Consider the following 57671-nt stretch of genomic DNA (forward strand, 5'->3'; position numbering starts at 1 on the left):
CCTGAGCCAGAATCAAACTCTCCGTAAATGTCTACATGGCACCCCACCGCCGAAACGGCAAGGCAACCGACACACGAAACAGCCCCGAATCACTCCGGGACCAGTTGAATTCGGCTTCATGAGAACCGCACTTCCACGGAGGCGGAAGACGATCCCCAGTCAACCAAGACTCACCACACGAGACCACCCGACCACTACAGCCGAACAACCCCGCCGATGAACCATCTTGGCATCGACTACTTGGCACACTGTTGAGTTCTCAAGGAGCAGACGCTCATCCATCCAGGCCCTTCGACCCATCCGGAGGCAACTTCTCAATCTTACGTGCTTCCCTCGTCTCCGTCAACCCGCTCTGTCGAGCCGGTCGTGGGTGAGAGTTCCGCTCCGAGCGCGCCGGTTGAGACGGATATCCGCCTCGGACAAGCTCGGGGTGTGGCTGCCTCGGTGGGACCGACCACCAGGATCATTCCTGGTGTCCGTTCCTCCCTGCCGGGCGGCCTGACTGCTGAACCATACCGGAGCTTCTCGCTCTCCGTGACCACCCGCTCGGGGTGATCCGGACCGGCCCGCTGGGCCGATCCGAGGAGAGAGACTAGCTCATCCCGAGCGTGTCTCGTCCGGCGCCAGAAGCGCCTCGGTGACTGCTCGGGGGTGGCCACCTCGGTGGGACCAGCCACCAGGATGACTCGCTGGTGTCCGTTCCTCCCTGCCGGGCGACATCGAGAAACTTACGCAGCACCCTCGCGACGGTCAAGTCGCGTCGGGGTGACGGCCGTCACGTGCGCGCGCAGAGCCCGCGCACACCCCCTCGGCCCCGGGCGCATCCGTGGCTGGGCACATCGCCGGCGCCCCGGCCGGCATTCGTCGGCGTTCGTCGGCGCGAGGCCGGACGACGTCCGCCGGACAGTACGACGCCCGGCCCACCGTGGAGGTGGACCGGGCGCGGTGGCCGGTGCGGGAGTGCGGGGTGCGACGCGGCGGGACGCTCCCCCGCGACGATCCCGGGTCGCCTCGGGGTCAGACCCGGATCAGTACAGGGCGTTGGCGAGCGCGCGACGGGCGGCGCCGACCCGCGGGTCCTCGGCGCCGACCACCTCGAACAGCTCGACGAGGTGCAGGCGCACACGTTCGCGCTCCGGTCCCGCGGTGACGCGCACGAGATCGACGAGCCGGGAGAAAGCGTCGTCGATCTTGCCGCCGAGGACGTCGAGGTCGGCGACGAGCAGCTGGGCAGCGACGTCGGCCGGGTCGTCGGCTGCCGCACGCCGTGCGGCGTAGAGGTCCGCGTCCCGCGTCCGCGACAGGAGGCCGACCTGCGCGAGACCGGCACGTGCCATCGCGTCCCGGGGGTTCTCCCGGAGCGCCTGGGCGTACGCCTCCTGCGCGGAGGGGAGGTCGTCGCGCTCGATCGCGTCGTACGCCGCCTGGTGCAGCGGCGGGAGCGGCGGCTCCTCGGGCTCGTCCGTCGGGGCGGCGCTCCCGCCCGGCGCCGTGCCGGTCACACCGTTGGCCGCCGCGGCGGCGATGACCTGGTCGATCACCCCGCGGACCTGCTCGATCGGGTACGCGCCCTGGAACAGCGGCAGCGGCTGTCCGGCGACGACGGCGACCGCCACCGGGAGCGACTGCGGCGACTGGACGCCGAAGGCCTGCGCGATCTGCGGGTTGGCCTCACCGTCGATGCGCGCGAGCAGGAAGCGGCCCGCGTACTCGTCGGCGAGCGTGCCGAGGTCCGCAGCGAGCCCGGTGCTGACCTGGCTCCACGGTGCCCAGAGCAGGACCACGACCGGGTAGGTCGTCGAGTCCTGCACGAGCTGGCCGAACGACGACTCGTCGACGTCCACCACGAAGCCGCCGGCGGCCGGCGGGCCGCCCGGCGCACCGGACGGCGGCGTGCTCGGGCGCGCGAGCGACGACAGGTCGATCGCCCCGCGCACGTCGAGTCGAGGCTGGGGGGCGGACGGCTGGCTCATCGTGAGGCTCTCCTGGTCGAGGGGCCGGCTACTGACCGGCGACGGACGTACGGGCGTGCTCACCCGCGAGCAGCTGGACCTGCGTCGTCTCGGAGCCCGCCGGGGGGACGTAGAAGACGAGCACGTCGGCCCACGTGCTCACGAGGCTGCTCGTGACGCGGGGCTTGCCGGCGAGCGCCGCGGTGGTCGGGTCGAGGTCGATGCCCGGCTCGGCGATCGCGAGCGTGGTCGTGGTGTCGATCGCCCCGACGACGATCGCGCCGCCGTCCGCCGTCGCGAGCGCCACCGGCGCCTCCGCCCGGGGGACGTAGGTCTCGGCGACCGTCCCGACCGGGGCGACCGCGGCCTGCATGTTCGCGCGCGCCGCCTCGATCGTCTGCCGGAAGAAGTCCTGGGGGTACGTCGCCGCGCTCGCGGACGCGTCCCCGTTCGCGAGCACGTCGGCGTACTGCGGCAGCACGGACCCGGGCGACACCAGCAGCGCGGTCGAGTCCGGCGCGACCGTCGCGCTGCCGAGCGTGGGGTCGGCGGTGGCGGGCATCTGGACCCCGGGACCGAGCCGCGCCCACCCCCAGAGCCTGTACGGCTCGCGCGCCGACTCCTGCCTCAGCACCAGGATGCGGGGAGCCTCGAGCGTGTCGGGCTGCTCCGACACGACGAGCTGCGTCCGCGGCCACTCGGTCGTGTTCGGGACGACGGTCGCCTGCGCCTCCATCGGGAGCGCGGTCGGGAGCCGGGTCCCCCCGGTCGCGGTCGCTCGGGCGTACTCGAGGCGCCGCACGTCGAGCGCCGGCCCCACGAGCCGTGCGGGCAGGCCCGACGCGTCGAACGTGGCGTCGCCGGCCGCGAGCACCGCACCGACGTCCTCGAGGACGTTCGTCGACTGCGCGACCGTGAGCGCCGGGGGCGCGACGGCCGGGACCGCCTCGGGCTGCGGCTCGGGCGGAGGCGTCGCGCACGCGCCGAGCGTGAGCACGAGCACGAGCCCGAGGGCGGACGCGGTGGCGAGGCGACGGCGTGCACGTGCGTTCATCGCTGCCCCTCCCTGGTCGTCGGTCCGTCGTCTCGCTCGTCGTCCGCGGGCTCGGGGAAGCCCCAGGCCCTCCGCCACGCGTCGGCCCGCGCGGCCGGCACCTCGCTCGGCGCGGCGTGGCTCCCGTGGTGCGGGGCCCCGGCGCCCGGCGCCGGGAGGTGCTCGCCACGGCCACCCGCGCTCCGTGGCGCCGCGACACCGGCGCGCGGACCCGCGCCCGCCGTCGACGGCTGAGCCGAGGCCTGACCCGGACCACGCACCGGCTGCGCGGGGCCGGACGCGCCGGGCCGGGCGCGCGGTGCGTCCTGCGGGCGCGCGCCCGGGGGCTGCGACGGCGCTGACGGAAGCCACGACGCCCGCGCGCCCGTCGGTGCGGCGTCGGGGTGCGACGGACGTCCCGGGGGGCCAGGCAGCCGCGACGGACCCGCGGGCTGTCCCGACCCGACGGCGGGGGTCGCCTCGGGGCGCAGGGGCGCCGACGGCGTCCAGCCCGTGGGCGGTGCGGCCGGGCGCTCCGGGCGGGAAGCCGGACCCGGTGCCGGGGTGGCTGGCGCCGACGGTCCGGTCGGAGCGGGCCGGCGGGCACCCACGGGGGCACCGGGTGCACTGCCTGCGCCGGGGGCACCGGGTGCGCTGCCTGCGCCGGGGGCACCGCCCTGCCGGCCGGGCGGGGGGACGGGGACGGACGGTGCGGGGCCGGCGGCCCGGCGGCCGAGCTGAGCTGCCCATGCCGGGCCCCGGGGCGCGTCGCCGAGGCGCTCGGGCTGGGCTGCGGCGGGCGCCTCGCCCGGGCGCTCGGACCTGGCGGCGGCGGGTGCGCTCGCCGGCCGACCGGCGGTGGGTGCGCTCGTCGGCCGGCCGGACGGACCCGTCCCGGCGACGGGAGCTGCGGTGGGGCGCACCGCACCGGGCGTCGCGTCGTCCGCCGCCGGGCGTGGCTCCGCACCGGGGACCGCCCGCCCCCACGGCGGGCGTGCGCCCTCCGCGGGCGGGGCGGTCCGGCTCGTCGTGGGGACGGCGGCAGCGGCCGCCGCCCAGCGCGGGACCGGCGCGTCCGTGGGCGGTGCGGTCTCGTCGGGCGACGCACCCCGGGCGACCCGGGCCGGTGCGTCGACGGGCAGCGCCTGCTGCTCACCGGTCGCTGCGCGGCCCGTCCGCTCGCGGCGGCGCGAACGGGTCTCGCCCGTCAGCCCGGCGTCGCGCATCTGACGGCGGGTGAGCACGATCGTCTCGCCCGTCTCGGCGCCGGCGGATGGGGCCGCGGCGGCTGTGGCGGTGCCGGCGCCCGCGACCACGGGGACCGGCCCGGTGCCGACGGGGTGCCAGTCGGCCGCGTCCTCGCCGCGGCGCGAGCGCAGCCACAGCCGCACCGCGAGCGCGAGGCCCGCGAGCAGCAGCACACCACCCAGGGCGACGCACGGCCAGAGCCACGGGGTCGTGACCGTCCGGGGCCAGCTCAGCTCGACGACGGGCGGCGCCTCGCCCAGGCTCACGGCGACGAGGCTCCAGCGGCCCGGCTGAGCGGGCCACGTGAGCGTCGCGCTGCCGACGCCGCTCTCCTCCAGGACCCACAGGTCCGAGCCTGCCGGGTTCGGGATCGCGGGCGGGGCGTCGGCAGCCTCGGCCGCGGCGGGGTCGGCAGCAGCGGGGTCGGCGGCAGGGTCCGCAGCAGCGGGGTCGGCGGCGGGGTCCGCGGGGGCAGCGGCGGGATCCGCGGGGGCGGTGGCCTCGGCCGACGGTGCGGGCTCGGGCTCGACCGTCGCCGTGCGCAGCTCGTGCCAGCCGGACAGGCCCGTGACGCGCACGTGCGGGTCCGCGCCGACCCAGGCGGCGACGTCCGTGTCGCGCCCGACGGCGAGGACGACCGGGGAGTCGTCGGCGGCCGTGACGCGCACGGAGACCTCGTCGCCGGCGAGCTCGAGCACCCCGGCGTCCGTCGTGACGATCCGGGTGTCGCTCGCGGTGCGGGCGTCGGCGACGAGCACGTCGTCGGCGCGCCAGGCGGTCGCCGAGGCGACGCCGAGCCCGGCGACCACGAGGCCGAGCACGCCGAGAACGGCGGCGATGAGTCTCTGGAGCACGCGGGGTCCTCTCGAACGTGACGACCCAGGATAGGCGGAACCCTCGGCCGGGGCAGAACGGGCAGGTGTGCGACATGCTGGTCGGGGCACGGTTCGGCCCCCTCACGAGGACCGATATCCTGCCCGAGGACTACCGGCCGACTTGCCCCGCGCCTCGATCGAGGCGCCCGCGGACCGGCGCCGACGCGCCCAGGAGGATCCCGTGCCCGAGGACCGTTCGCCCTTCCCCGTCGTCAACTTCCGCGGGTACGACCGAGGACCCGTCGACGCGCGGATCAAGGCGCTCGAGCAGGCGCTGAGCGAGGCGCGCGACCAGGTCGAGCAGCTCGACGGCCGCGCGATGCAGATGGCCGGCGAGCTCTCCGAGGCACAGCGGCACCTGCGCGAGGCCGAGCGCCCGACGTACTCCGGGCTGGGCTCGCGCATCGAGCAGCTCCTGCGCTCCGCCGAGGAGCAGTCGTCCGACGTGGTGCAGCAGGCGAACGCGCAGGCGTCCGACGCCCTCGCGCGCGCCAAGCTCGCGGCCGGCCAGCTCCGCTCGCGCGCCGAGAACGAGGTCGGCGAGATGCTCGCGACGGCGCGGCGCGAGGCCGAGGAGCTGCGGACGACCGCGAGCACCGAGGCCGACAGCACCGTGCTGGCCGCGCAGCGCCGCGCCGAGGAGCTCCTGGGCTCCGCGGAGCGCGAGGCGGCCCGCATCCACTCCGCGCTCAACACCGAGGAGAGCGAGCGCCGCACGTCCCTCGAGCGCGAGCTGGGGACGCTCCGGGCGACGGTCGAGCGCGAGGCGACCGAGCTGCGGATCTCGACCGAGCGGGCGGCGAGCGAGCTGCGGTCGTCGACCGAGGTGGAGGCCACCGCGCAGCGCGAGGAGGCCGAGCGCTACGCGCAGGACCTGCGCCAGAGCGCGGACGCCGAGACCACCGCGCTGCGCCAGCGCGTCGAGGGCGAGCTCGCGGCGCTGCGCGCCGAGGCCGAGCGCTACGCCGCGATGCAGCGGTCCGTCGTCGCGACCGAGGTCGCCGAGGCCCGGCAGCAGATCGCGGCGGAGTCGACGTCGCTGCGCGCCGAGGCGCAGGAGTACGCGGACGGCGTGCGGGCCCGCGCCGAGCGGGAGGCCGCGGCGCTCGAGCACCAGGTCGCCGCCGAGGTCGCGGGGCTGCGCGGCGAGGCGGAGCAGTACGCGGGCTCGGTGCGGGCGAGCGCCGAGCGCGAGACGGGCGAGCTGCGGGCGGGCGTGGGCGACGAGATCGCCGCGCTGCGCGCCGAGGCCGAGCAGTCGATCTCGGCGCTGCGGCTCGAGGCCGAGCACTACGCCGCCGAGATCCGCGCGCAGGCCGAGCGAGAGACGACCGAGCTGCGCGAGCGGACGGTGCACGAGACGGTGCACCTGCGGTCCTCCGTCGAGCGCGAGACGGACGAGCTCCGCGACACCACGGGCCGGGAGACGACCGAGCTGCGCGACCGTACCGAGCGTGAGCTCGCCGAGCAGCGCGAGGCGACGCGGGTCGAGGTCGAGCGTGCGCTCACGGACGCGCGCCGGACCGGCGCGGAGGTCGTCGCGGCCGCGAGGGCGCAGGCCGAGGAGCTGTTGCAGCGCGCCGAGCAGGCGCTCGCCGACGCGGAGCTGTCGATCGCCGCACGCCACGAGGCGGCCGAGCACGCCGACGCGGAGCGGCACGAGACGGCGCGCGCCGAGACGGAGCGGCTCGTCCGGGACGCCGAGGCGCACGCCGCCGACGCCGAGGTGCGGGTCGCGCAGGCGCTCGAGCAGGCGGAGCGGGTCCGGGTCGACTCCGAGGCCCACGCCAAGGAGCTGCTGGCCGACGCCCGCCGCACGGCCGACCGCGTCGTCGCGGAGGCGCGCGAGTACGCCGAGAAGTCGCTCTCGGACGCGCTCACCGAGTCCGAGCGCGAGCGGACGACCGCGCAGCGCCAGGTCGAGGAGCTCAACCGGCAGCGCGAGTCGATCACGTCGTACCTCGACGAGCTGCGCAACCTGCTCGGTAACGACCCCGTCCCGAGCCGGACGACGCTCGAGCGCGCGGAGCAGGCCGAGGCCCGGCTCACCTCGGCGGCGCCGGAGCCCGTGCAGAGCAGCGAGCCCGAGCCCGAGCCGGCTCCCCGCACGCCCGCGCGCCCCGCGAACCGCCCCCAGGGCCGCCCGGCCGGCAAGCGCCCCTCCCCCGTGTCGGCGGCCGGACGGGCCCGCGCGGCGGCGATCTCGTCGGTGCCCGCCGCCGGCGACGCCGAGGGCGAGCCGTCGTCGCGAGACGCGGCGGTCGCCGGACGTTCGAGCACGCCTGCCGCCGGGTCGGACGACGCCGACCGACCCACGCGGCCGGACAGCGCCGCGCCCCACGTCGGCTCGACGGGTGCGCCGGACGACGCCGCGGGCGACCGCGCCGTGCAGGACGCCGCGCCCCACGACCGGGCGGACGACGACGCGACGGCCGACGGCGACGCGGTCGAGGCCGGGACGACGGTGTCGGACCGCGCTCCCGGCGAGGAGCGGGTCGAGGAGAAGGGCGGCGACGGGGGCGACGCCGACGCACGCGACGACGCGGGCGCGGCCGCGGTGCGGGCCGACGCGGCCGAGGCGCACGATGCGCACGACGCGCACGAGGAGTCGCCGGACGCCGACGCCGATGCGGCCCCGGCCGCGCAGGAGCCCGTGGCCGACGGTGACCCCGGGACGGAGGAGGAGCCTGCGACCGAGCAGGAGCCGACGGCGGGGCCGGACGCGCGGGACAGCATCCCGGCGCAGGACGAGGGTGCGGAGTCGGCGGCGGACCGGGCCGTGACCGGCAGCGGGGCCCGGTCCTCGACCCCGCGGGCGTCGAAGGCTCGTCGATGAGCCGGGCGCGGACCGCGCCGTGAGCGCGTCCTCGGGCGACGACTGGCGCACTCAGCGCCGCGAGGCCGCCGCCGTGCACGCCGAGGCGCTCGAACGGCGGCGGCTCGCGGAGTCGACGCGGGCACGCGCGCTCCTCGCGGAGTTCGTCGAGACCGCCCGAGCGCGCGGCGTCGCGCCCGTCCCCCTGCGGGCGCACAGCTACGACGGCCGGCACCGGTACCGGACCCCGGTCACGGGGTGGTACCTGCGCCGCGACGAGAAGGTCGCCGTCGGCACCGACGGGGAGTACTACGTCCTCGGGGTCCCGACGAGCCTGCGGGCGCGGCTGCGCGGGACGACGCTGACGCCGCAGGACCCGCCGCTCGTCATCGGCGCGGGCGGCAAGGACGGGGAGTCCCTCGACCTGCCCGACGCCCTCGCTCGCGCGCTGGCTCGCTGACGCCCGCCTGACGTCGGGCGCGGACCCTGGTCCCGTCCGCGCTCGACGCCGCCCGGGCCGTGACGCCCGCGGCCGGTGCTGCTGCGGGGGCGGTGCTGCTCCCCAGGCAGGCGGCCCTCCGCAGGCAGGCCGGCCTCACCAGGCAGGCGACCCCGCCCCAGGCAGGCCGGCCTCACCAGGCAGGCGACCCCGCCCCAGGCAGGCCGGCCTCACCAGGCAGGCGGCCTCCCCAGGCAGGCGGGCTTCACCGCACAGGTGACCCTCCCCCAGGGAGGCGGCCCTTCCGGAGCAGGCACCGCTCCCCCGGCAGGCGGCCCACGAGGTCGCGACCCGCGAGCGCAGAGCCCGCGGAGTCAAAGCGCGCGAAGTCCGGGTCCCGAGGTCGGCGCCCCCGAGGTCGAGGCCCGTGACCCGTGCAGCTCTCGGACCGCAGGTCAGTGCTCGGGGCGGACGTCCACCGCAGCGTCGGCCCGGCGCGCGAGGCGCTCGAGGGCGGCGGCGACCGGCCCGGGCTGCTCGACCGCGCTCAGGTGCCCCGCCCCCGGCACCACGACGAGGTCCGCGAGCGGGGCCGCGGTCCGCGTGCGCTCGGCGTCCGCGAGGGGCGTGATCGTGTCCTCGTCCCCGACGAGCACGAGCACCGGACCGGTGTACGCGGCGAGCGTGGCGGTGCGGTCGGGCCGGGCGGCCATCGCGCGCTGCGACCACGCGACCCCGGCGGGCGGCTGCTCGCCGACCCACCCGGCGACGCGCTCGACGACCTCGGGGCGGCCGGCGAGCGACGCCGCGCCGAGCACCGCGCGCGCCATCGGGCGCACCTCGTCGACGGCCGACGACTCCTCGACGGCCGCCGCCACGCGGAGCCGGTTCGCGCGCGCCTCGTCGGCGTCCGCGGTCGTGCGCGTGTCGAGGAGCCCGAGCCCCGCGACCAGCCCGGGGTGACGCTCGAGGAGCGCGAGCGCGACATAGCCGCCCATCGACAGCCCCGCGACGACCGCGCGCTCGACGCCGACCTCGGACAGCGACGCCGCGACGGCGTCCGCGACCGCCTCGAGCGAGGGCTCCGCGGGCGTCAGACCGGCGGCGGCGCCGTGACCGGGCAGGTCGAGCGCGAGCACGGGGCGGTCGGCGGGGAGCGCCGCGGCGACGTCGTCCCACATGCGCGCGTCGAACGGGAAGGCGTGCAGGAGGACGACGGGCAGCGCGTCGTGGTGGTGCGCACGCCCGGTGCCGTCGGCGTAGGTGCGGACCGGGAGCACCAGGTCGGCGGGGTCGGGTGCGGTGCTCATGCGGGCTCCTGGACGTCGGCGGTGGTGCTCTCCCCGAGCCAGGTGGTGGGCAGCGGGACGGGGGCTCCCGGCAGCACGTGGCCGACGATCTCGTCGAGCACGCGCCGCACGGCCGGCTCACCGACCCACAGGTGCTTCGCGCCGTCGACCCCGATGACCTCGGCGTGCCGGACGCGCGCGAACCGCTCGCGCGCCTCGGGCGGGCGCAGGTAGTCGTCGAGCTCGGGGACGAGCACGACGAGCGGCTTGCCGAACGCGTCCCACGCGTCGAGGTCGGCGTCCGTCGCCCGGTGCAGCGGCGGCGAGAGCAGGATCGCGCCCTCGATCGACGGGTCCCGGCCGTGCATGAGCGCGAGCTCGGTGCCGAAGGACCAGCCCACGAGCCAGCGGTTCGGCAGGTCGTGGAACTCGGCGTACTCGATCGCGGCGTGCACGTCGAGCCGCTCGCCGACGCCGCCGTCGAACGCGCCCTGGCTCGTGCCCCGCGGGCTGCTCGTGCCCCGCGTGTTGAACCGGAGCACGGCGACGCCGGCCATCGCGGGCAGCCGCCACGAGGCCTTGCGCAGCACGTGGGAGTCCATGTACCCGCCGTGCGTCGGCAGCGGGTGCAGCGTCACGAGGGTCGCGCCCGGGGCGGGCAGGCTGCCGTCCTCGGCGACCGGGCGCGCGAGCTCGCCGACGAGCGTGAGGCCGTCGGCGGTGTGCAGCTCGACGTCCTCGCGGTGCGCGGGCAGCACGGTCAGTGCGCGGACGGGGGTCGGTTCGCCGGTCGGGGTGTCGTCGGTGCTCATCGCCCCCGAGACTAGCCGCGCGCGGTGGGCCTCAGCGCGCCGGGCGGGCGTGCTCCGGTGCGTCGCCGAGCAGCCCGAGCGCGCCCTCGAGCTGCTCCGCGACGCCGTCGTCGTCGTTCGTCCCGCACCGGCGGCTCGCAGCGCCCGCGACGTCCGGGTGCGCGTTGCCGACGGCGAACGACACGCCCGCCCATGCGAGCATCGGCAGGTCGTTCGGGGCGTCCCCGAACGCCCACACGTCGTCCGGCCCGAGCCCGCGCTGCTCGGCCCACGTCGCGAGCGTCGACGCCTTCGTCACGCCCGGCCCGGTGACCTCGGCGAGGCCGACCGCCCCGGAGTCGGCGAGCACGGCGTCGGGCCCGAGGACGGCGGCCACGTCGCGCAGGAAGTCCGCCGGGTCCTCGCCGGGGCGGCGCGCGAGGAGCTTGTAGGTCGCGTCGTCGAGCCCGGTCTCGAGGGCGTCGACCACCGGGGCGCCGGCCGGGAGCGGGTGCGGGCCCACGAAGCCCTGCTCCGCGAGGATCCCCGCCCGGCGCTCGACCGCGAAGCGGGTCCCCGGCAACCGGTCGCGCACGCGCGCCACCAGCCCGGACACCACGCTGCGCCGCATCGCGCGCTCGGCGAGGACGACGTCGGCGCGCACGTCGACGACCGCGGCGCCGTTCGCGCAGATCGCGACCCCGTGCTGCCCGACGACGTCGCGCACGTCGTGCAGCCAGCGCGGCGGCCGCGCGGTGACGAAGACGACCTCGATGCCGGCGCGCTCGGCGGCGAGGAGCGCGGCGCGGGTGCGTGGCGAGACGGTACCGTCGCTGCGCAGGAGCGTGCCGTCGAGGTCGGTCGCGACGAGGCGCGGGGCCCGGTGGGGGGACGGCATGGGCCCGAGGCTAACGACCGGGGCGGCGGCGCGCGCGAGCCGACCAGCACGACGTGTGCCAGTGGCGGCGGTCCGCGAGCGCGGCGTCCGCGCCGAAGAGGTGGTCGGCCGGCCACGCGACGACGTGCGCGACCCCCGGGCCGACGAGCTGGTCGCAGCCGGGGCAGCGGTAGCTGCGCTCGGAGGCCCCGACGCGCTGCACGGTCCACTCGCCGTCCGGCCCGGACTCGGTCGAGCGCCCGCCGCGGACCCGGTCGAGGTCGAGCGGCTCGACGGGCGCGCCGTACGGTCGCTTCGTCGAGCGTCGTCCCTTCGGCACGTCCTCATCCTCTCGTGCGCGCCGGGGTGTCGCGTCCGCCAGGGCGCACGCCGCGCCGTGGACGACGAACGCGCACCGGGCCGTGAGGCCGGTGCGCGTTCGTCGGTGCGGGGGGCGGCCGTCAGCCGGCCGCCCTCAACGGTCAGGTCAGGTCGGCCGCCGACTCGATCGTCGGGATCGTGTTCGTGCGGACGAGCTCGGCGTACCAGTAGGACGAGTCCTTGCGGGTGCGCACGAGGCTGTCGTAGTCGACGTGCACGATGCCGAAGCGGCGGTCGTAGCCGTACGCCCACTCGAAGTTGTCCATGAGCGACCACACGAAGTAGCCGCGGACGTCCACGCCCTTGTCGATCGCGTCGCCGACGGCGTCGATGTGGTCGTGCAGGTAGGTGACGCGGTCGACGTCGTGGACCCGACCGTCCTCCGCGACCGTGTCGTAGAACGCGGCGCCGTTCTCGGTGACCGCGAGCGGGACCTCGGGGTAGCGCGTGTGCACGTCGACGAGGAGCTCGGTGAGGCCCTCGGGCTCGATGTTCCAGCCCATCGCGGTGTACGGGCCGGGCTGCGGGAGCCACTCGACGTCGTCGGCGGCGGGCCACGCGCTCACGGGCGAGGACTTGTGGCCGTCGGGGCCGGGCGTGCCGTCGCCGGGGACGTACTCGCCCTCGCGCTTCTTCACGAGGCCCGTCGAGTAGTAGTTGATGCCGAGGACGCTGAGCGGGACCTGGCAGAGCTCCGCGTCGCCGTCGTGCACGAACGACCAGTCGGTGACCGACGCGGTGTCGGCGATGAGCTCCTCGGGGTAGCGGCCCTCGAGCACGGGCTGCAGGAAGATCTCGTTCGCGAGGTTGTCGATGCGGCGCTTGGCGTCGACGTCCTCGGGCGCGGTGCTCGCGGCCCGCGTCACGTGCAGGTTGAGCGTGATCGAGAGCTTCGCGTCGGGCAGGACCTCGCGGATCGCGCGACCGCCGAGGCCGTGCGCCAGATTGAGGTGGTGCGCCGCGGCGAGCGAGTCGGCGTGGCTGTTGCGGCCCGGGGCGTGCACGCCGGACGCGTAGCCGAGGTAGGCCGAGCACCACGGCTCGTTGAACGTGGTCCAGATCTCGACGCGGTCGCCGAGCACCTCGGCGACCTTGCCCGCGTACTCCGCGAACCGGTACGCCGTGTCGCGGTTCGGCCAGCCGCCCGCGTCCTCGAGCGGCTGCGGGAGGTCCCAGTGGTAGAGCGTGACCACGGGCGCGATCTCGGCGCCGCGGAGCTGGTCGACGAGCCGGGAGTAGAAGTCGAGGCCCTTCGGGTTGAACGCGCCCGAGCCGGTCGGCTGCACGCGCGGCCACGCGATCGAGAAGCGGTACGCGTGCAGGCCGAGGTCCTTCATGAGGGCGACGTCCTCGTCGACCCGGTGGTAGTGGTCGGCCGCGACGGCGCCGGTGTCCCCGTTGAGGGTCTTGCCGGGCGTGGCGGAGAACGTGTCCCAGATCGACGGCCCGCGGCCGTCCTCGGTCACGGCGCCCTCGATCTGGTAGGACGCCGTGGCGCTCCCCCAGAGGAAGTCGGCGGGGAACGTGCGTCCGGAGGCGCGCGAGCTCGTCATCGGGAGTCCTTCGGGGTGAGGGGTACCTGCGGGGCAGGTCGTGCGGTGAGGGTGCGGAGGGGACGGCGGCGGCACTGGTGAGGCGCGTGCGCGGCCCGGACACGTATCGAATCGATACGATACACGGACGGCACCCCGCCGAGAACGTCTCGACGGGGTGAGTCTGGGGGCGGCCGCACGGGCGGCTCAGACCGTGAGGTCGACCGACGCCGCCCCCGGGGCCGCCGCGACGGGCTCGCGCGTCCCCAGCTGGACCGACCACGGCGCGCTCGTGCCCGCGGCCTCGACGCGCACGCCGAGCCCGTCCCGCGTCACCGTGAACGTCGCGCCCGGCGCCCCGTCGGGGCCGGGGACGTGCGTGACCGAGCGGTGCCCGTCCGCGAGCTCGAAGAGCCGCAGCGTGACGCCGTCGGCGTAGTCGTAGTCAGGCCGGTCCGTCCGCGCGCCGACCGGGAGCACCGTCCCGGGGCGCACGAGCAGCGGCAGCGAGTCGTACCCGTGGCGCTCGCGGACCCAGCGCGGGCCCGTGACGGTCTCGCCGGTGAGCAGGTGCGTCCACGTGCCCTCGGGCACGTACACCTCGACGTCGCCCTCGGCGTTGAACACCGGCGCGACGAGCAGGCTGTCGCCCAGCATGTACTGCGTGTCGACGGTCGCGGTGCCCCGGTCGTCCGGGAACTCGAGGACCATCGGCCGCATCACCGGCACGCCCTCCTCGTGCGCCTGGGCGCCGATGCGGGCGAGGTACGGCATGAGCGAGAGCTTGAGCCGCGTGAAGTGGCGCGTCACGTCGACGGCCTCGTCGTCGAACGCCCACGGGACCCGGTAGGAGTCGGAGCCGTGCAGGCGGCTGTGCGAGGACAGCAGGCCGAACGCGAGCCACCGCTTGAAGACCGCGGCGTCCGGCGTGCCCTCGAAGCCGCCGATGTCGTGGCTCCAGAACCCGAAGCCCGAGAGCGCGAGCGACAGCCCGCCGCGCAGCGACTCCGCCATCGAGACGAACGTCGACTCGCAGTCCCCGCCCCAGTGCACCGGGAACTGCTGCCCGCCGACCGTGGCGGACCGCGCGAACAGCACCGCCTCGCCCTCGCCCTTCTCCTCCTCGAGGAGCTCGAAGACGGCCTTGTTGTACAGGTGCGTGTAGTAGTTGTGCATGCCCTGCGGGTCGGACCCGTCGTGCCAGACGACGTCCGTGGGGATCCGCTCGCCGAAGTCCGTCTTGAACGCGTCGACGCCCTGGTCGAGCAGGACCCGCAGCTTGCTCTGGTACCACGCGGTGGCCTCGGGGTTCGTGAAGTCGACGAGCGCCATGCCGGCCTGCCACAGGTTCCACTGCCAGACGGACCCGTCCGGGTTCTTGACGAGGTAGCCGCGCTCGCGGCCCTCCGCGAACAGCTCCGAGCGCTGCGCGATGTACGGGTTGATCCAGACGCAGATCTTGAGGCCCTTGGCCTTGAGGCGCGCGAGCATCGCCTCCGGGTCGGGGAACGTCGCCGGGTCCCACACGAAGTCGCACCAGTGGAACTGGCGCATCCAGAAGCAGTCGAAGTGGAACACCGACAGCGGCAGGTCACGCTCGGCCATCCCGTCGATGAAGCTCGTGACCGTCTTCTCGTCGTAGTCGGTCGTGAACGACGTCGACAGCCACAGGCCGTAGGACCACTCGGGGACGCGCGCCGGGCGACCCGTGAGCGCGGTGAGCTTGCGCAGCACGTCCTTGGGCGTCGGGCCGTAGATGACGTAGTACCGCAGCGACTGGCCCTCGACGCTGAACTGTGTGCGCGAGACGACCTCGGTGCCGACCTCGAACGACACGCGCTCGGGCTGGTCGACGAGCACGCCGTAGCCGGCGTCGGTCAGGTAGAACGGCACGTTCTTGTACGCCTGGTCGCTCGCGGTGCCGCCGTCGGCGTTCCAGATGTCGACGGTCTGGCCGTTCTTGACGAGCGCGCCGAAGCGCTCGCCGAGGCCGTAGACGTGCTCGCCGACGCCGAGCGTGAGCTGCTCGCGCACGAAGTGCCGGCCCTCGGCGTCCGTGATGACGCCGATGCTGCGCGGGGTCGACGTGGTCAGCGTGCGGCCCCCGGCGAGGAAGTCGACGCCCCACTCCCCCTCGGTCTGCACGCGTGCGGTGAGCGCGCCCGAGCGGAACGTCGCCACGGGCTCGCCCGCGAGGTCCGGGCCGGCGACCTTGACGTCGGCCACCGAGCGCGCGACCTCGAACTCGGGCCCGCGGTTCAGCCCGCCCTGGAAGTGCTCGATCGTCACGCCGACCACGTCGTCCATCGGCGAGTCGAACGACACCGTGATGAGCGGGCGGTTGAGCGTGTCGCCGCGCTTCTCGAGCGGCCCCGTCGCGGCGTAGACGGTGAGGTTCTCGTCGCCGGCGACGACGTCGTCGACCGCCTGCGGGCGCAGGATCGAGACCCCGGGCAGGACCTGCCAGTAGCCGTCGGTGAACTTCATGAGGTCCTCTCGATCAGGGCGACGGCGTCCTCGGCTTCGAGGCGGACCGTGCCCGTGGTGTCGGTTCCGGAGAGCAGGTCGTGGTGGGTGCCGTCGAGCGCGAGCTCGTGCGCGACGGGCGAGGTGTTGAGCAGGAAGAGGACGTCGCCGCGGCGGACCGCCTCGACGCCCTCGGGGAGCGGCGACGCGCCCGGGACGACGCCCGTGACGCCGGCGGCACGCGCGGCGCGGGCCAGCACGTCGTCGAGCACCGCGCGGGGCGGGAGCGTCGCGACGTACCAGGCCTCGCCCGCGCGGGCGGTGCCCGACGAGCCGGTGGCGCCCGCGCCCGGCGGGGAGCCGGCGGCCCGGTGGCGGACGACCGCGGGGCACCCGTCGAGGTCGGCGCCCGCGAACGTCGCGACGGCCTCGCCGCCGTCGAGCCGCAGGCGCTCGCCCCACACGGTCCCGGTGAAGTCCCCGAGCTCCGTCGACGCCACCCGCAGGCCGTCGTCGGGCAGCGGGCAGAACTCCTCGCCCGAGGCCCCGACGAGGTCGGCGAACGGCACGGGGAACCGCCCGGTCCGCACGTGCCCGTCGCGGTCCGCGACGCCCGAGAACGGCCCGAGCACGAGCACCCCGCCGCGCTCGACGACCCCGCGCAGCCGGTGCGCGTCGTCGTCGTCCACGAGGTAGAGCTGGGGTGCGACGACGAGGTCGTACCCGGCGAGGTCGCCGCCCGGGTGCACGACGTCGACCGCGACCCCCGCACGCCACAGCGCCCGGTAGTACGCGAGCACCTGGGGCAGCACGCGCAGCCGGTCGCTCGGCTGGGCGCGCTCCTCGGCGGCCCACCAGCTCGACCAGTCGAAGACGAGCGCGGTGCGGGCCTCGACGCGGGTGCCGGCGACGCGTGCGAGCGAGCGGAGCTCGGCGCCGTGCGCGCGGACCGCGCGGTGCAGCCGCGTGTCGGGGCCGGCGTGCGGGACGAGCGCCGAGTGGAACCGCTCCGCGCCGAACGTCGACGCGCGCCACTGGAAGTAGCAGGACCCGTCGGCGCCGCGGGCGACCGCGCGCAGCGAGTCGAGCCGCGCCTGCGCCGGGGACTTCGGCAGGTTGTGCGGACGCCAGTTGACCGCGCTCACGGCCTGCTCCATGAGCAGCCACGGCTCCCCGCCGCGCAGCGAGCGCATGAGGTCGTGGCTGAGCGACTGCAGCACGCGCGACTCGGGGTCCGCGGGGTCGCCGTAGGTGTCGTCGGCGACGACGTCGACCTCGGGCGCCCAGCGCCAGTAGTCGGTCGCGTGGTGGAAGCCCATGAAGTTGGTCGTGACCGGGGTGTGCGGCGCGTGGGCCCGCACGAGGTCGCGCTGCTCGGTGTACAGCGCGAGGAGCTGGTCGGACGCGAACCGCCGGTGGTCGAGCACCTGGGTCGGGTTGATCAGGTACGGCGCGGCGCGCGGCGGGACGACCTCGGACCAGTCGTCGTAGCGCTGGCTCCAGAACGTGGTGCCCCAGGCGCGGTTGAGCTCGGCGACGGTGCCGTACCGCTGCTCGAGCCAGGTCCGGAAGCCCGCGGCGCAGAGGTCGCACGAGCAGACCTGCCCGTACTCGTTGCCGATGTGCCACATCCGCACGGCGGGGTGCGCGGCGTACCGCTCGACGAGCACCCGGGCGATGGCGAGCGCGCGCTCCCGGTACACGGGCGAGGACGGGCAGAAGTGGTTGCGCGAGCCGTGGCTGAGCCGGACGCCGTCGGGCGTGACCGCGAGGGTCTCGGGCCAGCGGAGCCCGAGCCACGGGGGCGGTGACGCGGTCGGGGTCGCGAGGTCGACCGCGACGCCGCCGGCATGCAGCAGGTCGAGGACCTCGTCGAGCCAGCCGAGCTCGTGCTCGCCGGGCCGCGGCTCGAGGGTCGCCCAGCTGAACACCCCGACCGTCACGAGGTTGACCCCGGCCGCCTGCATGAGGGCGACGTCCTCGTCCCAGACGTGGCGCGGCCACTGCTCCGGGTTGTAGTCACCGCCGTACAGCAGGCCCAGCTCGCCGGTCAGGGCGGCGAGGCCAGGCCGGGGCGGCGTCGGGCTGCTCACGCGGGGGACCTCCGGTCGTGGTGGCGGGGAGAAAGGGACGACGTCGCGCGCAAGGGGCGACACGAATACGGATCGTCGAAGCGGTTCAACACCGTAGCCGCGCGCTCGTGCGCATGTCCAGGGACATAAGGCCGCCGCGCCGCGCGATTCTCACGCGCGTCAAATCGAAGCGCTTCCGCAAAGTTTCGATAACGCGTCGGAGCCACGTCCGTGCGCCTCGCGGCGCTAGGGTGAGCGACGACCGACCAGCCCCGTGCGGCACGCGAGCAGCGACGTGCGCACGGACACGACAGGGGCACACCGTGGCAACCATCGACGACGTGGCACGCGCCGCAGGCGTCTCGACCTCGACCGTCTCCTACGTCCTGTCCGGCAAGCGGCCGATCTCCGGCCCCACGCGCCAGCGCGTCGAGCGCAGCATCCGCGAGCTCGGCTACCGCCCGCACGCCGGCGCACGCGCGCTCGCGTCGAGCCGCACCAACGTCCTCGCCCTCATGGCACCCCTGCGCGTCGACGTGAACGTCAGCGTCATCATGCAGTTCGTCACCGGCGTCGTCACGAGCGCGCGCACGTTCGACCACGACGTCCTGCTGCTCACGCAGGACGACTCCGCGGGGCTCGAGCGCGTCGCCGACGGCTCGATGGTCGACGCGCTGATCATGATGGACATCGAGGCGGACGACCCGCGCGTCCCCGTGCTCGCCGGCCTGCGCCAGCCCGCCGTGCTCATCGGCCTGCCGACCAACACCGAGGGCCTCTCGTGCGTCGACCTCGACTTCGAGGCCGCCGGCCGCACCGCCGTGCGCCACCTCGCGCAGCTCGGTCACCGCCAGGTCGCGCTCATCGGCTCCCCCACCGCGGTGCTCGAGCGCCACACCTCGTACGCCGACCGCATGTACCGCGGCTTCACGCAGCAGTCCGCCGAGCTCGGGCTCGACCACGCCTATGAGCCGTGCGAGTCGTCGCACTCGGGCGCCGTCGACGCCGTCGACCGTGTGCTCGCCCGCATGCCGCACGTGACCGGGCTCGTCGTGCACAACGAGGTCGCGCTGCCCGCCGTGATCGCGACGCTGCGCGAGCGCGGCCGCGCGGTCCCCGACGACCTGTCGCTCGTCGCGGTCTGCCCCCAGGACATCGCCCTCGGCCAACCCGTCCCCCTGACGTCCGTGGACATCCCCGCACACGCGATCGGCCGCGTCGCGGTCGAGATGGCGATGTCCCGCGTCGCCGGCGACCAGCCCGCCGAGACCCGCCTGCTCGCCCCTGTCCTGACCGAGCGAGCCACGACCGCGCCCGCCCGCTGAGCGCGCGGGCCGCGCCGAGATCGCCGTCGGCCCCGCGGTCCCCCGGCGGCCGGGACCCCCTGTCCCCGCCGCCGGGAGCCGCGTCCCCTGCACCATGTCAGCCCTTGATCGCGCCGAAGATGACGCCCTTCGTGAAGTGGCGCTGGACGAACGGGTACACGATGAGGATCGGGACGAGCGCGAGCACCATCACCGCCATCTTGGCGGCGAGCGACGGCACCGCACCACCCGCACCGAGCTCGATCACCGTGCCGGTCGTGCCCTGCGGCGGCTGACCGCGCAGCACGTACGCGCGCAGCACCATCTGCAGCGGCCACTTCGCGCTGTCGCGCAGGTACAGCATCGCGTTGAAGAACGCGTTCCAGTAGCCCACGCCGTAGAACAGCGCGACGACCGCGACCACGGCCCGGGACATCGGCAGCACGATCGAGCCCAGCACCCGCCAGTCCCCCGCGCCGTCGATCCGGGCGGCGTCCGTGATCGACGCGTCGATGCCCATGAAGAAGTTCCGCAGGATCAGCACGTTGAACGCCGAGATCGCCCCCGGGAGGATCAGCGCCCAGTACGAGTCGATCAGGCCGAGCTGGCTGACCCACAGGTAGGTCGGGATGAGCCCCGCCCCGAAGAACATCGTGATCAGGAAGACGAACAGGATCGGCCGGTGCAGGAACGAGTCGGTGCGCGAGAGGCCGAACGCGGCGAGCACCGAGACCACCGTCGAGATCAGCGTCCCGACCGCCGTCACCCCGATGCTCACCACGACCGAGCGGAACACGACCCCGCCGTCGAGCAGCTGCTGGTACGCCGCGAACGTGATCTCGCCCGGCACGAGGACCATGCCGCCGGCCTCGCTGATCACCGACTGCGGCGACAGGCTCGTGAGCACGATCGTGTAGAGCGGGCCGAGCACCGCGAGCACCACGAGGGCGAGCGCCGCGAACTTCGCGATCGCGCCGCCGACCGTGGGCGGCTCCTCCCACGCAGGGCGGTGCTTGGACTTCCGGGGTCGTCGCCGGCTGCCCGCGGGCGGCTCGAGGACGATCGCTGGGTTCGTCAGGGAGTTCTCCGTCGCTGTCATGACCGCTTGTACACTCCTGCCTCGCCGAACACGTGCGCGAGCTTGTTGGCGCCGAGCACGAGGATCAGGCTGACGACCCCCTTCATGAGGCCCGCTGCGGCCGCGAAGCCCCAGTCGCCGAACTGCACACCCTGGAAGTACACGTAGGTGTCGATCACCTCGGAGACCTGCGCGCCGACCATGTCGCGCTGCAGGAGGAGCTGCTCGAACCCGACGGTCAGCGCGTCGCCGAGCCGCAGGATGAGCAGCAGGATGATGACGGGCCGCAGCGCGGGCAGCGTGATGTGCCACATGCGCCGCCACCGGTTCGCCCCGTCCATGACCGCCGCCTCGTACTGCGCCGGGTCCACCGTGCTGAGCGCCGCGAGGAAGATGATGACGCCCCAGCCGGCGTCCTTCCAGATCGACTGCGACGTGATGAGCAGCAGGAACGTGTCGGGATTCGTCATGATGTCGACGGGCTGCTGCCCGAGGCCGCGCAGCGTCTGGCTGAGCAGGCCCGCTCCCCCGAAGAGCTGCTGGAACACCGCGACGACGAGCACCCACGAGAAGAAGTGGGGCAGGTAGACGATCGACTGGATGGTCGTGCGGATGCGCGGGCTCACGACGCTGTTGAGCAGCAGCGCGAGGAAGATCGGCACCGGGAAGTAGAGCACGAGCTGGAACACGGTGATCGCGAGCGTGTTCTGCACCGCGTTGAGGAACAGCGGGTTGTCGAACACGCGCAGGAAGTTGTCGAAGCCGACCCACGGCCCGCCGAGGAAGCCGCGGTAGGGCGAGAACTTCTCCCACGCCATGACGTTGCCGAGCATGGGGACGTACGCGAACAGCACGAGCAGGACGACGCCCGGGAGCGTCATGAGCAGCAGGGAGCGGTCCCGGCGGAGCTTCGCCTGCCAGGTGATCTTGCGAACCGGGGGCCGGGCGGGCGAGGTGCCCGCCCGGCGCACCGGCTCGTCGCCGGACGTCCGCGGGGACGTCGGTGCGTCGAGGGCTGCCACGATCAGGCCTCGAGGATGCCCTGGTAGAACTCGCGCAGCTGGTCGCCGCCCGACTGGCGCCACGTCTCGACCGCGGCGTCGAGGTCGCCGATGGACTTGCGGCCGCGCGAGATGTCCTTCTCCAGGTCGACGAACGGCTGGCCGATCGACGCGTACTCGTCGGGCTCGCTGATCTGCACGCCGTAGAACAGCGGCTCCTCGGTGTACTGCGCGGCGTCCGCGGTGAACTCGCTCGACGCCTTCACGAAGCCGGGGTACTGGACCTTCGCGTTCACGACCGGCGGCGCGGTGAGGAACATGTAGGTCGGCTGGAGCTCGGTGGGGGCCAGCTCGGTCGGGACCGGCAGGCCGCTCGCGTCCCGCGTGAAGTGCACGCCCTCGACGCCGTTGTTGATGAGGTCGAACTCCGTGGTGCCGAACGGCGCGGCGAGCAGGTTCGCGATCCGCAGGAGCTCCTCGATGCGCTCGGGGTCGTCCGACTTCTTGAGGAAGCTGAAGATGTTCGCCGGCTGCCCCTTGTAGTAGACGGGGTCGCCGCCGTCGGCGCCGAAGGGCGGCAGCGGCTGCTGGTTGTACGTGGGGTTGCTGCCGAGCTGGCGGCCGAGCGCCTCGTGCCACCCGCCGATGCCGTCGTTCATCACGAGCAGCTTCCCCGACTCGAACAGCTCCTTGTTCCAGGCGGTGTCGATGTCGGGGTGCACCAGGCCGGCGGCCCAGACCTCGGCGTTCCACTCGAGGGCCTTGCGGTACTCCTCGGTCTCGACGCGGTGCAGGAGCTTGCCGTCCACGAGCTTCCACTTCGGCACGACGCCGTGGATGATCGTCGACGTGTTCCACAGGTCCGCGGCGGCGTAGATGCCGGCCGACGGGTTGTTGATCTGCTGGAGCAGCGCCAGGAGGTCGTCGGCGCTCTTCACGTCCGGCGTGATGCCCAGACCGTCGAGGATGTCCTTGCGGTAGAAGACGACGTCGTTGATGACCTCGCCGGGGAACGGCAGGCCGTAGAGGCGCCCGTTGAACGAGGACCACTGCCAGGCCGCCGTCGGGATGTTCGCCAGGTTCGGGTAGTCGAGCGCCTTGTCTCCGGCCAGGTAGTCGGTCAGGTCCTGGAAGACGTTGGGCACGACCTCGGACGCGAATCGTGGGGGGACGTTCCACGTCGGGACGCAGACCCAGTCCGGCAGGTCGTCGGCGGCCGAGAGCGCGGTAGCGAGCACCGTGCCGTAGTCGTTGCCGTCGGCGATGTTGAACGTGAGGGTCGCGCCGAGCGCGGCGTTGACGGCCTCGTAGTACTGGTTTCCCTTGACGGGCGGCGGCGTGCCCCACAGGGGCGTCATCGCGGTGAACTCGCTGCCGTTGCCGGGGGGCTCGTCGACCGACTGCACCAGGTCCGCCGGGATCGTCTCGTAGCCCGCGGTCGACCCGTTGACGCTCGGGTAGTCGGGCTCCGCGAAGACGATCTCCTTGTACGTGGGCAGCACGTCGGCGCCGGCCGTCGCACCGGGCTCCGCCGTCACGCCGGCTTCGCCGCTGGAGCACGCGGTCAGCAGCGACGGGACGCCGACGACGGCCGCGCCCGCGGCGACCATCCCGAGGAAGGACCGCCGCTTGACGGCGATCTCCCCGACCTGGCCGAGCTGTGTGGTGGTGTTCATGAGCGCCCTTCACTCCCTTGTGGAAACGCGGTGTCCTCGTGGTCCCCCGTGCCGACGGCCCGCGATCGTCCGTGATCTGTGCGGGTGTGTCGGTCGATCCGCGAACATCGAAGCGGTTCGACGCCCGCACTCTACGGCCTCTCCCCGCGGGCGGGCAACCACTGCCCGGATGGAGAGCACGACACTCGCGAGGAGGCCGGAGTGCCGGTCATAAGCGGCTCGACCGCGACGCACACGTCCGCTAGCGTGTGGCCCGCGTCACGCCCAGCGCGTGGCTGCTATCGTCGAAACGGTTCGACGATCCGATCGAACCGGTCCGCCCGCAGCGTGTCGCTGCCGCAGCGCAGGGCCGGTTCGCCCACCGCACCAGAACGAGGGACCCCCGTGGCCGACGACGACCTCCAGGCAGCCCCGACCTACCGCGACCCCGCGCAGCCGTTCCCCGTGCGCGCCCGCGACCTGCTCGCCCGGCTCACCCTCGACGAGAAGGTCGCGCTGCTGCACCAGCACGCGCCGGCGGTCGAGCGCCTCGGGCTGCGCCCGTTCCACACCGGCGCCGAGGTGCTGCACGGCGTCGCGTGGCTCGGCGTCGCGACGTCGTTCCCCCAGCCCGTCGGGCTCGCCGCGACCTGGGACGCCGCGCTGCTGACCCGGGTCGGCGAGGTCGTCGGCAGCGAGCTGCGCGCCAAGCACGCCGCCGACCCCGCCGTGAGCCTCAACGTCTGGGCGCCGGTCGTGAACCCGCTGCGCCACCCGCTGTGGGGCCGCAACGAGGAGGGCTTCTCCGAGGACCCGCACCTCACCGCGCACCTCGCGACCGCCTACGCCCGAGGCCTGCGCGGCGACCACCCCGTCTACTGGCGCACCGTGCCGACCCTCAAGCACTTCCTCGCGTACAACAACGAGACCGACCGCGCGCTCACGAGCTCGCAGCTGCGCCCGCGCGTGCTGCACGAGTACGAGCTCCCGGCGTACCGCGGACCGATCGAGGCGGGCGTGGTCGGCGCCGTGATGCCGTCCTACAACCTCGTCAACGGGCGGCCCAACCACGTCGCGCGCGAGCTCCTCGACGAGCTGCGCAGCTGGACCGACGCCTCGCTCCTGGTCGTCTCGGACGCCGCCGCGCCCGGCAACCTCGTGACGTTCGAGCGCTACTACGACGACCACGTCGAGAGCCACGCGGCGATGGTGCGCGCGGGCGTCGACTCGTTCACCGACAACGACGCCGACGCCCGCCCCACCGTCGAGCGCCTGCACGCCGCGCTCGAGCGCGGGCTGCTGACCGAGACCGAGGTCGACCGGGCCGTGCTGCGCCAGCTCGAGCTGCGCCTCGCGACCGGCGAGCTCGACCCCGACCTCGACCCGTACGCCGGAGTCGGCGCCGACGCCCTCGACCTGCCCGAGCACCGTGCGCTCGCGCGCGAGACCACCGCGCGCGCCGTCGTCGTGCTGCAGAACGACGGCGTGCTCCCGCTGCGGGCCGGCGCGAGCGTCGCCGTCGTCGGTCCGCTCGCGGACCGCGTGCTGCACGACTGGTACTCCGGCACCCCGCCCTACCTCGTCGGGCTCGGCAGCGCGCTCGCCGAGCGGCTCGGGGCGTCCGCGGTCCGGGTCGCCGACGGCGCCGAGCGCGTCGCGCTGCGCTCCACGACGACGGGCGCGTACGTCCGGCAGCTCGACGCCGCGACCCCGCTCACCGCCGACGCCTCCGCCGCGACCGAGGCCGGTGCGGCGTTCGACGTGACGTCGTGGGGCGAGGGTCTCGTGACGCTCCGTGGCGTGCGCTCGGGGCTGCTGTGGTCCGGCGCCGGGTGGGTCGTGCGCGCCGACGCCGAGCGCGTCGGGGGCTGGGTCGCCCAGGAGAGCTTCCGGCTGCACCGGCACACCGACGGCACCTGGTCGGTCCAGCACGTCGGCTCGGGCCGCTGGGTCCGGGTCCAGAACGACACCACCGGGACGCTCGTCGCCGAGGCCCACGACGCCGCGGACGCCGAGCGGTTCACGCTGCGCACGCTACGGTCCGGGCACGCCCAGGTCGCCGAGGCCGCTGCGGCCGCCGACGTCGTGGTCGTCGCCGTCGGGAACGATCCGCACCTGCTCGGGCGCGAGACGGAGGACCGCCCGCACCTGCGCCTGCCCGACGCGTCCGCCGAGCTGTGGCGCACCGCCCGCGACGCCAACCCGCGCGCGGTGCTCGCGGTCGTGTCCTCCTACCCGTACGTCCTCGGCTCCGTGGCCGACGAGTCCGCCGCGGTCGTGTGGTCCTCCCACGCCGGCCAGGAGCTCGGGCACGGGCTCACCGACGTGCTCGTCGGGGACGTCGAGCCGTCCGGCCACCTCGCACAGACCTGGGTCGCGGACGAGTCCCACGTCGGCGACCTGCTCGACTACGACGTGATCGCCGCAGGCTCCACCTACTGGTACGCCCGGCACGAGCCGCTGTACGCGTTCGGGCACGGGCTCTCGTACACGACCGTCGAGCACCGCGGTCTCCGGGTCGTGGCCGCGCCCGGCGCCACGGTCGGCACCGTCCCGGCCGCCACGCAGCGGCCCGACGCGGCCGCCGCCGTCCGGGTCGACGCCGACGCGCACCTCGACGTCGAGGTCGACCTCGCGAACACCGGGGACCGCCCGGTCGACGAGCTCGTGCAGGTCTACGCGAGCGCCGTCGACCACCGGCTCCCCGTCCCCCGCCGCCGCCTGCTCGGCCACGTCCGCGTGCCCCTGGCGCCCGGTGCCGCCGCCACGGCGAGCGTCCGCGTGCGCGTCGCCGACCTCGCGGTCTGGGACGTCACGCGCGGCGCGCTCGTCGTCGAGCCCGGGACGTACGTGCTCCACGCGGGCGCCTCCTCGGCGGACCTGCCGGTGAGCGCCGAGGTGGTCGTCACCGGGGTCCCCGCCGCACCGCGCGCCGCCCTGACCGGCCCGCTGCGGGCTGCCGACTTCGACGACCACGACGGCATCGAGCTCGCCGAGCGCACGCGCGACGCGGGCGACGCCGTCCAGGTCCCCCGGGGCGGCGGCTCCGCGGGCGTGACGCTGCGGGACGTCGACGCCCGCGGCGCCGCCCGCCTCGGGCTCACCGTCGCCCGGACCCGCGCCGGCGCTGCGTCGGTGCGCGTCGAGGTGCGCGACGGCTCAGGGACGTGGCTGACCGCAGCGTCCGCCGACGTCCCGGCGGAGGGTGGGCGTCACGACTGGAGCACCGTCGAGACGAGCCGCGGCACGGGGTGGGACCGGCTGACGGAGGCCGTGACCGACCTGCGGATCGTGCTCGCCGGCCCCGCGCGCCTCGCCGAGCTGACGTTCGGCGGCTGAGCCCGCGGCCCGGTCTCAGCGGGCGCGGGCGAGCCGCCGGGCGCCGTGTGCGAGGAGGCGGAGGTACGCGTGCTGGACGAGCGGCACCGCCCACGCGAGCGGCGGCACGAGCCAGCGCCACGCCGGGCGGCTGAAGGCGTCGACGACGAACCACAGCACGCCGGCGTCGTCACGCTCGACCCGGAACGACTCCTCACCGGTGAACGGGTGGCCGGGCAGGCTCCCGTACGCGAAGCCCACCGCGCTCTCCCCCGCCTCGACCCACACGACCCGGCACGGCACCACGACACGGAGCGGGCCCGCGCCCAGGTACGTGCGGACGTCCACCCCGACGTCGGCGACCGGGGCGTCGGCGCGCACCGTGACGTGCGCCGCGGCGTGCACGCGCCAGGCGAGCAGCCCGCGCCCGACGGCGTCGAGGTCACCCCGGCCGAGCCGGTGACGCACGTGCAGGTGCCGGTAGCCGGCCGGCAGAGGACCCCCGCGTGTCGCCGCGACCTCGGGGTAGGTCAGGCCGGGTCGCCCCACGGACCCCTCGCCGCGCGCGGGCGCCGGCATCAGAACAGGCGCGAGTCGACGTCGTCCACGCCACGCATGGCGTCGTAGTCGAGCACGACGCACGCGATCCCGCGGTCCGTCGCGAGGACCCGGGCCTGCGGCTTGATCTCCTGCGCCGCGAAGACACCACGCACCGGGGCCAGGTGCGGGTCCCGGTTCAGCAGCTCGAGGTAGCGCGTGAGCTGCTCGACGCCGTCGATGTCCCCCCGGCGCTTGATCTCGATCGCGACCGCCACGCCCGCGGCGTCGCGCGCGAGGATGTCGACCGGCCCGATCGCCGTCGGGAACTCCCGCCGCACCAGCGTGTGACCGCCGCCGAGCAGGTCGATCTGCGCCGCGAGCAGCTCCTGGAGGTGCGCCTCGACGCCGTCCTTGACCAGCCCCGGGTCGACACCCAGCTCGTGCGCCGAGTCGTGCAGGACCTCGTGGACCTCCACGACGAGCCGGTCGTCGCTCTTCGCGTGCTGCACGGTCCACACCTGGCTCACGCCACGCTCCGTGGCCTCCGCGTCAGGCTCGCCGATCGCGAGCGAGCACGGCGGGCTCATCCAGTTCAGCGGCTTGTACGAGCCGCCGTCGGAGTGCAGCAGCACGCTCCCGTCCGCCTTGACCAGGACGAGCCGGGTCGCGAGCGGGAGATGGGCGTTGAGCCGGCCGCTGTAGCGCGCCGAGCAGCGCGCGACGACGAGGCGCATGCGGGGGTTCCTCTCGTGGACGGCGACGTCGCGCCGTCAGATCACGCGGCTGATCGTCGGTGGGGTGGCCTCGAGCCACGACGTGAGGCCCGCGGACGCCTCGGGGCTCATCAGCAGGTCGAACGACTCGCCCAGCACCGTGCACCGCACGGCGACCTGACGGCCGAAGCGCACCGACTCCTCGATCACCGCGCGCTCGCACACGACGATCGCCGACCGGCGCCAGCACCGCGACGGCCGCACCGACAGCGACCGCGCACGCCACCAGTACAGGCTCTCGGCACCGTACTGGCCGACCCCCGTGACCCACGACGCGGACGGGCCCTCCGAGCGGCGGAACGCACACTCGAAGGACCCGACGCGACGCGTGAGCCGGCCCAGCCTCGACACGCTGAGACCGAGCACGATCAGGGCGACGACCACGGCTCCGAGGAGCACGAGAGCGATCTGCTGCCCTGACATGACGACTCCGTCAGTGCGTGACCTGGGCGCCGGTCGTGTCCTCGACCGAGTCCACCACGACCGTAACCAGGTCCGAGTCGACGGACAGGAACCCGCCTCCGACCGTCCAGCGCAGGACCTCGCCGCCGGCCCGGGCGACCCGCACCTCGCCGCGACGCAGCACCGACAGCACCGGGGTGTGCCCGGCGAGGATGCCGATCTCCCCGTCCGCGGCCGGCGCGCTCACCTGCCGCGCGTGGCCCGACCAGATCTTGCCGTCGGCGGCGACGACGTCGACCTCCAGCTCAGCCATGCTGACTCCCTCTCAGTTCGAACCCGGTCGTGGACCGCGGCGTCAGACGCCGTAGTCCTTCTGGATCCGGGCCCAGTTGCGCTCGAGGTCCTCGAGGCCGCCGATGTTGAAGAACGCCTGCTCGGCGATGTGGTCGAACTCGCCGTCCGCGATCCGCGAGAACGCCTCGACGGTCTCCGCGACCGGGACCGTCGAGCCCACGACACCCGTGAACTTCTCGGCCATGTAGGTGTTCTGCGACAGGAACTGCTGGATGCGGCGTGCCCGGGCGACGACGGTCTTGTCCTCCTCGGACAGCTCGTCGACACCGAGGATCGCGATGATGTCCTGGAGCTCCTTGTTGCGCTGCAGGATCGACTTCACGCGCGTGGCCGTGTCGTAGTGCGCCTGGCCGACGTAGCGCGGGTCGAGGATGCGGCTCGTCGAGGCGAGCGGGTCGACCGCGGGGTACAGACCGCGCGAGGCGATCTCACGGCTGAGCTCGGTCGTCGCGTCGAGGTGCGCGAACGTCGTGGCCGGCGCCGGGTCGGTGTAGTCGTCGGCGGGGACGTAGATCGCCTGGAGCGACGTGATCGAGTGACCACGCGTCGAGGTGATGCGCTCCTGCAGCTGACCCATCTCGTCGGCCAGGTTCGGCTGGTAGCCGACCGCGGACGGCATGCGGCCGAGCAGCGTCGAGACCTCCGAGCCGGCCTGCGTGAACCGGAAGATGTTGTCGATGAAGAGCAGCACGTCCTGCTTCTGCACGTCGCGGAAGTACTCCGCCATCGTCAGCGCGGACAGGGCGACGCGCAGACGCGTGCCCGGCGGCTCGTCCATCTGGCCGAAGACGAGGGCCGTCTTGTCGAAGACGCCCGCCTCCTCCATCTCGACGATGAGGTCGTTGCCCTCACGGGTCCGCTCGCCGACACCGGCGAACACCGACACACCACCGTGGTTCTGGGCGACGCGCTGGATCATCTCCTGGATGAGGACCGTCTTGCCGACGCCCGCACCACCGAAGAGGCCGATCTTCCCGCCGAGCACGTACGGCGTGAGCAGGTCGATGACCTTGATGCCGGTCTCGAACATCTGCGTCTTCGACTCGAGCTGGTCGAAGGCCGGGGGCTTGCGGTGGATGGGCCAGCGCTCGGTGATCTCGAGCTTCTCGCCCTCCTCGAGGTTGAGCACCTCGCCGATCACGTTGAAGACGCGGCCCTTGGTCACGTCGCCGACGGGCACGCTGATCGGCGCACCCGTGTCACGGACGAGCGCACCGCGGACGAGGCCGTCCGTGGGGCGCAGCGCGACGGCGCGCACGAGCGAGTCACCGAGGTGCTGCGCGACCTCGAGCGTCATCGTGAACGAGCCGTCCTGCTCGCCCTCGCCCTGCGAGGACAGGTCGATGTCGACCTGGAGCGCGTTGTAGATGTCCGGGATCTGGTCCGACGGGAACTCGATGTCCACGACGGGGCCGATGACCCGGGCGACGCGACCCACTCCGGGCGCGCCCGGGTCGGTCGCCGTGGCGTCGACGGTGGTGGCGGTCATGTCCTGCCTCGCTTCGCTCGTCCGGAGCGGACTCCGGCGTGGTCTGGGTCGTGCTGGTGTCAGGAGGCGAGCGCGTCGGCGCCCGACACGATCTCGCTGATCTCCTGGGTGATCTCTGCCTGGCGGGCCTGGTTCGCGAGCCGCGTGTACATGCGCACGAGGTCCTCGGCGTTCTCGGTCGCCGTGTGCATGGCCCGCTGGCGGGCGGCGAGCTCGGAGGCGGCCGCCTGCAGCATGCAGCTGTAGATGCGGCTGCGGACGTAGCGCGGGAGCAGCGCGTCGAGCACGGCCTCCGGGCTCGGCTCGAAGTCGTACAGCGGCAGCGCGTCGCCCTCGCCGGCGGGGGCGACGCCCTCGACGACCTCGAGCGGCAGCATCCGGATGACGCGCGGCCGCTGCGTGACCATGTTGACGAACTGCGTGTACACGACGTGCAGCTCGCCGACGCCGCCGGCCTCGGCCGGGGCACCGAAGGCGCTGAGGAGCGTGTCGGCGATGTCGTCGGCCACGTCGACCTGCGGCGCGTCCGAGCCGCCCTGCCACTGCGCCACGAGCTCACGACGCCGGAAGGTGTAGTAGGACACCGCGCGACGTCCGGAGACGTACAGCGCGACCTCCTTGCCGGACGCCTGGAGCCGCTCGACGAGCCGCTCCGTCTCGCGGATGACGCTCGCCGAGTACGCACCCGCCATGCCACGGTCCGACGCGATGAGCAGCACCGCCACACGGTTCGTGTCGGTGCGCTCGGTCAGCAGCGGGTGCGACGTGGTCGAGTGCGTCGCGAGCGCCGACACGGCACGCGTGATCGCCCGCGAGTACGGCGTCGCCTGCGCGACCCGGCCCCGCGCACGCCCGATGCGGGACGCGGCGATGAGCTCCTGCGCCCGGAACATCTTCTTGAGCGCCTGCGTCGACTTGATCCGCTGCTTGTAGACGCGCTGGGTACCGGCCATCGGTCAGGCCTTCTTCTGACGGACGATCTGCTCCTGCTCGACCGGCACGGACTCCGCCTCGTCGTCCCCGCCGACGAGCGGCGAGCCGTCACCCTTGAGGAAGCCGTTGCGGAAGTCGTCGATCGCCGAGGACAGCGCCGACTCGGTCGCCTCGTCGAGCTTGCCCGTCGACGCGATCGTGGTCAGCACCTCGCTGTTGCGACGCAGGTGGTCGAGCAGCTCCGTCTCGAAGCGGCGCACGTCCTCGATCGGGACGTCGTCGAGCTTGCCCTTGGTGCCGGCCCAGATCGACGCGACCTGGTCCTCGACCGGGTACGGGCTGTACTGGCCCTGCTTGAGCAGCTCCATGAGGCGCGCCCCCCGGGTCAGCTGCGCGCGCGACGCGGCGTCGAGGTCCGAGGCGAACATCGCGAACGCCTCGAGCGAGCGGAACTGCGCGAGGTCCAGCTTGAGCGTGCCGGAGACCTGCTTCATCGCCTTGACCTGCGCGGCACCACCGACGCGGGACACCGAGATGCCGACGTCGACGGCGGGGCGCTGGTCGGCGTTAAAGAGGTCCGACTGCAGGAAGATCTGGCCGTCGGTGATCGAGATGACGTTGGTCGGGATGTACGCCGAGACGTCGTTGGCCTTCGTCTCGATCATCGGCAGACCGGTCATCGAGCCGCCGCCCAGCTCGTCCGAGAGCTTGGCACAACGCTCGAGCAGGCGGGAGTGCAGGTAGAAGACGTCACCGGGGTACGCCTCGCGGCCCGGCGGGCGGCGCAGCAGCAGCGACACGGCACGGTAGGCCTCGGCCTGCTTCGACAGGTCGTCGAACACGATGAGGACGTGCTTGCCCTGGTACATCCAGTGCTGGCCGATGGCCGAGCCGGTGTACGGCGCGAGGTACTTGAAGCCGGCCGGGTCGGACGCCGGCGACGCGACGATGGTCGTGTACTCGAGAGCACCGGCCTCCTCGAGCGCGCCACGCACCGCGGCGATGGTCGAGCCCTTCTGGCCGATCGCGACGTAGATGCAGCGGACCTGCTTGGTCGGGTCGCCCGACTCCCAGTTCGCCTTCTGGTTGATGATCGTGTCGATCGCGATCGCCGTCTTGCCCGTCTGGCGGTCGCCGATGATGAGCTGACGCTGGCCGCGACCGATCGGGATCATCGCGTCGATGGCCTTGAGGCCCGTCTGGAGCGGCTCGTGCACGCTCTTGCGGTGCATGACGCCGGGTGCCTGCAGCTCGAGCGCGCGGCGACCCTCCGTGACGAGCTCGCCGAGGCCGTCGATCGGCTCGCCGAGCGGGTCGACGACGCGACCGAGGTAGCCGTCACCGACCGGGACGGAGAGCACCTCGCCCGTGCGGCGGACCTCCTGGCCCTCCTCGATGCCGGTGAACTCACCGAGCACGACGACGCCGATCTCGCGGACGTCGAGGTTGAGCGCGAGGCCGAGCGTGCCGTCCTCGAAGCGCAGCAGCTCGTTGGCCATGCAGCCGGGCAGACCCTCGACCTGCGCGATGCCGTCGCCCGCCAGGGTGACCCGGCCGACCTCTTCGGTGACCGCACCGGTGGGCTCGTAGGACTTCACGAAGCTGTCCAGCGCGGAGCGGATGTCCTCCGGCCGGATCGTCAGCTCAGCCATTGCTTCTCTCCTGTCGTGTCGCACGCGGGTCGCGTGCGGGTCGAACGCGTTCTGGGGACGGGGCGCGGAGCGCGGCCGTCAGCTGGCAAGTCGGCGCCGGGCGTCGGCGAGCCGGGACAGCACCGTCGAGTCGACGACCTCGGCCCCGACCTGGATGCGCAGGCCGCCGAGGACGTTCTCGTCGACGATCACGTTGAGCTGGACGGGCTGCCCGTACGCGCGCTCGAGGATGCCCTCGAGCCGGGTGCGCTGGACCGCCGAGAGCTCGGTGGCCGACGTCACGGTCGCGACCTGGCGGCTGCGGCGCTCGGCGACCAGGTCGCCGACGTGCCCGAGGGTCGTCACGAAGCGCCGACCGCGCGGCTTCGCCGTGGCCCGCCGCGCGAGCAGCGCCGCGGCAGGGGTGGCCCCGCCCGCGAGGATCGCGTCGAGCAGCCGCACGCGTGCCTCGGGGGTCGACGTCGCGTCGTCCGACAGGATCCGCCGGACGTCACGCTGACCCGCCAGCGCGCGCGTGACGCGGAACAGGTCCTCCTCGACACGCTCGAGCGTGCCCGTCGCCTCGGCCGACGCGAGCACCGCGTGGAACGCGAGGTGCTCGATCGCCTCGGTCAGGTCGACGTCCGCGGACCAGCGCGCCCGGACGAGCTCCTGCGCGACCGCGACCGTGCTCGTGTGCGCGCCCTGGAGGACGTGCGCCACGAGCCGCGCCTTCGCCTCGCCGTCGGCCGACGGGTCCGCGAGCGTCCGGCGCAGCGCGCCGGACGAGTCGAGGGCGTCGACCAGGGCGAAGAGCTGCTCGCCCAGCGTCGCCGACTCGACGCCGGCAGCACGGAGGACCGGCTCGAACCGGTTCTCCACGCTCCGCAGCGACGCCTGACTCGTCCCGCGCATCAGTTCCCCTTACCGGCGTTCGCCGTGGTGCTGGCCTCGAGCTCGTCGAGGAAACGGTCGACGACGCGCGACTGGCGCGCGGTGTCCTCGAGCGACTCGCCGACGATCTTGGAGGCGAGCTGGGTCGCGAGCGCCCCGACGTCGGCACGCAGCGAGACCGACGCCTGCTGGCGCTCCGCCTCGATCTGCCGGTGCGCGGTCTCGACGATGCGGGCCGCCTCCTCCTGCGCCTTGGTGCGGGACTCGGCGACGATCTGCCCGGCCTCGGTGCGCGCGTCCTCGCGGATCTTCGCGGCCTCGGTGCGGGCGTCCTGGAGCTGCTGGTGGTACTCGGCGAGCGCCGCGGCCGCCTCGGCCTGGGCCGACTCGGCCTTCGCGATGCCGCCCTGGATCAGCTCGGTGCGCTTGTCGAGCACCGCGTTGAACTTCGGCAGGACGTACTTGTAGAACGCGATCGCGATGATCAGCAGGACGATCGTCGACCAGAAGATGTCGTAGAACTCGGGGATGAGCAGCTGGATGCCCTCCACGGACTCTCCCTCGGCGGCCGAGATCAGGGCCGCCGACGTCGCGACGCTGCTCACGTGAAGAGGAACCCGGTGATGAGGCCGAGCAGGCCGAGGACCTCGACGAAGCCGATACCGATGAACATCGTCGTCCGGAGCTGGCCGGCGACCTCGGGCTGGCGCGCGATGCCCTCGATCGTCTTGCCGATGAGGATGCCGAGGCCGATACCGGGGCCGATGACCGCGAGGCCGTAGCCGATCGTCGCGACGTTGCCCGAGACCTCGGCGAGGACGGTGGTGGTTTCCGCAAGTGCCACGGTTGCTCGTTCCTTCCGTTGGGCGCCAGACCGGTCGGTCGGACGCTCGTTCGTGGGTGGGGGTCGAGCGACCCCCGGGGGGTGTGGGTCAGTGCTCGTCTTCGATGGAGAGGCTGAGGTACACGGCCGTCAGCACCACGAAGATGTACGCCTGGAGCGCGGCGACGAAGACCTCGAAGAGCGTCAGCGCGAAGCCGGAGACGAAGGTCAGGGCACCGAACACCTTCATGGCGCCCGTGGCCTCGAAGATGAAGAACTGGGTGGCCGAGAAGCACAGGACGAGCATGAGGTGACCGGCGACCATGTTGGCCATGAGTCGCAGCGCGAGCGTCGCGGGCCGCAGGACGAACACCGTCAGGAACTCGATCGGGGTCAGCAGCACGTACATGAAGACCGGCACGCCCGGGGGGAACAGGCTCATCTTGAGGAAGCCGCCCACCCCGTGCGCCCTGACGCCGGCGCCGAGGTACATCACGTAGACCCAGAGGGCGAGCATGACCGGGACGCCGATGAGCGACGACCCCGCGATGTTCAGGCCCGGGATGATGCCCGTGAGGTTGAACGCGAGGATCGCCAGGAACAGCGTCGTCAGCAGCGCGACGTACTTGTGCGCCTTCGCCTTGCCGATGATCTCCTCGGCGACGTTGACCCGCACGAAGTCGAGGAGCATCTCGGCGGCGTTCTGACCGCGGCCCGGGACGAGCCTGGCCCGCTTCGCCGCGATGACGAAGACGACGATCAGCACCGCCGCGGCGATCAGGCGCACCATCTGGAGCCGGTTGAACTCGAAGAACGTGCCCTCGAAGAGGATGGGCGCCGGGAAGAAGTCGGCGATGGACGGCGCGTGGAACCCGCTCTCCTCCTCGGTGGCGAGGGGGGCGATCATCGCGAGGCTGGACAGTGCGAGCTCCTGGTGGTCAACGGTGCCGGGCGGGCCGCATCAGTGCGGGCACGCCGTAGGAACCTGGCCGTCATGGATGGGTGAAGCCTAACCTATGAACCCGCGCCCTCCGGACCGCGGTCCGCGGGCTCGACGTACGGGATGCGGCCGTTCGTGACCGCTCGGTAGTCGAGCAGCGCGGAGCCCAGGACGCCCGCGAGCAGCACGACCGCGAGCACCGTCCGGTCGTAGAAGTCGAGGTCGCGGAGGACCGCGAGGACCACGATCACGACGATCACCTTGCCGAGCCAGGCGCCCATCACGACCCCCGCCATCGCCTGCGGGCTCGCGTGCGCGGTGCGCAGCATCGAGACCACGGTCGTGCCCGAGAAGACGAGCGCGAGGCCGACACCGATGAGCGCCCCCCAGACGCCCGCCGAGCCCGCGACGAGCCACCCGATGCCCACGCCGAGCACCGAGAGCGCCGCGAGCAGCACGAGCATGTCGCGCAGCGCGCGGCGGAAGACGGCGTCGGCCGCCGCGGAGGACGACGGGCGCGCGGGCGTGGGCTGGGGGTCCGAGGACGTCATGGTCGCTTCTCCGGGGTCGGGTGGCCGGCCGTGGGCCGGGCGGGGCCGGGGGTCGTGCTGGTGGGGCGACCGGGGCCGACGGTCGTGCGGGTCGCTGCGCGGTGCTCCGCGGACCGGGAGCCCGTCGCGTGCGCGTCGGGCGCGGGCTCGCCGGGCGCGGGCGGGACGACCGGGGTCACCCCGGTGACGATCGGCTGCGCGCCGCCGTCCTTGCCGCGCAGCGGCCCGAGCGTCAGGAGCGCCGCCACGACCATGCCGATGCCGAGCACCCACAGCGCCTGCGTCGTCGACAGCACGACGAGCGACGCGGTGCCGAACGCGAACACGACCGTCCAGATCCACATGATCCCGACCGCGCTGCGGTGCGAGTGCCCGAGCGAGAGCAGGCGGTGGTGCAGGTGCATGCGGTCCGGGTGGAACGGGGACTTGCCCGCCCCGACGCGGCGTACCACGGCGAGACCCATGTCGAGCAGCGGCAGCAGCAGAACCGCCACGGGGAGCAGGATCGGCACGAAGACCGGGATCTGCTGCCGCGGCAGGAGGGCGGCGCCCTCGTTCGCGGGGAGGGCGGAGGCGTCGAGCTGGCCGGTCAGGATGATCGTCGCCGCGGCGATGACCAGGCCCAGCAGCATCGACCCCGAGTCGCCCATGAAGATGCGCGCCGGGTACACGTTGTGCGGCAGGAAGCCCACGCACATCCCGACGAGCACCGCGAGCACGAGCGTCGCGAGGTTCGCGTAGTTCCCCCGGCCGCCCTCGACCGTCAGGATCGTGAGCCAGTACGAGTACAGGAAGAACGCGGTGCCGCCGATCCCGATCATCCCGGCGGCGAGCCCGTCGAGGCCGTCGACGAAGTTCACGGCGTTCATCGCCACGACGACCACGAGCACCGTGAGCGCCTGCCACACCCGTTCCGAGCCGATCACCACGTCGCCGAAGATCGGGAGCTGGAAGAGCAGCACGCCCTGCCACGCCATGAACCCCGCGCCGAGCACCTGGCCGACGAGCTTCGTGACCCAGTCGAGGTCCCAGATGTCGTCCGCGACGCCGAGCAGGCACACCGTCGTCGCGCCGCCCGCGAGGCCCCAGATGGAGCGCGGGTCGGTGAAGACGCTGCTGAGGAAGGGCAGGCCGCTCGCGACGGTGAGCGCGACGAGCAGCCCGACGAGCATCGCGAGGCCTCCGAGGCGCGGCGTCGGGATGGCGTGCACGTCGCGGTCGCGCACCGCGGTGATGGCCCCGAAGCGCAGCGCGCACCACCGGGCGAGCGGCGTCATGAGGTAGGTCGTCGCCGCCGAGACCAGCAGGAGGAGCAGGTAGACCCTCACCGGCCCGGCTCACCGCCCGGCTGCGGGGTGTCGTCCGACGGGGCGTCGTCGGCAGGGTCGGTGCGGTCGGTGGGGTCGCCGGTCGGGGCGGGCGACGGGCGCGCCGCGGACGGCTTCACGGTCGCCACGGGCGCCGTGGCTGCCGTCGCGGGGGCGGCGCTCGCGGGCTCGGGCGTCGCGGGGTCGGCGCCCGCGGCGTCGGCTGTCGCAGCCCCCGGCGCGGCAGCGTCCGGCGCGGCAGCGTCCGGCGCCGGGGCCGGGCCCTCGACCGGCGCGACCGCGCGCAGCTCCTCGAGGCCGATCGCGCCCTCGCGGACGACGCGCAGCACGTCGCCGGTCGCGTCGACGATGGTCGACGACACCCCGCCGGGCGCCTCTCCCCCGTCGAGGAACACGGGCACGCGCGCGCCCAGCTGGCGGTACGCCTCGCGCACGTCGGTGCCGGCGGGCTTGCCTGTGCGGTTCGCGCTCGACACAGCGAGCGGTCCCGTGCGGCGCAGCAGCTCGAGCGCGACGGGGTGGTCGGGCACGCGCAGGGCGACCGTCCCGTGCGTCTCGCCGAGGTCCCACGCGAGCGACGGCTGCGCGCGCACGATGAGCGTCAGGCCGCCGGGCCAGAAGGCCTCCGCGAGGGCGCGCGCCGCGTCGGGGACGGCGGTCGCGAGGCCGTCGAGCGTGCGCAGGTCAGGCATGAGCACGGGCGGCGGCATCTGCCGGCCGCGTCCCTTGGCGTCGAGCAGCGCCTGGACGGCCGCCGGGTCGAACGCGTCGGCGGCGATCCCGTAGACCGTGTCCGTGGGCAGCACGACGAGATCGCCGCGGCCGAGCGCCTCCACGGCGGCGTCGAGGGACGGCCCCCACGTCGCGGGGTCCGTCGCGTCCTTGATGCGCAGCAGGCTCACGGCTGCGAGTCTCCCACGGAGGGGCCGGGCGCCATGCCGTCCGCCCGGTCGGGAACGGCGCGTCGGGCGAGCACCATGCGCGCGCGGCCGGCGAGGTCGAGCGCGGTGCCGACCCCGGTGAACGCGCGCGTCGCCTCGACGATCGCGCGCGCCGCGGCGTCCTGGACCTCCGCGTGCTCCATGACGAGCAGCCCGCCCGACCGCAGCAGGCGCGCCGCGGCCGCGACGATCCCGCGCGGCACCTCGAGCCCGTCGGCGCCGAGCCCGTAGAGCGCCACCGCCGGGTCGTGGTGCGCGACCTCGGGGTCGACCGGGACCGCGCCCGGCGGCACGTACGGGGGGTTCGAGACGACGACGTCGACCGTGCCGTCGAGCGCCCGCAGCGCCGTACGCGCGTCACCGCGGTGCAGCCGGACGCCCGGGGCCAGCTCCGCGACGTTGCGCGCCGCCCAGGCGTGCGCCGCGGCGTCGAGCTCGACCGCGTGCACGACGGCGCCGGGCACCTCGAGGGCGACCGCGACGGCGATCGCACCCGAGCCCGTGCACAGGTCCACGACGAGCGCCGAGCCGGTGCGGGCGAGCACGTCCGCGGCCTCGCGCACCGCGTGCTCCGCGACCTGCTCGGTCTCCGGGCGAGGCACGAAGACGCCGGGCCCGACGGCGAGCTCGACCCCCCGGAACGGCGCGCGCCCGGTGAGGTGCTGAAGCGGCTCACGCGCGGCGCGACGACCGACGAGCTCGGCGTACCCCGCGGGCGCCGGCCGGCCCAGCAGCGCCGCGGTCTGCACCTCGCCGCGGCTCACTTCGCGGCCCGACACCGCCCCCAGCAGGTGCGCCGCGAGCAGCTCGGCGTCGACGCGCGCCGACCCGATGCCGGCGGCGGTCAGGGTGCGCTCGGCGTCCCGCAGCGCAGCCGCGAGCGTCGTCGGGCTCATGCCCCAGCAGCGGCCAGCCGGGCCGCCTCGTCCGCCTCGATCGCGGAGCGGACGACCGCGTCGAGGTCGCCGTCGAGCACGACGTCGAGGTTGTACGCCTTGTAGCCCGTGCGGTGGTCCGCGATCCGGTTCTCCGGGTAGTTGTACGTCCGGATGCGCTCCGAGCGGTCGACCGTGCGCACCTGCGACCGGCGCGCCTCGCTCGCCGCAGCCGCGGCCTCCTCCTGCTTCGCCGCCAGGAGACGGGCGCGCAGCACGCGCATCGCCTGCTCGCGGTTCTGCAGCTGGGACTTCTCGTTCTGCATCGACACGACGATGCCCGTGGGCACGTGCGTGATGCGCACCGCGGAGTCGGTGGTGTTGACCGACTGGCCGCCCGGCCCGGACGAGCGGAACACGTCGATGCGCAGGTCGTTGGGGTCGATCCCGACCTCCGCCTCGTCGTCGGCCTCCGGCAGCACGAGCACGCCGGCGGCCGACGTGTGGATGCGGCCCTGCGACTCCGTGACCGGGACGCGCTGCACGCGGTGCACGCCGCCCTCGTACTTCAGGCTCGCCCACACGCCCTGCGCGGGGTCGGTCAGCGTGCCGCGGGCCTTGACCGCGACCTGGACGTCCTTGTAGCCGCCGAGGTCCGACTCCGTGGACTCGATCACCTCCGTCCTCCAGCCGCGGCGCTCGGCGTAGCGCAGGTACATGCGCAGCAGGTCGCCCGCGAACAGCGCGGACTCCTCCCCGCCCTCGCCGGCCTTGATCTCGAGGATCACGTCGCGTGCGTCGTCCGGGTCGCGCGGCACGAGCACACGGCGCAGGCGCTCGGCGGCCGCGGCGGCGGTCTCCTCGAGCGCGGGCAGCTCGGCGGCGTACGCGTCGTCGAGCCCCGCGAGCTCACGGGCGTCGGCCACGTCGTCGGTCGCGGCGCGGTACGCCCGGTAGGCGGCGACGACCTGACCGAGCTCGGCGTAGCGCCGGCCCAGCTTGCGGGCCCTCCCGGCGTCGGCGTGCACCCCCGGGTCGGCGAGCTGGGTCTCGATCTCGGCGTGCTCGGCGAGCAGCGGCTCCGCTGCGGCGAACGGGTCGCTCATGCGGGCGCCTCCTGGCGTGACGTGCGGTGGGTGACACGGGGATGCGTGCGGTGGGACGACAGCGCGACGTGGCGCAGCGGGTGTCGCCGGGCCCATGCGGGCCCCCGGGGCCCGGGCAGACGAACAGCGCCGGTGCCCTGCGCGGACACTGCCATGGAGGGCAGTCGTCCGCCGGGCACCGGCGCTGTCAGGTCGCTACTCGGCCGAGGTGTCGGCGGCCGGCGCGGCGGCCGGCTTCTTGCCGTAGCGCGCCTCGAACCGGGCCACGCGGCCACCGGTGTCGAGGATCTTCTGCTTGCCCGTGTAGAACGGGTGGCACGCGCTGCACACGTCGGTGCGGATCTGGCCCGAGGTCTCGGTGGACCTCGTCGTGAACGTGTTGCCACAGGTGCACGTCACCTGGGTCACGACGTACGCGGGGTGGATGTCAGACTTCACAGGGTTCTCCTCGCTGGGTCGTCTCCGGGTCGTGCACGCGAACCGCACACGTGAACCGCAGACCAACGGAACATTGTGCCAGAACACGGCGAGGGCCCGAAACCTTCCCGGACCCGCCGACGCGCTCGGCGCACGGTCGTGGTGACCGACGCGCGCCGCTCCCGGACCGGGCGCGGCGCGGTCGTCAGTCGTTGTTGCTGGGCGTCGTCTTCTGGACCTGCATGAGGAACTCCGCGTTCGAGCGGGTCTCGCGGAGCTTGCCGAGCAGGAGCTCGATCGCCTGCTGCTGGTCGAGCGCCCCCATGACGCGGCGGAGCTTCCACACGATCTTGAGCTCGTCGGACCCCATGAGGATCTCCTCGCGGCGCGTGCCCGAGGCGTTGACGTCGACCGCCGGGAAGATGCGCTTGTCCGCCAGGTTCCGGGAGAGCCGCAGCTCCATGTTCCCGGTGCCCTTGAACTCCTCGAAGATGACCTCGTCCATCTTGGAGCCGGTCTCCACGAGCGCCGAGGCGAGGATCGTGAGCGAGCCGCCGTGCTCGATGTTGCGCGCCGCACCGAAGAACCGCTTGGGCGGGTACAGCGCCGAGGCGTCGACACCGCCCGAGAGGATGCGGCCCGACGCGGGCGCCGCGAGGTTGTAGGCCCGCGACAGGCGCGTGAGCGAGTCGAGCAGCACGACGACGTCCTGGCCGAGCTCGACGAGACGCTTGGCCCGCTCGATCGCGAGCTCCGCGACGATCGTGTGGTCCGACGCGGGGCGGTCGAACGTCGAGGCGATGACCTCGCCCTTGACCGTCCGCTCCATGTCCGTGACCTCCTCGGGGCGCTCGTCGACGAGCACGACCATGAGGTGGACCTCGGGGTTGTTCGTGGTGATCGCGTTGGCGATCTGCTGCATGATGATCGTCTTGCCGGCCTTGGGCGGCGACACGATCAGCCCGCGCTGGCCCTTGCCGATCGGCGCGACGATGTCGATCACGCGGGGCGTGAGCTTGTTCGGCTCGCTCTCGAGGCGCAGGCGCTCCTGCGGGTACAGCGGCGTGAGCTTCGAGAACTCCGCACGCTGGCGCGCCTCCTCGGGCGGCAGGCCGTTGACCGAGTCGAGGCGCACGAGCGCGTTGAACTTGGCGCGCGCGGCGCTGCCCTGCGGCAGCTGCTCGCCCTCGCGCGGCTGGCGGACGGCACCGGTCACGGCGTCGCCGCGTCGCAGCCCGGCCTTCTTGACCTGGCCGAGCGAGACGTACACGTCGTTCGGGCCGGGCAGGTAGCCGGTCGTGCGGACGAACGCGTAGCTGTCGAGGATGTCGAGGATCCCGGCGACGGGCAGCAGGACGTCGTCCTCGCCGACCTCGATCTCCTCGTACCCGGCGAGGTCGCCGCCGGTGGCCCGGCCGCCCCGGCCGCGCTGCGGCTTGGTGCGGTCACGGTCGCGGTAGCGGTCGCGCGAGCGCCGGCGACGACCGCCGCGCTCGTCGTCCTCGAGCAGCGCCTGGTTGCCGGCGGCCTGGCCCTGGTCGCGGTTCTGCCGCGGCTGGGCGTCGCGGGGCTGACCCTCGCGCTGCTGCGCGCCGTCGCGCTGGCCCTCGCGCTGCGGCCCGCCGTCGCGCTGCGCGCCGTCTCGCTGGCCGCCGTCGCGCTGCTGACCGCCCTGCTCGACCTCGGGACGCACCTCGACGTCCGCACCGGCCTCGACGCGCGGCGCACCGGCGCCCCGCCCGGACCGGCGCGAGCGGCGCTCGCCCGCGAGCGGCGCGATGGCCTCGGCGGCCCGTGCGGCCCGCTCGTCCCGCGTCTCCCCGGCGACGCGTGCGTCGAGCGTGCGCTCGACGGCCTCCAGCCGGGCGTCGACGCGGACGGCGACGTCGCCGTTCGTGGCCTCCCGCTCGGCGGGCTCGGGCTGCTCGACGCGCGGGGCCTCCTCACGGCGGCTCGCCCGGCGACCGCCGGTGCGTACCGCGCGTGCGGGCTCGGACGCCGTCTCGGGCGCGCTCCCCGCGGTGACCCCGGCGAGCGTCGGCTGCTCGGCAGCCAGCTGCGCCTCGGGCGCCGGCGTGCGGCCGCCCGAGCGCTTGGTCCTGATGGCGTCCACGAGATCGCTCTTGCGCATCTTGGACGTCCCGGTCACGCCGAGCTCGGCGGCGAGCGCCTGGAGCTCGGGCAGTCGCAGTGCCGAGATCGCGGCGCTGCGGCTCGATCCACCGGTGCTGGTGCTCACGGCGGACTCGATGGTGTCTGTCACGAAGGACCCTTCCCCCTCGTCGGTGGCGCGCACCCGGCCTGCGGGTTCGGCCTACGTCCGGTCCTGAGCGGCCGGAACGTTGCTGGAGCCACACGCGCTGCGTACGACGACGTCTGCGCACGTGGGCTGGATCGCTCCCGGCTGGGCTCGCGGGCGCCCGTCGCGCACCCTCGAAGGTGAGGTGTGCGGGTGTGGAGAGACGGGAACGTGACGGAGCACGAGATCCGGGGAACAGCGTCATCGTACCACCGCGTGTGATACCGCCCGCTTCTGGACGCATGTTCACCCGACCGGGTGGCGGGGGGTTCGTCGCCGGGTCCACCGCGGCCGCGAGACCGGTCGGGCGCGGTCCGCAAGACCGGTCGGGCGCGGTCCGCGAGACCCGTGAGGCCGACGCCCGGGACCCGCGCATCGGGGTCGTCAGCCGACGGGCCAGGCGCTCCCGCCGGTGAGGTCGACCTCCGGGCGCAGCACGGTCCAGCCGCCCATGACGCCGCCGAACGCGTCGTCGACCACGGCGTCCGCGTCGGTGCCGACGGCCGTCCCCGCGGCGTCCCGCCGGGTACGTGCGAGCGCGAGCACGGTCGGCCCGGCGCCGGAGACTACCGCCGCGACACCGTGCGCCCGCAGCGCGTCGACGAGCGCGAGGCTGTCCGGCATGACGTCGCGGCGCCAGGGCTGGTGCAGCCAGTCGCGGGTCGCCGCCAGCAGGAGGTCGGGGCGGCGTGAGAGCGCCTCGACGAGCAGCGCGGCCCGCCCGGCCTGCCGGGCGGCGTCGGCGTGCGGGACGCTCGCCGGCAGCACCCCGCGGGCGCGCTGCGTCGACAGCTCGGTCGCCGGGACGACGACGAGCGGGGCGACGTCCGGGTGGAGGTCGAGGCGGACCGCACGCGGACGGTCGGGGCTCGTCGTGGGCGCGGGCGACGTCGTGGTCCGTGCCTCGCGGCCGTCGGCTCCGTCCGGTCCGACCGCCCCGGCACCAGCGCCGAGGCCCGTGGGCGCGCCCGGCGCCCGCTCGTCCGCGCCCTCGAGCCACGCGATCGTCGCACCGCCGAGCAGCGCGGGCGCGGCGTTGTCCGGGTGGCCCTCGAGCTCGGTGGCGAGGCCGAGCACGGTGTCGTCGTCGAGCGCCTCGGGGTCCGCGATCAGCGCACGCGCGAGCAGGAGCCCGCCGACCGCCGCGGCCGCCGACGACCCGAGCCCCCGACCGTGCGGGATGCGGTTGGTGCACGTCAGGTGCAGGCCGGTCTGCGACGCACCGACGTGGTCGAGCGCGAGCCGCAGCGCGCGCACCACGAGGTGGTCCTCGCCGCGGGGCACGGAGCCGGCGCCCTCCCCCGTCACGTCGACCACGACGCCCGGCGACCCCAGCGCGCGCACCTCGAGATCGTCGTGCAGGCCGAGCGCGAGCCCGAGCGCGTCGAAGCCCGGGCCGAGGTTCGCGCTCGTCGCGGGGACGCGCGCGCGCACGTGGTGGTGACCGAGGCGCATGGTCGTGCGGCTCAGGAGAGCTCGAGCGCGTCGGCGATCGACACGACGTCCGCACTGACGCGCACGGGCACGATCTCGGAGCCGTCGGCCGTCTTGAGCGCCCACTGGGGGTCCTTCAGACCGTGGCCCGTGACCGTCACGACGATGCGCGCGCCCGCGGGGACCCGACCCTGCTCCGCGAGCATGAGGATGCCGGCGACGCCCGCGGCCGAGGCGGGCTCGACGAACACGCCGACCCGGCTCGACAGGATGCGGTGCGCGGCGAGGATCTGCTCGTCGGTCACGGCCTCGATCAGGCCGCCCGAGGTGTCGCGCGCGTCCTCGGCCTGCTGCCACGACGCCGGGTTGCCGATGCGGATCGCGGTCGCGATCGTCTCGGGCTGGTCGACGGGGTGGCCCGCGACGATGGGCGCCGCACCGGCGGCCTGGAACCCCCACATCGCGGGGGTCCGGGTGGCGACGGCGGCGTGCTGCTCGCCCGCGTCGAGCCCTGCGTACTCGCGGTAGCCGCGCCAGTACGCCGTGATGTTCCCGGCGTTGCCCACGGGCAGCGCGTGGATGTCGGGCGCGTCGCCGAGCGCGTCGACGACCTCGAACGAGCCGGTCTTCTGGCCCTCGATGCGGTCGGGGTTGACCGAGTTGACGAGCTCGACCGGGTACACCTCGGCGAGCTTGCGGGCCGCGACGAGGCAGTCGTCGAAGTTGCCGTCGACCTGCAGCAGGCGCGCGCCGTGCGCGATGGCCTGGCTGAGCTTGCCCATCGCGATCTTGCCGTCCGGCACGAGCACCGCGCACAGCATCCCGGCCGCCGTGGCGTACGCCGCCGCCGACGCCGACGTGTTGCCGGTCGACGCGCAGACGACCGCCTTGGCACCGCGCCCGGCCGCCGACGAGATCGCCGTGGTCATGCCGCGGTCCTTGAAGGAACCGGTCGGGTTCATGCCCTCGACCTTGAGGAACACCTCGGCGCCCGTGAGCTCCGACAGGGCCGGCGCCGGGACGAGCGGCGTGCCGCCCTCCCCGAGCGTGACGACCTTGCGCTGCACGTGCTCGGGCAGCCGGTCCGCGTACTCGGCGATGATGCCTCGCCACTGGTGGGCCATCAGACTCCCTCGACTCGCAGCACGGACAGCACCCGGCGGACCGCCTCGTGCTCGGTGATCGCGGCGACGGTGGCCGCGAGCGACTCCTCGGACGCCTCGTGCGTCGTGATGATCAGGCGCGCGAGGCCGTCGCCGCCGTCCGGGCCCAGCGGCGCGGGCGCCTGGCGGACCGCCTCGATCGAGACGCCGTGGTCGGCGAGCAGCGCGGCGACCTGGGCGAGCACGCCCGGGCGGTCCTGCACGTCGAGGCGGACCTGGTAGCGCGTGCGCGCCGACGACGCGGGCAGCACCGGCAGGCCGGCGTACGACGACTCGACCGGCCCCTTGCCGCCGAGCACCCGGTGGCGCGCGGCCGAGACCACGTCGCCCAGGACGGCGGACGCCGTGGGGGCACCGCCGGCGCCGCGGCCGTAGAACATGAGCTCGCCCGCGGCCTCGGCCTCGACGAACACCGCGTTGAACGCCCCGCGGACCCCCGCGAGCGGGTGGGCGAGCGGGACGAGCGCGGGGTGCACGCGCACCTGGACGCCCTCGTCACGGCGCTCAGCGATCGCGAGCAGCTTGATGACGTAGCCCGTGCGCTCGGCCCACGCGACGTCGTCCGCGGTGATCGCCGTGATGCCCTCGCGGTCCACGTCGTCGATCGACACCCGGGTGTGGAACGCGAGCGAGGCGAGGATCGCGGCCTTCGCGGCGGCGTCGAAGCCCTCGACGTCGGCGGTCGGGTCGGCCTCCGCGTACCCGAGCGCCTGCGCCTCCTTGACGGCCTGGTCGAGGTCGAGGCCCTCGCTCGTCATGCGGTCGAGCACGTAGTTCGTGGTGCCGTTCACGATCCCGAGCACGCGGCGCACGCGGTCCCCCGCGAGCGACTCCCGGACGGGGCGCACGATCGGGATCGCACCCGCGACGGCGGCCTCGAAGTACACGTCGACGCCCGCGGCGTCCGCGGCGGCATACAGGGTGGGGCCGTCCTGCGCGAGCAGCGCCTTGTTGGCCGTGACCACCGACGCGCCGTGCTCGATCGCACGCAGCAGGAGCGAGCGCGCGGGCTCGATGCCGCCGACGACCTCGATCACGAGGTCGGCGCGCGTGACGAGTCCCTCCGCGTCGGTCGTGAGCAGCGCGGGGTCGACGACGGGGTCGCGCGGCGTCGCGGTGTCGCGGACGGCGATCCCGACGAGCTCGAGCCGGGCGCCCGTGCGTGCGGCGAGGTCGTCGGCCTGGGTCGTCAGGAGGCGCACGACCTCGGTGCCCACGACCCCGCACCCCAGCACGGCCACGCGCAGCGGCGTCGTGCGGGGCTCGCCGGTGCGCTCGTCGGTCGGGGCGCCTGCCTGCCCGTCGGCTGCTGTCACTGCGTCGGCCTCCGCCTCGGGGCTGCGCCCGCTCGGTCGTCTCTGGGGTCGTGCGTCGGTCTCGTCGGGCCGTCCGTCCAGGCGGTGCGTGCTGCTCGGCACGCGCGCCGCGGGGCCGTCCGACCGGGTCACAGGATAGGGGCCCGCGCGGTGCGGGCGGCTGCGCCGCTCAGCCCTGGTCCAGCGCCAGCAGGTCGTCCTCGGTCTCGCGGCGCACGAGCACGCGCGTGGCCCCGGCCGTCACGGCGACGACCGGCGGGCGCGGCACGTGGTTGTAGTTCGAGGCCATCGAGCGTCCGTACGCGCCCGTCGCCGCGACCGCGAGCAGGTCGCCGGCGCGCACGTCGGCCGGCAGCTGCACCTCGTGGACGACGATGTCGCCGCTCTCGCAGTGCTTGCCGACGACCCGCGCGAGCACGCCGGGCTCGGCGCTCGTGCGGGACACGACCTCCGCGTGGTAGGCCGCGCCGTACAGCGCGGGGCGGATGTTGTCGCTCATGCCGCCGTCCACCGACACGTACAGACGCGTGCGGCCGTCGTCGAGCGCGACGGGCTTGACGGTGCCGACCGTGTAGAGCGTGCACGTGGTGGGGCCGACGATCGCCCGGCCCGGCTCGATCGACAGGCGCGGCAGCGGCGTGGACAGCTCCGCGCACACCGCGTCGACCGTGGACGCGAGGTCCTTCGCGACGCGGGCCGGGTCGAGCGGGACCTCGCCCGGCACGTACGCGATGCCGTAGCCGCCGCCGAGGTCGACCTCGGGGACGAGGTAGCCGGTTTCGCGCGCGAGCTCGGCGCGCAGCCCGAGGACCTTGCGCGCGGCGACCTCGAAGCCCGACGGGTCGAGGATCTGGGAGCCGATGTGCGAGTGGATGCCGAGCAGGTGCAGCTCGGGGCGGTCGAGCACGGCGCGCAGCGCGGTCATCGCGGGGCTCGTGCCGCCGCCCGGACCGGCGACGAGCGAGAGCCCGAACTTCTGGTCCTCGTGCGCGGTCGAGATGTACTCGTGGCCGCCCGCGTGCACGCCCGTCGTGACGCGCACCATGACCGGGGCCGGGTCGCCGCCGTGGGCGCGCGCGGCCTCCGCCACGCGCTCGACCTCGCCGATCGAGTCGACGATGATCCGGCCGACCCCCGCGGCGAGCGCCCGCGCGAGCTCGGAGTCCGACTTGTTGTTGCCGTGCAGCCCGATCTCCGAGCCCGGCAGCCCGGCGCGCAGCGCGACCGCGAGCTCGCCGCCCGTCGCGGTGTCGACGCGCAGCCCCTCCTCGTGCGCCCACCGGGCGACGGCGACCGAGAGGAACGCCTTGCCCGCGTAGTACACGTCGACGCCCGTGCCGAGGGGCTCGAACGCCGCGGCGAACGCGTCCCGGTACGCCCGGGCGCGGGAGCGGAAGTCCGCCTCGTCGAGCACGTATGCCGGGGTCCCGTGCTCGGCCGCGAGCGCGCGCACGTCGACGCCCGCGACCGTGACAGCGCCGTCGGACGTGCGGGCGACGCCGCTCGACCAGGGCGAGCCGGTCACTTGCGCTGGGGCGCGCTCACGCCCAGGAGCTCGAGGCCGTTCGCGAGGACCTGGCGGGTCGCGTCGTTGAGCCACAGCCGCGTGCGGTGCACGTCCGTGACCTCCTCCTCGCCCATCGGCGTGACGCGGCGCAGCTCGTACCACTTCTGGTAGGCACCGGCGACCTCCTCGAGGTACCGGGCGACGCGGTGCGGCTCGCGGAGCTCGGCGGCCTGGGTCACGACGCGCGGCAGCTGCGCGAGCAGACCGAGGAGGACCGCGTCGGCCTCGTGGTCGAGGAGCGAGGGGTCGAACCCGGCGGCGCGGTCGACGCCGGAGTCCGCGGCGTTGCGCCCGACGCCCACCGTGCGGGCGTGCGCGTACTGCACGTAGTGCACCGGGTTCTCGTTGGTCGCGCTCGCGAGCAGGTCCAGGTCGATGTCGAGCTGCGAGTTCGCCGCGGAGCGCGCGAGCGCGTACCGGGCGGCGTCGATCCCGACGGCGTCGACGAGGTCGTCGAGCGAGATGATCGTGCCCGCACGCTTCGACATCCGGACCGGCTCGCCGTCCTTGAGCAGGTTGACCATCTGCCCGATGAGGATCTCGAGGTTGACGCCCGGGGTGTCCCCGAACGCCGCGCACATCGCCATCATGCGGCCGATGTACCCGTGGTGGTCCGCGCCGAGCATGATGATCGCCCGGTCGAAGCCGCGCTCGCGCTTGTCGAGGTAGTACGCTAGGTCGCCCGCGATGTACGCGGCCTCGCCGTCGGACTTCACGATGACGCGGTCCTTGTCGTCCCCGAACTCCGTGGTCCGCAGCCACGTCGCGCCGTCGGTCTCGAAGATGTGCCCGAGCTCGCGCAGGCGTGCGATCGCCCGCTCGACGGCCCGCGACTCGTGCAGCGAGTCCTCGTGGAAGTACACGTCGAAGTCGACGCGGAAGTCGTGCAGCTTGGTCTTGATCTCGCCGAACATGCGCTCGACGCCGCGCGCGCGGAACGCCTCGACCGCCGCGGCGTCGGGCAGCGTGCGGGGGTCGGGCTCGCCGGCCGCGAGCGCGTCCGCGACGACGGCCTCGGCGATGTCGCTGATGTACTGCCCGCCGTAGCCGTCCTCGGGGGCGGCCTCGCCGCGCGCACGGGCGACGAGCGAGCGCGCGAACCGGTCGATCTGCGCGCCGTGGTCGTTGAAGTAGTACTCGCGCGTCACGTCCGCCCCGGACGCCTGCAGCACGCGCGCGAGCGAGTCGCCCACCGCCGCCCAGCGCACGCCGCCGATGTGCAGCGGCCCCGTCGGGTTGGCCGAGACGAACTCGAGGTTGATGCGCTCGCCGGCGAGCGCCTGCGTGCGCCCGTAGGCGGCGCCCTGCTCGACGATCGAGCGCGCGAGCTCGCCGGCAGCGGCCGCGTCGAGCGTGATGTTGAGGAAGCCGGGGCCCGCGACGTCGACCTTCGCGACGCCCGAGTGCTCGGCGAGGCGGCGCGCGAGCTCCTCCGCGAAGGCCCGCGGGTTGGTGCCGGCCTTCTTCGCGAGCTGCATCGCGACGTTGGTGGCCCAGTCGCCGTGCTCGCGCTGGCGCGGGCGCTCGACGTGGACCTCGGCGGGGATCGACGCGGCGTCGAGGGCGAACGTGCCGTCGTCGACCGCGGCCACGAGGGCAGCACGGAGGGCCTGGGAGAGCTCAGCGGGGGTCACCGGCCCAGGGTACCGAGCGCGGGCCCGGCACCCCGACCGGATTCCGCCGGTCGGGCGTTCCCCGGATGCCCGGCCCGACCCGCTCGGGCCGCCGTCGCGCACACCCCGCGCGCCCCGTCACGCACGCCCGCGCGGCCGCCGCACACCCCGTCGCGCACGCGCCCGCGGCCCGTCGTGGACACCCGCGCGCCCCCGGGGCGGACGCCCGCACGCCCCGTCGCACGCACCTGCCGGACGCTCGTCCGGATGCCGAGGTCCCCGGTCCCTGGCGGTCACCGCCGTGCACGGTGTTGACTGCACCGGCACTCGACCTGCGGCCCGCACCGCGGCAGGTCGTCACGGACGCGAAGAGGGACGGGATGACACGCCGCACCGGTCTGATCGACAACGCCGTCGACACGCTGCGCCAGCGCATCACCTCGGGCCAGTGGGCCGTCGGCACGCGCATCCCGCCCGAGCCGGCGCTCGCCGAGCTCCTCGGGGTCGGGCGCAACACCGTGCGCGAGGCGGTGCAGTCGCTCGTGCACGCGGGGCTGCTCGCGCGGCGGCAGGGCTCGGGCACGTACGTGCTCTCGACGTCCGAGCTCGCCGTGACGATGGGCCGCCAGATCGCCGACGCCCGCCAGCGCGACGTCGTCGAGGTCCGGCGCAGCCTCGAGGTCGAGGCGGCGCGGCTCGCGGCCCGGCGACGCTCGGCCACCGACGTCACGACGCTCGAGCGGCTGCGCGAGCAGCGCGCGGTGGCGTACGCGGGCGGCGACCTCGACGAGATGGTGAGCACCGACCTCGCGCTGCACCTCGCGATCGGGCGTGCGGCCCGCAACCCGGTGCTGCTCTCGCTGTACGAGAGCCTCGTCGACGCGATCAGCGAGAACATCCGGTTCAACTTCGAGCGGCCCTCGCTCGGCGACGCGGGGCACGACGACCTCGTGGCGGCGATCGTGGCCGGCGACGAGGAGACCGCGATGACCGAGGTCGAGACGTACCTGTCGGCGCTCGTCGGACGCGGCTGAGCTGCCGCCGCCCGTCTGCGCCCGGGGCGGATCGCCCCGCCGGGGTGTGGATCTGCTCGAACCGGCCGGGCGCCGGGGCTGGTAGTGTCGTGCACCGCGCCAGCACGACCGGCGCAGGCCCGCGTAGCTCAGTGGATAGAGCGTCTGCCTCCGGAGCAGAAGGTCGAAGGTTCGAGTCCTTTCGCGGGCACCTCTCCCCTCACCCGGCACGTCGCTGCCGGAGCCGGCGCGTCGCCGCCGGAGCCCGACGGTCGCCGTCGGAGGCGAGCAGTGCGCTCCCCGTACGGCGCGTCCCGGCCGCGCACCGCAGGCTGCCCGCCTCGGACGACGGGTCCCGCCCGGCGTGACGGCCCGCCCGGCTCAGCCCCGCGCGGGCACCCCGGGCGACGCGAGCGCCAGCACCTGGGCGAACCACGGCGTCGTCTCCCCCGCCGCGACGAGCCCCGCGGCCTCGTCGCGCGTGACCCACCGCACCTCGGACACCTCGTCCGGGTCCGGGGAGAGCGCGCCGTCGAACCGGGCCACCAGCACGTGGTCGTGCTCACGCTCGACGTGCCCCGAGGCGGCGTCGGGGGCGCTGTACTGGAAGGCCCCGACCTCGACGAGCCCGTCGACGTCGACGCCGAGCTCCTCGCGCACCCGCACCCGCGCGGCGTCCGCGAGCGCGGTGCCCGGGGCCGGGTGGCCGCACGTCGAGTTCGACCACAGGCCGGCGAAGCGCCGCTTCACGGCGGCGCGCCGCTGCAGCAGGAGCCGCCCCTCGCCGTCCACGAGCTGCACGGAGTACGCGCGGTGCAGGAGGCCCGGGGCGGCGTGCGCCTGGGAGACCAGCGCGACGCCGGACGCCGTCCCGTCGGGGTCGACGAGCTCGACGTGGTCCTGCTCAGCCATGGGTCTCCTGTCCGCGGGTCGGCGACCCCCACGGGTCGCGCCGTCCAGTAGCGCATCACGCGCGCGCGGTTGCAAGGCGACCGCGCGCGGGCCGCGGGCCCGACCTAGGCTCGTGCGCACGCCGACCGGTCCGGGAGCCGCATGCACCACGTCGAGATCTTCGTCCTCGTCGCCGGGGCCGTCGCCGTCACCGCGGCGTGCCGGCGCTGGGGGTGGCCGTCGCCGCTCGTGCTCGTCGCGGTCGGGCTCGTCGTGTCGTTCGTGCCGGGTGTCCCGCGCTACGAGGTCGACCCCGAGCTGATCCTCGAGTTCGTGCTGCCGCCGCTGCTGTACTCCGCGGCGACCGAGAGCTCGTACCAGGACGTCCGCCGCTACGTCGGGCCGATCCTGCGGCTCGGCGTCGGGCTCGTGCTGGTCAGCGCGTTCGCCGTCGCGCTCGTCGTGTGGCTGCTGGTCGACGACCTGCCGTTCGCCGTCGCGCTCGTGCTCGGCGCCGTGGTGGCCCCGCCGGACGCCGTGGCCGCCGCCGCGGTGGGGCGCCGGCTCGGGCTGCCGCGGCGGGTCATGTCGATGCTCTCGGGCGAGAGCCTGATCAACGACGCGACCTCCCTGACGCTGTACAAGGTCGCGCTCGCGGCGGTGGCGACCGGCACGGCGGCGTTCTCGGGCGGCGCGGGGGTCTTCGCGCTCGCGGTCCTGGTCGGCGTCGCGCTCGGGCTCGGGCTCGGCGTCGTCGTGCACCAGGCACGCATGCGGCTCGACGACCCGGTGGTCGCGTCGGCGGTCGGGCTGCTCACCCCGTTCGCGGCGTACTGGTCGGCCGAGGCGCTGGGCGGCTCGGGCGTGCTCGCGGTCGTCGCCGCGGGGCTGTACCTGGGTCACACCTCCCCGCGCGCCGGGTTCGCGACGCGCCTGTTCCAGACGCCGCTGTGGTCGACGCTCGTGCTCCCGCTCGAGGCGTTCACGTTCGCCCTCATCGGCCTGCAGCTGCCGTGGCTGATCGACGACGTCCGCCGCTCGCACGAGGGACTCGCGAGCGCCGCGCTCGTCGCGCTCGCGGTGCTCGGGACCGTGCTCCTCGTCCGCCCCCTGTACGTGCTCGCGACCGGGCACGTGCGCCGCCGGCGTCACGCCGGCGCGACGGGCGAGCGGCCCGCCGACCTGCTCACCGCGCGCGAGTCGGCGGTGGTCTCGTGGGCCGGCATGCGGGGCGTCGTGACCCTCGCCGCGGCGGCCGCGGTGCCGGCGGAGGTCGACGGCGAGGAGTTCCCCTACCGGGCGTCGCTGCAGCTCGTCGCCTACACCGTCGCGATCGGGACCCTCCTGCTGCAGGGGCTCACGCTCCCGTGGGTCATCCGCCGGCTCGGGGTGGGGTCGCAGGAGGAGGACGCGCGCGACGCGTCGCAGGAGGCGGAGCTGCGCGTCGCGACCGCGGGTGCCGTCCGGCGGGTGCTCGAGGAGCGGGCCCCGGAGTGGGCGCGCGAGCTCGGCGACGAGCAGGCCGCCCGGCTCGTCCAGCGCCTCGTCGGCGCGACCACCGCCCGCGCCCAGGCGGCCGCCGCGATGATCGACCCCGAGGGCGGGACGCGGCGAGGCGAGGACGGGGACGGCGCGTCCGGCCGCCTCCTGCCGGCCCCGCTCGCCGGCAGGCGCGGGCAGCAGCTCCGCCGCGACCTCGTGCGCGCCCAGCGCGAGGTGCTCGTCGAGCGCCGTGACGCGGGCGAGCTCGACGAGACGGTGATGCGCCGTGTGCTGCGCGAGCTCGACCTCGAGGACGAGGCGCTCGCGGCGTCGTGGGTCAACCGCGTCTGACGCGGATCGAGGCACCCGGCCGGCTCCGGGGGGGCGCTCGCGACGGTCGGCGCCGCCGTAGGACCCCGGTCCCAGGCGGCGCGGGCCCCGGTCTGCAGGGCGCCCGCGAGCGCGACCCGGCGCTCGGACGGTCGGGACCTTCGGCGCAGGGATCCCCCGGGACCCGCTCCTAGCGTGGGTGTCACGAGGTCGAGGAAGCCCTCACCGCACACCGACGAGACGTGGGGAGCACCCCGTGAGCAGCACCACCGAGACCGCGACCGACACCGGCACCACCACCGCGATCGACGCGCTCGTCGCGGGCGCCACCAAGGCGCTCGCCGAGTACGCGCGGTTCACGCAGGAGGACGTCGACCACCTCGTCAAGAAGGCGTCGGTCGCGGCGCTCGACCAGCACGGCCGGCTCGCGGTGCTCGCCGTCGAGGAGACCGGCCGCGGCGTCTTCGAGGACAAGGCCGTGAAGAACATCTTCGCGTGCGAGCACGTCACGAACTCGATGTCCGCGCTCAAGACGGTCGGCGTCATCAGCACCGACGACCTCACCGGCATCACCGAGATCGCCGAGCCCGTCGGCGTGGTCTGCGGCGTCGTCCCGGTGACGAACCCGACGTCCACCACGATCTTCAAGTCGCTGATCGCGCTCAAGACCCGCAACCCGATCGTCTTCGCGTTCCACCCCGCCGCGCAGGAGTCCTCGGTCGCGGCCGCCCGCGTGGTCCGCGACGCCGCGGTCGCCGCGGGCGCCCCCGAGAACTGCATCCAGTGGGTCGAGACGCCGTCGCTGACCGCGACGCACGCCCTCATGAACCACCCCGGCGTCGCGCTCATCCTCGCGACCGGCGGCAACGCGATGGTCCGCGCCGCCTACTCGTGCGGCAAGCCGGCCCTCGGCGTCGGTGCCGGCAACGTCCCCGCGTACATCGAGAAGACCGCGAAGCTCAAGCGGGCCGTGAACGACGTCGTGCTGAGCAAGGCGTTCGACAACGGCATGATCTGCGCCTCGGAGCAGGCCGTCATCATCGACGCCGAGATCTACGACGAGGCCATGGCCGAGTTCGAGGTCCTGCACGCGTACCGCGCGAGCACGCAGGAGAAGGCCCTCCTCGAGAGGTTCATCTTCGGCGTCGAGGCCAAGGGCGCGAGCTGCGGCGAGGCGAAGCTCCACGCGCCCGTCGTCGGCCGGTCGCCCCAGTGGATCGCCGAGCAGGCCGGGTTCTCCGTGCCGGCCGACACCTCGATCATCCTCGCCGAGGTCGACGGCGTCGGCCCCGACGAGCCGCTGACCCGCGAGAAGCTGTGCCCCGTCCTCGCGGTGCTCAGGGCCACGACGACCGAGCAGGGCCTCACCTACGCCGAGCAGATGGTCGAGTTCGACGGCCTCGGACACTCCGCCGCGATCCACACGCGCGACGAGGCACTCATCGAGGAGTTCGGCACGCGCTGCAAGGCGGTCCGGATCATCACCAACGCGCCGTCCTCGCTCGGCGGCATCGGCGACATCTACAACGCCTTCATCCCCTCGCTGACCCTGGGCTGCGGCTCCTACGGGCGCAACTCGGTCTCGAACAACGTCTCGGCGGTCAACCTCGTGAACATCAAGCGGATCGGCCGGCGCAACAACAACCTGCAGTGGTTCAAGGTCCCCGCGAAGACGTACTTCGAGCCGAACGCGATCCGCTACCTGGCCGACATGCCCGACGTCGAGCGCGTCACCATCGTCACCGACGCCACGATGACGACCCTGGGCTTCGTCGACAAGATCATCGACGTCCTGGGCCGCCGCCCCGGCAAGGTCGCGCTCCAGATCATCGACCAGGTCGAGCCCGAGCCGAGCGTCCGCACGGTCCAGGCCGGTGCCGCGCAGATGCGCCACTTCCGCCCCGACACGATCGTCGCGCTCGGCGGCGGGTCGCCGATGGACGCCGCGAAGGTCATGTGGCTGCTGTACGAGCACCCCGAGATCACCTTCTCGGACCTCAAGCAGAAGTTCTTCGACGTCCGCAAGCGCGCCTTCAAGTTCCCGGTGCTCGGTGAGCTCGCGCAGCTCGTGTGCATCCCGACGACGTCGGGCACGGGCGCCGAGGTCACGCCGTTCGCGGTCATCTCCGACCCCGACGCCGGCAAGAAGTACCCGCTCGCCGACTACGCGCTGACCCCGTCGGTCGCGATCATCGACCCGGTCCTGACCGCGAGGATGCCGCGCTCGCTCGCCGCCGACTCGGGCTTCGACGCCCTCACGCACGCCACGGAGGCGTACGTGTCGGTGTACGCGAACGACTTCACCGACGGGATGGCGCTGCAGGCGATCCGGCTCATCTTCGACAACCTCGCGCAGAGCGTGAACGGCACCCCGGGTGCGCCGGAGACGGCCGACGCGCGGGAGAAGATGCACAACGCCGGGACGATCGCGGGCATGAGCTTCGGGAACGCGTTCCTGGGGATCGTGCACGCGATGGCGCACGTGATCGGCTCGACGCACCACCTGGTGCACGGCCGCACGAACGCGACGCTCCTGCCGCACGTGATCCGCTACAACGGCACCGTCCCGACCAAGCTCACGAGCTGGCCGAAGTACGAGCACTACGTCGCCCCGGAGCGCTTCCAGCAGATCGCGGCGATGCTCGGGCTCCCGGCGCAGACCCCGGAGCAGGGCGTCGAGTCCTACGCCCTGGCCGTCGAGGCGCTGCGCTCCAAGGTCGGCATCCCGGCCTCGTTCCAGGCGCAGGGCGTCGACGAGCAGGAGTTCCTCGGCCGCCTCGACGAGGTGGCGATGGGCGCCTACGAGGACCAGTGCGCACCCGCGAACCCGCGGATGCCGATGCTGGCCGACATGAAGGACCTGATGACTGCGGCCTACTACGGCACGTCGCTCTCCGACGTCCGGGGCCGCCGCGAGCAGCAGGGTGCGTGTGGTGACGCACCCCAGGAGGCCGTGACCTCGGCCGGGACGGAGAGGTCCGTCCCCGCCTGACCCCCATCCTCGGGTCCGGCTGCTCGCCGCAGTGCTCCGTCCGCGCGTGCCCACCGGCCGCGCGGGCGGGGCGCTGCCACGCGTGACGCCCCCGCCCCGCGCACGCACCCGCGCACCGCCCGACGGGTGCGGGTGTCGCGCTGCCCGGGCGCGGCCCCGGCGGCGGGGAGGGGACATTCCGGGCACACTGGGGGCCCCCGACCCGTGAGGAGCCCCCGTGCGCACGTCATCCCCCCGCCTCGGCCGAGCCGCCCGTGCCCTGCCCGTCCTGACGCTCGCGGGAGCCCTCGCGCTGTCCGGGTGCTCCGAGGCGCAGGAGCTCACGAACCAGGCCGAGACCGCCGTCGACGACGCGAAGGCGGCGATCAGCTCGTTCCAGGACCAGGTCGACGCGGCCCGCGCGGAGGCGCAGGAGGTCCGCGACGCGATCACCGACGCACAGGCCCAGGTCGGCGCGCTCGACGACCAGGCCGGCGCCGTGGTCGGCGAGGCGGTGACGGGGGCGAGCTCGGCGGTCGACCAGGCCCAGGCCGCGCTCGACGCGGCGTCCGCGGAGGGCGCCGAGGCGTCCCAGGCGACGCAGGAGCAGCTGGCCGCGGCCGAGGCGGCGCTCGCGGACGCCCGCACGCAGGTCCAGTCGGCGATCGACTCGACCGACACCCAGGCCGAGGTCACGCTCGAGTCGCTCTCCGCCGAGGTGGAGAAGCTCCGCAACCAGATCGCGGGTGCCGCGGCGACCGACGGGTGAAAAGCGGGCCCGGGGGCTGAACCCGCGGCCCGGTTGTTGTCTCACGCGGCACGCCTGCCGATCTTCAGGGCATGGAGACACAGGAGATGCCGCGCACCGCGCGGCGACGCCACGTCGAGTGGTGGGTCCTGTCGGCGTGGGGCTCGCTCGTGCTCGTCGTCGCCGCCGGGGTCACCGGCGCGGCGGGGATCGGCTGACCCCAGCCGACCTCGGGGCAGCAGCCCTATCCTCGTCGGGTCGCCCGCCGAGGACAGGAGCACCGATGCCGACCGACGAGGGACGCTGGCGCGCCGTCGCCCGCGCGACCGGGCTGCTCGGCGCGGACGGCCGGGCGCGCGCGACCGTCTTCGCGGAGATGTCGGCGCTCGCCGCCCGCACGGGCGCCCTCAACCTCGGTCAGGGCTTCCCCGACGTCGACGGGCCGCCGTCCGTGGCCCGCGCCGCGCAGGACGCGATCGCGGCGGGCGTCAACCAGTACCCGCCCGGCCCCGGCACCCCCGAGCTGCGCCACGCGGTCGCCGCGCACCAGGAGCGCCGCTACGGCCTCGTGCTGGACCCGGACCGCGAGGTCCTCGTCACGACGGGCGCGACCGAGGCGCTGGCCGCCGCGGTCCTCGCCCTGGCCGGCCCGGGCGACGAGGTGCTCACGCTCGAGCCGTTCTACGACTCCTACGCCGCGGTGATCGCGCTCGCCGGCGCG

General features: G+C 74.3%; 47 protein-coding genes and 1 tRNA gene (1 of these 48 running past the window's edge). 11 read left to right on the plus strand and 37 right to left on the minus strand.

Annotated elements, in window-relative coordinates; all coding sequences use genetic code 11:
• Window positions 1–1028: 1028 nt before the first annotated feature.
• The 3 genes from ACWFNE_RS17190 to ACWFNE_RS17200 are packed head-to-tail and all read right to left on the minus strand — an operon-like array spanning window position 1029 to window position 5087.
• Complete coding sequence (locus ACWFNE_RS17190; protein ID WP_452123642.1) at window positions 1029–1973, minus strand: tetratricopeptide repeat protein; 945 nt, start codon at window positions 1971–1973, stop codon at window positions 1029–1031.
• 28 nt (window positions 1974–2001) lie between these two features.
• On the minus strand, window positions 2002–3006 hold the full coding sequence (locus ACWFNE_RS17195) for a hypothetical protein (RefSeq protein WP_452123643.1): 1005 nt from the start codon (window positions 3004–3006) through the stop codon (window positions 2002–2004).
• Window positions 3003–5087: a hypothetical protein gene (locus ACWFNE_RS17200; RefSeq protein WP_452123644.1), complete on the minus strand. Its 2085-nt coding sequence runs from the start codon at window positions 5085–5087 to the stop codon at window positions 3003–3005. Before ACWFNE_RS17200 ends, ACWFNE_RS17195 begins: the two co-directional genes overlap by 4 nt.
• Window positions 5088–5289: 202 nt before the next feature.
• Between ACWFNE_RS17200 and ACWFNE_RS17205 the strand changes: the two genes are divergently transcribed.
• Both ACWFNE_RS17205 and ACWFNE_RS17210 read left to right on the plus strand, forming a co-directional pair.
• On the plus strand, window positions 5290–7944 hold the full coding sequence (locus ACWFNE_RS17205) for a hypothetical protein (protein ID WP_452123645.1): 2655 nt from the start codon (window positions 5290–5292) through the stop codon (window positions 7942–7944).
• A 19-nt stretch (window positions 7945–7963) separates the two neighbouring features.
• Window positions 7964–8383, plus strand: coding sequence for a hypothetical protein (locus ACWFNE_RS17210; RefSeq protein ID WP_452123646.1), 420 nt, complete (start codon window positions 7964–7966; stop codon window positions 8381–8383).
• A gap of 434 nt (window positions 8384–8817) precedes the next feature.
• Here the strand turns inward: ACWFNE_RS17210 and ACWFNE_RS17215 are convergent, their stop codons facing one another.
• The 7 genes from ACWFNE_RS17215 to ACWFNE_RS17245 form a co-directional block, all read right to left on the minus strand.
• Window positions 8818–9672 carry an alpha/beta fold hydrolase gene (locus tag ACWFNE_RS17215; protein WP_452123647.1) on the minus strand — a complete coding sequence of 285 codons (855 nt, stop codon included), beginning with the start codon at window positions 9670–9672 and terminating at the stop codon, window positions 8818–8820.
• The gene (locus tag ACWFNE_RS17220) at window positions 9669–10463 is read right to left on the minus strand and encodes an alpha/beta hydrolase (RefSeq protein ID WP_452123648.1); all 795 of its coding nucleotides are present in this window, start codon (window positions 10461–10463) and stop codon (window positions 9669–9671) included. The genes ACWFNE_RS17215 and ACWFNE_RS17220 overlap by 4 nt, the downstream gene beginning before the upstream one ends.
• A 31-nt stretch (window positions 10464–10494) precedes the next feature.
• Window positions 10495–11340, minus strand: coding sequence for an HAD family hydrolase (locus ACWFNE_RS17225; protein WP_452123649.1), 846 nt, complete (start codon window positions 11338–11340; stop codon window positions 10495–10497).
• A 10-nt stretch (window positions 11341–11350) separates the two neighbouring features.
• Window positions 11351–11659 carry a hypothetical protein gene (locus ACWFNE_RS17230; RefSeq protein ID WP_452123650.1) on the minus strand — a complete coding sequence of 103 codons (309 nt, stop codon included), beginning with the start codon at window positions 11657–11659 and terminating at the stop codon, window positions 11351–11353.
• A gap of 142 nt (window positions 11660–11801) precedes the next feature.
• Window positions 11802–13253: a GH1 family beta-glucosidase gene (locus ACWFNE_RS17235; protein ID WP_452123651.1), complete on the minus strand. Its 1452-nt coding sequence runs from the start codon at window positions 13251–13253 to the stop codon at window positions 11802–11804.
• 186 nt (window positions 13254–13439) lie between these two features.
• Window positions 13440–15719: an alpha-xylosidase gene (yicI, locus tag ACWFNE_RS17240; protein WP_452123652.1), complete on the minus strand. Its 2280-nt coding sequence runs from the start codon at window positions 15717–15719 to the stop codon at window positions 13440–13442.
• Complete coding sequence (locus ACWFNE_RS17245; RefSeq protein ID WP_452123653.1) at window positions 15716–17791, minus strand: beta-galactosidase; 2076 nt, start codon at window positions 17789–17791, stop codon at window positions 15716–15718. Before ACWFNE_RS17245 ends, yicI begins: the two co-directional genes overlap by 4 nt.
• Window positions 17792–18093: 302 nt before the next feature.
• Here ACWFNE_RS17245 and ACWFNE_RS17250 point away from each other — a divergent pair, with 302 nt between their 5' ends.
• On the plus strand, window positions 18094–19095 hold the full coding sequence (locus tag ACWFNE_RS17250; RefSeq protein ID WP_452123654.1) for a LacI family DNA-binding transcriptional regulator: 1002 nt from the start codon (window positions 18094–18096) through the stop codon (window positions 19093–19095).
• A 97-nt stretch (window positions 19096–19192) separates the two neighbouring features.
• Here ACWFNE_RS17250 and ACWFNE_RS17255 read toward each other — a convergent pair whose 3' ends face one another.
• From ACWFNE_RS17255 to ACWFNE_RS17265, 3 genes are read right to left on the minus strand one after another with little or no spacing between them, the layout of a single operon-like run.
• Window positions 19193–20173: a carbohydrate ABC transporter permease gene (locus ACWFNE_RS17255; RefSeq protein WP_034627958.1), complete on the minus strand. Its 981-nt coding sequence runs from the start codon at window positions 20171–20173 to the stop codon at window positions 19193–19195.
• On the minus strand, window positions 20170–21174 hold the full coding sequence (locus ACWFNE_RS17260) for an ABC transporter permease (protein ID WP_452123655.1): 1005 nt from the start codon (window positions 21172–21174) through the stop codon (window positions 20170–20172). Before ACWFNE_RS17260 ends, ACWFNE_RS17255 begins: the two co-directional genes overlap by 4 nt.
• Before the next feature lie 2 nt (window positions 21175–21176).
• Window positions 21177–22829: a sugar ABC transporter substrate-binding protein gene (locus ACWFNE_RS17265; protein WP_452123656.1), complete on the minus strand. Its 1653-nt coding sequence runs from the start codon at window positions 22827–22829 to the stop codon at window positions 21177–21179.
• A 384-nt stretch (window positions 22830–23213) separates the two neighbouring features.
• Here ACWFNE_RS17265 and ACWFNE_RS17270 point away from each other — a divergent pair, with 384 nt between their 5' ends.
• On the plus strand, window positions 23214–26147 hold the full coding sequence (locus tag ACWFNE_RS17270; RefSeq protein ID WP_452123657.1) for a glycoside hydrolase family 3 C-terminal domain-containing protein: 2934 nt from the start codon (window positions 23214–23216) through the stop codon (window positions 26145–26147).
• A gap of 15 nt (window positions 26148–26162) precedes the next feature.
• Here the strand turns inward: ACWFNE_RS17270 and ACWFNE_RS17275 are convergent, their stop codons facing one another.
• From ACWFNE_RS17275 to argS, 23 genes are all read right to left on the minus strand, one after another.
• Entirely contained in the window at window positions 26163–26675 is a 513-nt protein-coding gene (locus tag ACWFNE_RS17275; RefSeq protein WP_452123658.1) for a DUF1990 family protein, read from the minus strand.
• A 29-nt stretch (window positions 26676–26704) separates the two neighbouring features.
• On the minus strand, window positions 26705–27400 hold the full coding sequence (gene nucS / locus ACWFNE_RS17280) for an endonuclease NucS (RefSeq protein ID WP_452123659.1): 696 nt from the start codon (window positions 27398–27400) through the stop codon (window positions 26705–26707).
• A 36-nt stretch (window positions 27401–27436) separates the two neighbouring features.
• Window positions 27437–27862, minus strand: coding sequence for a DUF2550 domain-containing protein (locus ACWFNE_RS17285; RefSeq protein WP_452123660.1), 426 nt, complete (start codon window positions 27860–27862; stop codon window positions 27437–27439).
• Window positions 27863–27872: 10 nt separating this feature from the next.
• A complete protein-coding gene (locus ACWFNE_RS17290) occupies window positions 27873–28154 on the minus strand; it encodes a F0F1 ATP synthase subunit epsilon (protein WP_452123661.1) in 282 nt (93 codons plus the stop codon).
• Between the two features lie 42 nt (window positions 28155–28196).
• Window positions 28197–29684, minus strand: a complete 1488-nt coding sequence (gene atpD, locus ACWFNE_RS17295) for a F0F1 ATP synthase subunit beta (protein ID WP_258723899.1) — start codon at window positions 29682–29684, stop codon at window positions 28197–28199.
• A gap of 59 nt (window positions 29685–29743) precedes the next feature.
• Window positions 29744–30637: a F0F1 ATP synthase subunit gamma gene (locus tag ACWFNE_RS17300; protein WP_452123662.1), complete on the minus strand. Its 894-nt coding sequence runs from the start codon at window positions 30635–30637 to the stop codon at window positions 29744–29746.
• 3 nt (window positions 30638–30640) lie between these two features.
• Window positions 30641–32269 (minus strand): F0F1 ATP synthase subunit alpha, encoded by a 1629-nt coding sequence (gene atpA, locus ACWFNE_RS17305; protein ID WP_452123663.1) that lies wholly within the window; start codon window positions 32267–32269, stop codon window positions 30641–30643.
• A 78-nt stretch (window positions 32270–32347) separates the two neighbouring features.
• Window positions 32348–33163 (minus strand): F0F1 ATP synthase subunit delta, encoded by an 816-nt coding sequence (locus ACWFNE_RS17310; protein WP_452123664.1) that lies wholly within the window; start codon window positions 33161–33163, stop codon window positions 32348–32350.
• Window positions 33163–33747, minus strand: a complete 585-nt coding sequence (locus tag ACWFNE_RS17315; protein ID WP_452123665.1) for a F0F1 ATP synthase subunit B — start codon at window positions 33745–33747, stop codon at window positions 33163–33165. The genes ACWFNE_RS17310 and ACWFNE_RS17315 overlap by 1 nt, the downstream gene beginning before the upstream one ends.
• Window positions 33744–33986 (minus strand): ATP synthase F0 subunit C, encoded by a 243-nt coding sequence (atpE, locus tag ACWFNE_RS17320; protein ID WP_452123666.1) that lies wholly within the window; start codon window positions 33984–33986, stop codon window positions 33744–33746. The genes ACWFNE_RS17315 and atpE overlap by 4 nt, the downstream gene beginning before the upstream one ends.
• A gap of 88 nt (window positions 33987–34074) precedes the next feature.
• Entirely contained in the window at window positions 34075–34872 is a 798-nt protein-coding gene (gene atpB, locus ACWFNE_RS17325) for a F0F1 ATP synthase subunit A (RefSeq protein WP_452123667.1), read from the minus strand.
• Between the two features lie 107 nt (window positions 34873–34979).
• On the minus strand, window positions 34980–35456 hold the full coding sequence (locus ACWFNE_RS17330) for a hypothetical protein (RefSeq protein WP_452123668.1): 477 nt from the start codon (window positions 35454–35456) through the stop codon (window positions 34980–34982).
• A complete protein-coding gene (locus ACWFNE_RS17335) occupies window positions 35453–36784 on the minus strand; it encodes an undecaprenyl/decaprenyl-phosphate alpha-N-acetylglucosaminyl 1-phosphate transferase (protein WP_452123669.1) in 1332 nt (443 codons plus the stop codon). The genes ACWFNE_RS17330 and ACWFNE_RS17335 overlap by 4 nt, the downstream gene beginning before the upstream one ends.
• Window positions 36781–37686, minus strand: a complete 906-nt coding sequence (locus ACWFNE_RS17340; RefSeq protein WP_452123670.1) for an L-threonylcarbamoyladenylate synthase — start codon at window positions 37684–37686, stop codon at window positions 36781–36783. The genes ACWFNE_RS17335 and ACWFNE_RS17340 overlap by 4 nt, the downstream gene beginning before the upstream one ends.
• Complete coding sequence (prmC, locus tag ACWFNE_RS17345) at window positions 37683–38621, minus strand: peptide chain release factor N(5)-glutamine methyltransferase (protein WP_452123671.1); 939 nt, start codon at window positions 38619–38621, stop codon at window positions 37683–37685. The genes ACWFNE_RS17340 and prmC overlap by 4 nt, the downstream gene beginning before the upstream one ends.
• Window positions 38618–39706, minus strand: coding sequence for a peptide chain release factor 1 (gene prfA, locus ACWFNE_RS17350; protein WP_452123672.1), 1089 nt, complete (start codon window positions 39704–39706; stop codon window positions 38618–38620). The genes prmC and prfA overlap by 4 nt, the downstream gene beginning before the upstream one ends.
• Before the next feature lie 195 nt (window positions 39707–39901).
• On the minus strand, window positions 39902–40144 hold the full coding sequence (rpmE, locus tag ACWFNE_RS17355; RefSeq protein WP_412867938.1) for a 50S ribosomal protein L31: 243 nt from the start codon (window positions 40142–40144) through the stop codon (window positions 39902–39904).
• Window positions 40145–40328: 184 nt separating this feature from the next.
• Entirely contained in the window at window positions 40329–42386 is a 2058-nt protein-coding gene (gene rho / locus ACWFNE_RS17360) for a transcription termination factor Rho (RefSeq protein ID WP_452123673.1), read from the minus strand.
• A gap of 420 nt (window positions 42387–42806) precedes the next feature.
• Window positions 42807–43877, minus strand: coding sequence for a homoserine kinase (thrB, locus tag ACWFNE_RS17365; protein WP_452123674.1), 1071 nt, complete (start codon window positions 43875–43877; stop codon window positions 42807–42809).
• A gap of 11 nt (window positions 43878–43888) precedes the next feature.
• Window positions 43889–44980: a threonine synthase gene (thrC, locus tag ACWFNE_RS17370; protein ID WP_452123675.1), complete on the minus strand. Its 1092-nt coding sequence runs from the start codon at window positions 44978–44980 to the stop codon at window positions 43889–43891.
• The gene (locus ACWFNE_RS17375) at window positions 44980–46266 is read right to left on the minus strand and encodes a homoserine dehydrogenase (protein WP_452123776.1); all 1287 of its coding nucleotides are present in this window, start codon (window positions 46264–46266) and stop codon (window positions 44980–44982) included. The genes thrC and ACWFNE_RS17375 overlap by 1 nt, the downstream gene beginning before the upstream one ends.
• Window positions 46267–46504: 238 nt before the next feature.
• Complete coding sequence (lysA, locus tag ACWFNE_RS17380) at window positions 46505–47860, minus strand: diaminopimelate decarboxylase (RefSeq protein ID WP_452123676.1); 1356 nt, start codon at window positions 47858–47860, stop codon at window positions 46505–46507.
• The gene (argS, locus tag ACWFNE_RS17385; RefSeq protein ID WP_452123677.1) at window positions 47857–49536 is read right to left on the minus strand and encodes an arginine--tRNA ligase; all 1680 of its coding nucleotides are present in this window, start codon (window positions 49534–49536) and stop codon (window positions 47857–47859) included. Before argS ends, lysA begins: the two co-directional genes overlap by 4 nt.
• A gap of 359 nt (window positions 49537–49895) precedes the next feature.
• Between argS and ACWFNE_RS17390 the strand changes: the two genes are divergently transcribed.
• Both ACWFNE_RS17390 and ACWFNE_RS17395 read left to right on the plus strand, forming a co-directional pair.
• A complete protein-coding gene (locus ACWFNE_RS17390) occupies window positions 49896–50549 on the plus strand; it encodes a FadR/GntR family transcriptional regulator (protein ID WP_452123678.1) in 654 nt (217 codons plus the stop codon).
• Window positions 50550–50666: 117 nt separating this feature from the next.
• Window positions 50667–50739 (plus strand) — tRNA-Arg (locus ACWFNE_RS17395).
• Window positions 50740–50909: 170 nt separating this feature from the next.
• On the opposite strand, the gene idi is transcribed toward ACWFNE_RS17395, so the two are convergent.
• Window positions 50910–51440, minus strand: coding sequence for an isopentenyl-diphosphate Delta-isomerase (idi, locus tag ACWFNE_RS17400; protein WP_452123679.1), 531 nt, complete (start codon window positions 51438–51440; stop codon window positions 50910–50912).
• A gap of 141 nt (window positions 51441–51581) precedes the next feature.
• Here idi and ACWFNE_RS17405 point away from each other — a divergent pair, with 141 nt between their 5' ends.
• The 5 genes from ACWFNE_RS17405 to ACWFNE_RS17425 form a co-directional block, all read left to right on the plus strand.
• Window positions 51582–53252 carry a cation:proton antiporter gene (locus ACWFNE_RS17405; protein WP_452123680.1) on the plus strand — a complete coding sequence of 557 codons (1671 nt, stop codon included), beginning with the start codon at window positions 51582–51584 and terminating at the stop codon, window positions 53250–53252.
• A gap of 235 nt (window positions 53253–53487) precedes the next feature.
• The gene (gene adhE, locus ACWFNE_RS17410; RefSeq protein ID WP_452123681.1) at window positions 53488–56223 is read left to right on the plus strand and encodes a bifunctional acetaldehyde-CoA/alcohol dehydrogenase; all 2736 of its coding nucleotides are present in this window, start codon (window positions 53488–53490) and stop codon (window positions 56221–56223) included.
• 217 nt (window positions 56224–56440) lie between these two features.
• The gene (locus ACWFNE_RS17415) at window positions 56441–56971 is read left to right on the plus strand and encodes a hypothetical protein (protein WP_452123682.1); all 531 of its coding nucleotides are present in this window, start codon (window positions 56441–56443) and stop codon (window positions 56969–56971) included.
• Window positions 56972–57042: 71 nt separating this feature from the next.
• Complete coding sequence (locus tag ACWFNE_RS17420) at window positions 57043–57168, plus strand: molybdopterin oxidoreductase (protein WP_452123683.1); 126 nt, start codon at window positions 57043–57045, stop codon at window positions 57166–57168.
• 65 nt (window positions 57169–57233) lie between these two features.
• A protein-coding gene (locus tag ACWFNE_RS17425; RefSeq protein ID WP_452123684.1) for a pyridoxal phosphate-dependent aminotransferase crosses the window boundary here: on the plus strand, window positions 57234–57671 show its beginning. The gene runs 828 nt beyond the window's last position; only the first 438 of its 1266 coding nucleotides appear in the window; it begins with the start codon at window positions 57234–57236; its stop codon lies off the right edge, out of view.

The organism is Cellulomonas sp. NPDC055163 (assembly GCF_053607065.1).

What these genes read in the sequence shown, in the direction of transcription:
- ACWFNE_RS17190 (WP_452123642.1), bottom strand. Translation starts at nt 1,973, where the DNA reads ATGAGCCAGCCGTCCGCCCCCCAGCCTCGACTCGACGTGCGCGGGGCG.
- ACWFNE_RS17235 (WP_452123651.1), bottom strand. Translation starts at nt 13,253, where the DNA reads ATGACGAGCTCGCGCGCCTCCGGACGCACGTTCCCCGCCGACTTCCTC.
- yicI (WP_452123652.1), bottom strand. Translation starts at nt 15,719, where the DNA reads ATGAAGTTCACCGACGGCTACTGGCAGGTCCTGCCCGGGGTCTCGATC.
- thrC (WP_452123675.1), bottom strand. Translation starts at nt 44,980, where the DNA reads ATGGCCCACCAGTGGCGAGGCATCATCGCCGAGTACGCGGACCGGCTG.
- ACWFNE_RS17390 (WP_452123678.1), top strand. Translation starts at nt 49,896, where the DNA reads ATGACACGCCGCACCGGTCTGATCGACAACGCCGTCGACACGCTGCGC.
- ACWFNE_RS17285 (WP_452123660.1), bottom strand. Translation starts at nt 27,862, where the DNA reads ATGTCAGGGCAGCAGATCGCTCTCGTGCTCCTCGGAGCCGTGGTCGTC.
- atpA (WP_452123663.1), bottom strand. Translation starts at nt 32,269, where the DNA reads ATGGCTGAGCTGACGATCCGGCCGGAGGACATCCGCTCCGCGCTGGAC.
- ACWFNE_RS17310 (WP_452123664.1), bottom strand. Translation starts at nt 33,163, where the DNA reads ATGCGCGGGACGAGTCAGGCGTCGCTGCGGAGCGTGGAGAACCGGTTC.
- ACWFNE_RS17290 (WP_452123661.1), bottom strand. Translation starts at nt 28,154, where the DNA reads ATGGCTGAGCTGGAGGTCGACGTCGTCGCCGCCGACGGCAAGATCTGG.
- ACWFNE_RS17195 (WP_452123643.1), bottom strand. Translation starts at nt 3,006, where the DNA reads ATGAACGCACGTGCACGCCGTCGCCTCGCCACCGCGTCCGCCCTCGGG.
- ACWFNE_RS17420 (WP_452123683.1), top strand. Translation starts at nt 57,043, where the DNA reads ATGGAGACACAGGAGATGCCGCGCACCGCGCGGCGACGCCACGTCGAG.
- ACWFNE_RS17215 (WP_452123647.1), bottom strand. Translation starts at nt 9,672, where the DNA reads ATGAGCACCGCACCCGACCCCGCCGACCTGGTGCTCCCGGTCCGCACC.
- ACWFNE_RS17300 (WP_452123662.1), bottom strand. Translation starts at nt 30,637, where the DNA reads ATGGCCGGTACCCAGCGCGTCTACAAGCAGCGGATCAAGTCGACGCAG.
- atpD (WP_258723899.1), bottom strand. Translation starts at nt 29,684, where the DNA reads ATGACCGCCACCACCGTCGACGCCACGGCGACCGACCCGGGCGCGCCC.
- thrB (WP_452123674.1), bottom strand. Translation starts at nt 43,877, where the DNA reads ATGCGCCTCGGTCACCACCACGTGCGCGCGCGCGTCCCCGCGACGAGC.
- prmC (WP_452123671.1), bottom strand. Translation starts at nt 38,621, where the DNA reads ATGAGCCCGACGACGCTCGCGGCTGCGCTGCGGGACGCCGAGCGCACC.
- ACWFNE_RS17330 (WP_452123668.1), bottom strand. Translation starts at nt 35,456, where the DNA reads ATGACGTCCTCGGACCCCCAGCCCACGCCCGCGCGCCCGTCGTCCTCC.
- nucS (WP_452123659.1), bottom strand. Translation starts at nt 27,400, where the DNA reads ATGCGCCTCGTCGTCGCGCGCTGCTCGGCGCGCTACAGCGGCCGGCTC.
- idi (WP_452123679.1), bottom strand. Translation starts at nt 51,440, where the DNA reads ATGGCTGAGCAGGACCACGTCGAGCTCGTCGACCCCGACGGGACGGCG.
- ACWFNE_RS17220 (WP_452123648.1), bottom strand. Translation starts at nt 10,463, where the DNA reads ATGAGCACCGACGACACCCCGACCGGCGAACCGACCCCCGTCCGCGCA.
- atpB (WP_452123667.1), bottom strand. Translation starts at nt 34,872, where the DNA reads ATGATCGCCCCCCTCGCCACCGAGGAGGAGAGCGGGTTCCACGCGCCG.
- ACWFNE_RS17265 (WP_452123656.1), bottom strand. Translation starts at nt 22,829, where the DNA reads ATGAACACCACCACACAGCTCGGCCAGGTCGGGGAGATCGCCGTCAAG.
- ACWFNE_RS17225 (WP_452123649.1), bottom strand. Translation starts at nt 11,340, where the DNA reads ATGCCGTCCCCCCACCGGGCCCCGCGCCTCGTCGCGACCGACCTCGAC.
- prfA (WP_452123672.1), bottom strand. Translation starts at nt 39,706, where the DNA reads ATGAGCGACCCGTTCGCCGCAGCGGAGCCGCTGCTCGCCGAGCACGCC.
- ACWFNE_RS17405 (WP_452123680.1), top strand. Translation starts at nt 51,582, where the DNA reads ATGCACCACGTCGAGATCTTCGTCCTCGTCGCCGGGGCCGTCGCCGTC.
- ACWFNE_RS17255 (WP_034627958.1), bottom strand. Translation starts at nt 20,173, where the DNA reads ATGACAGCGACGGAGAACTCCCTGACGAACCCAGCGATCGTCCTCGAG.